The sequence below is a fragment of the Photorhabdus sp. RM322S genome (assembly GCF_042879395.1).
GTDB lineage: Bacteria > Pseudomonadota > Gammaproteobacteria > Enterobacterales > Enterobacteriaceae > Photorhabdus > Photorhabdus khanii.
The window spans coordinates 1-57,671 of record NZ_JBHFKW010000012.1 but is presented as its reverse complement, the minus strand read 5'-3'; the positions used below and the strand labels follow the sequence as shown (position 1 = coordinate 57,671).

At 41.5% G+C, this 57,671-nt stretch carries 58 protein-coding genes and 5 pseudogenes; 18 read left to right on the top strand and 45 right to left on the bottom strand.

The window, feature by feature from the left end:
- Nucleotides 1–118: 118 nt before the first annotated feature.
- The 24 genes and pseudogenes from ACGF63_RS09360 to ACGF63_RS09245 form a co-directional block, all read right to left on the bottom strand.
- Complete coding sequence (locus tag ACGF63_RS09360) at nucleotides 119–586, bottom strand: DUF6392 family protein (protein ID WP_387630337.1); 468 nt, start codon at nucleotides 584–586, stop codon at nucleotides 119–121.
- Complete coding sequence (locus ACGF63_RS09355; protein ID WP_387630391.1) at nucleotides 586–1,323, bottom strand: S-type pyocin domain-containing protein; 738 nt, start codon at nucleotides 1,321–1,323, stop codon at nucleotides 586–588. The genes ACGF63_RS09360 and ACGF63_RS09355 overlap by 1 nt, the downstream gene beginning before the upstream one ends.
- Nucleotides 1,324–1,340: 17 nt before the next feature.
- Nucleotides 1,341–1,595 (bottom strand): bacteriocin immunity protein, encoded by a 255-nt coding sequence (locus ACGF63_RS09350; RefSeq protein WP_036849748.1) that lies wholly within the window; start codon nucleotides 1,593–1,595, stop codon nucleotides 1,341–1,343.
- Nucleotides 1,596–1,609: 14 nt separating this feature from the next.
- On the bottom strand, nucleotides 1,610–3,283 hold the full coding sequence (locus ACGF63_RS09345) for an S-type pyocin domain-containing protein (RefSeq protein ID WP_387630334.1): 1,674 nt from the start codon (nucleotides 3,281–3,283) through the stop codon (nucleotides 1,610–1,612).
- Nucleotides 3,284–3,673: 390 nt separating this feature from the next.
- Nucleotides 3,674–6,136, bottom strand: a complete 2,463-nt coding sequence (mrcB, locus tag ACGF63_RS09340) for a bifunctional glycosyl transferase/transpeptidase (RefSeq protein WP_036849746.1) — start codon at nucleotides 6,134–6,136, stop codon at nucleotides 3,674–3,676.
- Nucleotides 6,137–6,221: 85 nt separating this feature from the next.
- Nucleotides 6,222–6,629 (bottom strand): annotated as a pseudogene (locus ACGF63_RS09335) (ATP-dependent helicase C-terminal domain-containing protein); the annotation flags it as partial.
- A gap of 193 nt (nucleotides 6,630–6,822) precedes the next feature.
- Nucleotides 6,823–8,037, bottom strand: coding sequence for an HlyD family efflux transporter periplasmic adaptor subunit (locus ACGF63_RS09330; RefSeq protein WP_387630330.1), 1,215 nt, complete (start codon nucleotides 8,035–8,037; stop codon nucleotides 6,823–6,825).
- Nucleotides 8,030–9,694, bottom strand: a complete 1,665-nt coding sequence (locus ACGF63_RS09325) for an ATP-binding cassette domain-containing protein (protein ID WP_387630328.1) — start codon at nucleotides 9,692–9,694, stop codon at nucleotides 8,030–8,032. The genes ACGF63_RS09330 and ACGF63_RS09325 overlap by 8 nt, the downstream gene beginning before the upstream one ends.
- 87 nt (nucleotides 9,695–9,781) lie before the next feature.
- Nucleotides 9,782–10,365: pseudogene (locus tag ACGF63_RS09320) on the bottom strand (IS30 family transposase).
- A 124-nt stretch (nucleotides 10,366–10,489) separates the two neighbouring features.
- Nucleotides 10,490–11,236, bottom strand: coding sequence for a nucleotidyltransferase domain-containing protein (locus ACGF63_RS09315; RefSeq protein WP_387630325.1), 747 nt, complete (start codon nucleotides 11,234–11,236; stop codon nucleotides 10,490–10,492).
- A gap of 94 nt (nucleotides 11,237–11,330) precedes the next feature.
- Nucleotides 11,331–12,140, bottom strand: coding sequence for a glycosyltransferase family 2 protein (locus ACGF63_RS09310; RefSeq protein WP_387630322.1), 810 nt, complete (start codon nucleotides 12,138–12,140; stop codon nucleotides 11,331–11,333).
- Nucleotides 12,141–12,165: 25 nt separating this feature from the next.
- Nucleotides 12,166–13,056, bottom strand: coding sequence for a glycosyltransferase family 2 protein (locus ACGF63_RS09305; protein WP_387630319.1), 891 nt, complete (start codon nucleotides 13,054–13,056; stop codon nucleotides 12,166–12,168).
- Nucleotides 13,057–13,093: 37 nt separating this feature from the next.
- Entirely contained in the window at nucleotides 13,094–13,798 is a 705-nt protein-coding gene (locus tag ACGF63_RS09300; RefSeq protein ID WP_387630317.1) for a hypothetical protein, read from the bottom strand.
- Nucleotides 13,795–15,018: a glycosyltransferase gene (locus tag ACGF63_RS09295; protein ID WP_387630315.1), complete on the bottom strand. Its 1,224-nt coding sequence runs from the start codon at nucleotides 15,016–15,018 to the stop codon at nucleotides 13,795–13,797. The genes ACGF63_RS09300 and ACGF63_RS09295 overlap by 4 nt, the downstream gene beginning before the upstream one ends.
- A 143-nt stretch (nucleotides 15,019–15,161) precedes the next feature.
- The gene (locus tag ACGF63_RS09290) at nucleotides 15,162–15,776 is read right to left on the bottom strand and encodes a rhomboid family intramembrane serine protease (protein ID WP_387630312.1); all 615 of its coding nucleotides are present in this window, start codon (nucleotides 15,774–15,776) and stop codon (nucleotides 15,162–15,164) included.
- The gene (locus ACGF63_RS09285; RefSeq protein WP_387630310.1) at nucleotides 15,763–16,902 is read right to left on the bottom strand and encodes a hypothetical protein; all 1,140 of its coding nucleotides are present in this window, start codon (nucleotides 16,900–16,902) and stop codon (nucleotides 15,763–15,765) included. The genes ACGF63_RS09290 and ACGF63_RS09285 overlap by 14 nt, the downstream gene beginning before the upstream one ends.
- Nucleotides 16,903–17,231: 329 nt before the next feature.
- Nucleotides 17,232–17,732, bottom strand: coding sequence for a transposase (locus tag ACGF63_RS09280; protein WP_387630307.1), 501 nt, complete (start codon nucleotides 17,730–17,732; stop codon nucleotides 17,232–17,234).
- Nucleotides 17,733–17,968: 236 nt separating this feature from the next.
- Nucleotides 17,969–19,348, bottom strand: coding sequence for an FAD-dependent oxidoreductase (locus ACGF63_RS09275; protein WP_387630304.1), 1,380 nt, complete (start codon nucleotides 19,346–19,348; stop codon nucleotides 17,969–17,971).
- A gap of 132 nt (nucleotides 19,349–19,480) precedes the next feature.
- A complete protein-coding gene (gene idi / locus ACGF63_RS09270) occupies nucleotides 19,481–20,011 on the bottom strand; it encodes an isopentenyl-diphosphate Delta-isomerase (RefSeq protein WP_387630302.1) in 531 nt (176 codons plus the stop codon).
- Between the two features lie 15 nt (nucleotides 20,012–20,026).
- Nucleotides 20,027–20,770, bottom strand: coding sequence for a geranylgeranylglyceryl/heptaprenylglyceryl phosphate synthase (locus ACGF63_RS09265; protein ID WP_387630300.1), 744 nt, complete (start codon nucleotides 20,768–20,770; stop codon nucleotides 20,027–20,029).
- 57 nt (nucleotides 20,771–20,827) lie between these two features.
- Complete coding sequence (locus ACGF63_RS09260; protein WP_387630298.1) at nucleotides 20,828–21,964, bottom strand: hypothetical protein; 1,137 nt, start codon at nucleotides 21,962–21,964, stop codon at nucleotides 20,828–20,830.
- Between the two features lie 3 nt (nucleotides 21,965–21,967).
- Nucleotides 21,968–22,816 carry a radical SAM/SPASM domain-containing protein gene (locus ACGF63_RS09255; RefSeq protein WP_387630296.1) on the bottom strand — a complete coding sequence of 283 codons (849 nt, stop codon included), beginning with the start codon at nucleotides 22,814–22,816 and terminating at the stop codon, nucleotides 21,968–21,970.
- 326 nt (nucleotides 22,817–23,142) lie between these two features.
- Nucleotides 23,143–23,304, bottom strand: a pseudogene (locus tag ACGF63_RS09250) (ISKra4 family transposase); the annotation flags it as partial.
- Nucleotides 23,243–23,761, bottom strand: a pseudogene (locus ACGF63_RS09245) (DEAD/DEAH box helicase); the annotation flags it as partial. The pseudogenes ACGF63_RS09250 and ACGF63_RS09245, both read right to left, overlap by 62 nt.
- A gap of 91 nt (nucleotides 23,762–23,852) precedes the next feature.
- Between ACGF63_RS09245 and sfsA the strand changes: the two are divergent.
- From sfsA to panD, 8 genes are all read left to right on the top strand, one after another.
- Nucleotides 23,853–24,563: a DNA/RNA nuclease SfsA gene (sfsA, locus tag ACGF63_RS09240; RefSeq protein ID WP_036849744.1), complete on the top strand. Its 711-nt coding sequence runs from the start codon at nucleotides 23,853–23,855 to the stop codon at nucleotides 24,561–24,563.
- Between the two features lie 191 nt (nucleotides 24,564–24,754).
- On the top strand, nucleotides 24,755–25,210 hold the full coding sequence (dksA, locus tag ACGF63_RS09235) for an RNA polymerase-binding protein DksA (RefSeq protein ID WP_036840254.1): 456 nt from the start codon (nucleotides 24,755–24,757) through the stop codon (nucleotides 25,208–25,210).
- Nucleotides 25,211–25,272: 62 nt separating this feature from the next.
- Nucleotides 25,273–26,160 (top strand): tRNA glutamyl-Q(34) synthetase GluQRS, encoded by an 888-nt coding sequence (gene gluQRS / locus ACGF63_RS09230; RefSeq protein WP_387630292.1) that lies wholly within the window; start codon nucleotides 25,273–25,275, stop codon nucleotides 26,158–26,160.
- A gap of 151 nt (nucleotides 26,161–26,311) precedes the next feature.
- Nucleotides 26,312–27,814, top strand: coding sequence for a polynucleotide adenylyltransferase PcnB (gene pcnB / locus ACGF63_RS09225; RefSeq protein ID WP_387630290.1), 1,503 nt, complete (start codon nucleotides 26,312–26,314; stop codon nucleotides 27,812–27,814).
- Nucleotides 27,815–27,819: 5 nt separating this feature from the next.
- Complete coding sequence (folK, locus tag ACGF63_RS09220) at nucleotides 27,820–28,335, top strand: 2-amino-4-hydroxy-6-hydroxymethyldihydropteridine diphosphokinase (protein WP_036849741.1); 516 nt, start codon at nucleotides 27,820–27,822, stop codon at nucleotides 28,333–28,335.
- A 67-nt stretch (nucleotides 28,336–28,402) separates the two neighbouring features.
- Complete coding sequence (gene panB, locus ACGF63_RS09215) at nucleotides 28,403–29,194, top strand: 3-methyl-2-oxobutanoate hydroxymethyltransferase (RefSeq protein WP_036849740.1); 792 nt, start codon at nucleotides 28,403–28,405, stop codon at nucleotides 29,192–29,194.
- Between the two features lie 53 nt (nucleotides 29,195–29,247).
- Nucleotides 29,248–30,102 (top strand): pantoate--beta-alanine ligase, encoded by an 855-nt coding sequence (panC, locus tag ACGF63_RS09210; RefSeq protein ID WP_152963100.1) that lies wholly within the window; start codon nucleotides 29,248–29,250, stop codon nucleotides 30,100–30,102.
- A 79-nt stretch (nucleotides 30,103–30,181) separates the two neighbouring features.
- The gene (gene panD / locus ACGF63_RS09205) at nucleotides 30,182–30,562 is read left to right on the top strand and encodes an aspartate 1-decarboxylase (RefSeq protein ID WP_023044121.1); all 381 of its coding nucleotides are present in this window, start codon (nucleotides 30,182–30,184) and stop codon (nucleotides 30,560–30,562) included.
- 76 nt (nucleotides 30,563–30,638) lie between these two features.
- Here panD and ACGF63_RS09200 read toward each other — a convergent pair whose 3' ends face one another.
- The 3 genes from ACGF63_RS09200 to ACGF63_RS09190 all read right to left on the bottom strand — a co-directional run bounded on the left by ACGF63_RS09200 (nucleotide 30,639) and on the right by ACGF63_RS09190 (nucleotide 33,496).
- Nucleotides 30,639–31,592 (bottom strand): hypothetical protein, encoded by a 954-nt coding sequence (locus ACGF63_RS09200; protein WP_387630285.1) that lies wholly within the window; start codon nucleotides 31,590–31,592, stop codon nucleotides 30,639–30,641.
- A 210-nt stretch (nucleotides 31,593–31,802) separates the two neighbouring features.
- Complete coding sequence (locus ACGF63_RS09195; protein WP_036849738.1) at nucleotides 31,803–32,573, bottom strand: ABC transporter permease; 771 nt, start codon at nucleotides 32,571–32,573, stop codon at nucleotides 31,803–31,805.
- Nucleotides 32,570–33,496 (bottom strand): ABC transporter ATP-binding protein, encoded by a 927-nt coding sequence (locus tag ACGF63_RS09190; protein ID WP_036849737.1) that lies wholly within the window; start codon nucleotides 33,494–33,496, stop codon nucleotides 32,570–32,572. Before ACGF63_RS09190 ends, ACGF63_RS09195 begins: the two co-directional genes overlap by 4 nt.
- Before the next feature lie 186 nt (nucleotides 33,497–33,682).
- On the opposite strand from ACGF63_RS09190, the gene can reads away from it, so the two are divergent.
- Together can and ACGF63_RS09180 are read left to right on the top strand one after the other, a co-directional pair.
- Nucleotides 33,683–34,336: a carbonate dehydratase gene (can, locus tag ACGF63_RS09185; protein WP_036849736.1), complete on the top strand. Its 654-nt coding sequence runs from the start codon at nucleotides 33,683–33,685 to the stop codon at nucleotides 34,334–34,336.
- 438 nt (nucleotides 34,337–34,774) lie between these two features.
- Nucleotides 34,775–35,029, top strand: a complete 255-nt coding sequence (locus ACGF63_RS09180; protein WP_152963102.1) for an addiction module antitoxin — start codon at nucleotides 34,775–34,777, stop codon at nucleotides 35,027–35,029.
- 262 nt (nucleotides 35,030–35,291) lie between these two features.
- Here the strand turns inward: ACGF63_RS09180 and hpt are convergent, their stop codons facing one another.
- From hpt to cueO, 4 genes are all read right to left on the bottom strand, one after another.
- Nucleotides 35,292–35,828, bottom strand: a complete 537-nt coding sequence (hpt, locus tag ACGF63_RS09175) for a hypoxanthine phosphoribosyltransferase (protein WP_036849734.1) — start codon at nucleotides 35,826–35,828, stop codon at nucleotides 35,292–35,294.
- Nucleotides 35,829–35,941: 113 nt separating this feature from the next.
- Nucleotides 35,942–36,412, bottom strand: coding sequence for a hypothetical protein (locus ACGF63_RS09170; RefSeq protein ID WP_152963103.1), 471 nt, complete (start codon nucleotides 36,410–36,412; stop codon nucleotides 35,942–35,944).
- A 3-nt stretch (nucleotides 36,413–36,415) separates the two neighbouring features.
- Entirely contained in the window at nucleotides 36,416–36,955 is a 540-nt protein-coding gene (locus tag ACGF63_RS09165) for a Panacea domain-containing protein (RefSeq protein WP_152963104.1), read from the bottom strand.
- A 164-nt stretch (nucleotides 36,956–37,119) separates the two neighbouring features.
- A complete protein-coding gene (gene cueO / locus ACGF63_RS09160) occupies nucleotides 37,120–38,664 on the bottom strand; it encodes a multicopper oxidase CueO (RefSeq protein WP_152963105.1) in 1,545 nt (514 codons plus the stop codon).
- A 189-nt stretch (nucleotides 38,665–38,853) separates the two neighbouring features.
- On the opposite strand from cueO, the gene ACGF63_RS09155 reads away from it, so the two are divergent.
- From ACGF63_RS09155 to ACGF63_RS09140, 4 genes and pseudogenes are all read left to right on the top strand, one after another.
- Complete coding sequence (locus ACGF63_RS09155; RefSeq protein ID WP_036849730.1) at nucleotides 38,854–39,201, top strand: YacC family pilotin-like protein; 348 nt, start codon at nucleotides 38,854–38,856, stop codon at nucleotides 39,199–39,201.
- Nucleotides 39,202–39,312: 111 nt separating this feature from the next.
- Complete coding sequence (gene speE, locus ACGF63_RS09150) at nucleotides 39,313–40,176, top strand: polyamine aminopropyltransferase (protein WP_152963106.1); 864 nt, start codon at nucleotides 39,313–39,315, stop codon at nucleotides 40,174–40,176.
- A 28-nt stretch (nucleotides 40,177–40,204) separates the two neighbouring features.
- Nucleotides 40,205–40,999 (top strand): adenosylmethionine decarboxylase, encoded by a 795-nt coding sequence (gene speD, locus ACGF63_RS09145; protein WP_036849728.1) that lies wholly within the window; start codon nucleotides 40,205–40,207, stop codon nucleotides 40,997–40,999.
- 241 nt (nucleotides 41,000–41,240) lie between these two features.
- Nucleotides 41,241–41,686 (top strand): annotated as a pseudogene (locus tag ACGF63_RS09140) (IS982 family transposase).
- 107 nt (nucleotides 41,687–41,793) lie between these two features.
- Here the strand turns inward: ACGF63_RS09140 and ACGF63_RS09135 are convergent.
- From ACGF63_RS09135 to ACGF63_RS09125, 3 genes are all read right to left on the bottom strand, one after another.
- The gene (locus tag ACGF63_RS09135) at nucleotides 41,794–42,201 is read right to left on the bottom strand and encodes a type II toxin-antitoxin system HicB family antitoxin (RefSeq protein ID WP_036782624.1); all 408 of its coding nucleotides are present in this window, start codon (nucleotides 42,199–42,201) and stop codon (nucleotides 41,794–41,796) included.
- A gap of 51 nt (nucleotides 42,202–42,252) precedes the next feature.
- A complete protein-coding gene (locus tag ACGF63_RS09130) occupies nucleotides 42,253–42,435 on the bottom strand; it encodes a type II toxin-antitoxin system HicA family toxin (RefSeq protein WP_036849727.1) in 183 nt (60 codons plus the stop codon).
- A gap of 552 nt (nucleotides 42,436–42,987) precedes the next feature.
- Complete coding sequence (locus ACGF63_RS09125; RefSeq protein WP_112877039.1) at nucleotides 42,988–43,149, bottom strand: isochorismatase family protein; 162 nt, start codon at nucleotides 43,147–43,149, stop codon at nucleotides 42,988–42,990.
- Nucleotides 43,150–43,387: 238 nt separating this feature from the next.
- Here ACGF63_RS09125 and ACGF63_RS09120 point away from each other — a divergent pair, with 238 nt between their 5' ends.
- Nucleotides 43,388–43,567, top strand: a complete 180-nt coding sequence (locus ACGF63_RS09120) for a type II toxin-antitoxin system HicA family toxin (RefSeq protein WP_049583294.1) — start codon at nucleotides 43,388–43,390, stop codon at nucleotides 43,565–43,567.
- 20 nt (nucleotides 43,568–43,587) lie between these two features.
- Nucleotides 43,588–43,998, top strand: coding sequence for a type II toxin-antitoxin system HicB family antitoxin (locus tag ACGF63_RS09115; protein ID WP_049583296.1), 411 nt, complete (start codon nucleotides 43,588–43,590; stop codon nucleotides 43,996–43,998).
- Nucleotides 43,999–44,128: 130 nt separating this feature from the next.
- Here ACGF63_RS09115 and ACGF63_RS09110 read toward each other — a convergent pair whose 3' ends face one another.
- The 9 genes from ACGF63_RS09110 to agaR all read right to left on the bottom strand — a co-directional run bounded on the left by ACGF63_RS09110 (nucleotide 44,129) and on the right by agaR (nucleotide 52,875).
- Nucleotides 44,129–46,033 (bottom strand): enterotoxin, encoded by a 1,905-nt coding sequence (locus tag ACGF63_RS09110; protein ID WP_162524171.1) that lies wholly within the window; start codon nucleotides 46,031–46,033, stop codon nucleotides 44,129–44,131.
- Nucleotides 46,034–46,071: 38 nt separating this feature from the next.
- Nucleotides 46,072–46,932, bottom strand: coding sequence for a tagatose bisphosphate family class II aldolase (locus ACGF63_RS09105; protein WP_036849726.1), 861 nt, complete (start codon nucleotides 46,930–46,932; stop codon nucleotides 46,072–46,074).
- Nucleotides 46,933–46,941: 9 nt separating this feature from the next.
- Complete coding sequence (gene agaF, locus ACGF63_RS09100; protein ID WP_036849725.1) at nucleotides 46,942–47,376, bottom strand: PTS galactosamine/N-acetylgalactosamine transporter subunit IIA; 435 nt, start codon at nucleotides 47,374–47,376, stop codon at nucleotides 46,942–46,944.
- 21 nt (nucleotides 47,377–47,397) lie between these two features.
- Nucleotides 47,398–48,291 carry a PTS system mannose/fructose/sorbose family transporter subunit IID gene (locus tag ACGF63_RS09095; protein ID WP_021323155.1) on the bottom strand — a complete coding sequence of 298 codons (894 nt, stop codon included), beginning with the start codon at nucleotides 48,289–48,291 and terminating at the stop codon, nucleotides 47,398–47,400.
- Nucleotides 48,281–49,066 carry a PTS N-acetylgalactosamine transporter subunit IIC gene (gene agaW, locus ACGF63_RS09090; RefSeq protein WP_152963108.1) on the bottom strand — a complete coding sequence of 262 codons (786 nt, stop codon included), beginning with the start codon at nucleotides 49,064–49,066 and terminating at the stop codon, nucleotides 48,281–48,283. The genes ACGF63_RS09095 and agaW overlap by 11 nt, the downstream gene beginning before the upstream one ends.
- An 11-nt stretch (nucleotides 49,067–49,077) precedes the next feature.
- Entirely contained in the window at nucleotides 49,078–49,560 is a 483-nt protein-coding gene (gene agaV, locus ACGF63_RS09085) for a PTS N-acetylgalactosamine transporter subunit IIB (RefSeq protein WP_152963109.1), read from the bottom strand.
- A gap of 2 nt (nucleotides 49,561–49,562) precedes the next feature.
- The gene (locus ACGF63_RS09080; protein ID WP_152963110.1) at nucleotides 49,563–50,744 is read right to left on the bottom strand and encodes an AgaS family sugar isomerase; all 1,182 of its coding nucleotides are present in this window, start codon (nucleotides 50,742–50,744) and stop codon (nucleotides 49,563–49,565) included.
- A complete protein-coding gene (locus tag ACGF63_RS09075; RefSeq protein ID WP_387630272.1) occupies nucleotides 50,741–52,036 on the bottom strand; it encodes a D-tagatose-bisphosphate aldolase, class II, non-catalytic subunit in 1,296 nt (431 codons plus the stop codon). Before ACGF63_RS09075 ends, ACGF63_RS09080 begins: the two co-directional genes overlap by 4 nt.
- Nucleotides 52,037–52,101: 65 nt before the next feature.
- Entirely contained in the window at nucleotides 52,102–52,875 is a 774-nt protein-coding gene (gene agaR, locus ACGF63_RS09070; RefSeq protein WP_036849720.1) for a transcriptional repressor AgaR, read from the bottom strand.
- A 399-nt stretch (nucleotides 52,876–53,274) separates the two neighbouring features.
- Between agaR and ampC the strand changes: the two genes are divergently transcribed.
- Nucleotides 53,275–54,432, top strand: coding sequence for a class C beta-lactamase (gene ampC / locus ACGF63_RS09065; protein ID WP_387630268.1), 1,158 nt, complete (start codon nucleotides 53,275–53,277; stop codon nucleotides 54,430–54,432).
- A gap of 81 nt (nucleotides 54,433–54,513) precedes the next feature.
- Here ampC and ACGF63_RS09060 read toward each other — a convergent pair whose 3' ends face one another.
- Nucleotides 54,514–55,812 (bottom strand): phospholipase, encoded by a 1,299-nt coding sequence (locus tag ACGF63_RS09060; RefSeq protein WP_387630265.1) that lies wholly within the window; start codon nucleotides 55,810–55,812, stop codon nucleotides 54,514–54,516.
- A gap of 33 nt (nucleotides 55,813–55,845) precedes the next feature.
- Entirely contained in the window at nucleotides 55,846–56,322 is a 477-nt protein-coding gene (locus ACGF63_RS09055; protein ID WP_387630262.1) for a CesT family type III secretion system chaperone, read from the bottom strand.
- 441 nt (nucleotides 56,323–56,763) lie between these two features.
- On the opposite strand from ACGF63_RS09055, the gene ACGF63_RS09050 reads away from it, so the two are divergent.
- Nucleotides 56,764–57,671 (top strand): filamentous hemagglutinin N-terminal domain-containing protein (locus tag ACGF63_RS09050; protein WP_387630260.1); only part of this gene is annotated, 908 nt, incomplete at its 3' end.

The following is a 57,671-nucleotide window of genomic DNA, read 5'->3' as shown; positions in this document are numbered from 1 at the left end:
TAACCACCATTACTTATATAACCCCTGTTCTTGGTGAAAGCAATTCATCTGCGATTTGGATTTCCAAGCTGCTCGCAAACGAATTGGCTCTTAAAAAATCTCCCATATTTATTATTGACTACCAACGTACTTCTGATGTGGGTAAAAAAGTTAAAGATTCAACCAATTCAGTTAGATCATAAGAAATTTGCATACTTGTGGGAATATGAAAATCAAGTAATGTATATAATTCTGTCCAACCAAACTGGCGCTTCATAATCATCTCGGGAGGGTGAGATTTCTCAGGCTCCCCAAAATGCTCATGAATCCACTTACGTGACATTTTAAGGATTAATGGTGATGGCAACTCACCGGGGAATAAGTAATTAGGCTTATTATTATTAATTAAGGTTAATGTAATCTCCTTTAATTTTCTATCTTTCCTATAAAAAGACAAAAAAACCCCTTCTCTTATCATATCCAGACATATCACTTCATCACCAGGAAAACCACTTGGCTTCGTTTTATAAGGAATTAGCCCTTCATCAAAAATATTTTTATAGTCTCTCCCTAAACTATTAATTAACGCTTCAATGTTAATCGCCATTATTCGTATAACCCTTGTTTCTGATTAATCTCATGCATCTTTTCTCTAGCTTTTTCAAGCTGTTCTTCTGTTACACCATAGTTTTTCAGCTCTGATTTTATTGTATTAAAATCACGATTTACAGCTGCCTTCAAGTCCTTTCCATCCTGTTCTATTTGAGTTGGAGAATTCCGGCCTCCATAGGTAGCACTGAGCTTCTGATGAATCTCAGCTGGAATGATGATTGCGGCAACATCTTTAGATAGCTGATTCAATTGGGCGTCTGTTAATTTGGAATTTAATCTCTTCAAATGTTTTTTAACCGCAGCAGCCGAAGGCATATGATCAGCATGTGTTCCATTCCTTGGTCTGCCCGCAAAATTGCTGTACAAATCCACTTCAAACAATTTCACCGGCGGTTTACTCAAATACACATACACCGGCGGCATATTCGGAATGGGGAGTACCAAAATATAATCGCGGAAATCCTTCTCTTCCGGCATCGGTAGCGATTCAATATCACTGCCCACTTTATCCGGGATCGGCAACACGGTTATTTGTGACGGAATAAACGGCTGTTCTTCATTCCCGTTATGGGCCGGAACTTTGAATTCCTGTTCGTTCGGCGTCCATAAAATCGTTGGCCTGTTCTCTCCCGGTTCCCAGAACTCATAATTACCCGTGGTCCGATTCAGCTTCATCGTCCTGAAAGGTATTAACCTGCCTATGATGAAAAGGATTGTAAGAATCCTTTTCATCATTTACTTAATTACGGCTACTTTTTAAAACCCGGCTTGCCATTTTTCGCTCGCCATTCTTTTATCACTTTAAGCACACCTTCTGGACTATCTTCAACTCCATTTTCTGGATAAAAAATTAGTCCATTTCCGTTCGGGTGTTCTGAAAGTTTTTCAAAATGATCTATTAAATTATCATGTTCTTCCTCTGAAACATCCACAGCCCATATTTTATTCAATAGGGATAAGAATTCAGCTTCAGTATAATCTTCCAGTTTGTTTTTCAGTTCCATCTTACATCCCCTCTCTAATTAGAATGGAGTTCAATGTGTTTTTTTGGGGTGACTACCCGTAAATTATCGAGATCATAGACAGCCCCACCATCTTTAATTGGTTTTACATGGTGGATATCGAATTTTTTCTTTCCACCTACTTGTTCAATCGGAATGGCAAACGGCGCATATCCAAGCTCTTTAATTCTTTTTTTATTTACATCAGAAAGATCCTTTGCTAACTCAGGATCGTTTCCAACCTCTTTCCAAAATGCCTTTCTGAAATCATCAAAGTTATTAAATGTCCTCCCACGCAACTTATCCGCTATCTGACTGGGAATTGGGGCTCCCATATCTTGTCCTGCGCGACTTAGCCAGTTGCCTTCGACTTTTTGCCCTTGGCCGGTTACCGTCCCCGGTTGATTTCGGGGGGTGTTGAACATCACGTAAATCGGTTTCATGCCAGAATCGGCTGGAAATACCAAAATATAATCGCGGAAATCCTTCTCTTCCGGCATCGGTAGCGATTCAATATCACTGCCCACTTTATCCGGGATCGGCAACACGGTTATTTGTGACGGAATAAACGGCTGTTCTTCATTCCCGGTATGGGCCGGAACTTTAAACTCTTGTTCGTTCGGCGTCCATAAAATCGTCGGCCTGTGCTCTCCCGGCTCCCAAAACTCATAATTACCCGTGGTCCGATTCAGCTTCATCATATGAACCGGCACTTTATCCAACCCACTTTCCAGGCTGACGTGATACCCCTGAATAGTCATCCTGCCGCTTTTTTCATCTCTGATCCAGCGGAAACGTACACGAGTCGGAGCCTTACCGAACTGTTCGGCTATTTGCCTGAGTTGATACTGATTTAAGTAATCCTCCTCGCCCTGATTCAACTCCGGTGAATAAAACAGCCCCATTAACCCAACCGTTACCGGATTGGGTGCCGCCAGCCAGCGCCCGGCACTGGTAGCACCTCCACCAATGTAACGCATCACCAGCTCTTCCCCTTCCGCTACTGCGCTGCGGGCAGTTGCGGCCACAGCGGTAGCGGCTGCTTCGGCTTTATCTTTGCCACGGCTAAACCACCGTTTATACCACGGTAATTTTTTATCCTGCGGTTTATCCGGTTCAGGTGGGTGTTGCTTGCCCTGTGGAGGCGGTTCTGGTTTTTGCGGCGTTACGGGAACAGGAGATGACGGAACCTGATATATCGCCATTCTGCCGAAGTTATCTGCGGGTTCAGCTTCGGTTCCAGCATCAGTACAACCTTTGCCCCGCAAGCAAGATTTCGTAAACACCGGTATTGGCGGCGGTGCTTTCGGGACAAGCGGCGGCCCGGACTGAACACCTGCTGTTTTCCCCGCAGGCGATGAGAGATTCTGCACAGCCATATTAGCCGGAGCCACTGCCTGATTGACCGGCTGAGATTCTTTCTCATAGCAATCCATAATGGAATTGATAAACCGAGCCTTACAGGGACAGGTGCTGACACTATCCAGTGTGCCGGCCAGCCGTTGCCCCATGTCAAACATATCTGATATACCACCGACAATCATGTAAGTACCAGAATGTTTACCACAGGTAACCTTATCCCCTTCACGAGCGGTTGCCCGTCCATCAAATGTCATGGTGTGGTCACCAGTAATAATCTGGCCACCACAGGTTGTTTTGTCACCTACGAGCAGGAAATACCCTATTGCCACTATTCATTTCTCCATTGACTAACCGCATGAAGAAAGGATCTGACTGGAATCATCATATTCTTACCACTCTATTACTTAATATGCATGATCAATAATTCATCAGATTTTACTTAAAAAACATATAGGAATATTCCGAAAGTTACTGATTTTTTCGTCTCAGATGGGCGTAAAAACCCATATTTTGCAACATTTTTCATGCAAATATGAAACATATATGAGCATTACTACTGCGATAATGGTGTAAAGCTGAAAAGGTAATGACGCGGTATGTTTGGGAAGCTGATGAAAAAAACGGTGAACGGTGGCTTTGCAGCCGAAAAACAATACTCAGAAAATCAAAGCGCTGACCTAAAGATCAGCGCTTTGTCATTCATCTGATCAAATATTCATTTATTGACCAAACATCTCCCGCAACCAGCCCGGCGCTTGTTCTTGTTGCTGAACAGGTGCTGACACCGCTGTTTGCTGGCACAGACTCTGTGGATCATAAGTCCAAACCGGTAATGTTCTCCAGCCACTGCCACCACTACAATTAAAGCTGCCGTCCTGATTAACCACCATATCGACAATGCCTTCTGGCGGAATGTTGTTCAGCACCAGCGGTGTCTGATTTTCCAAATAACGGCGATACACATTTAGCGCACCAGTGGCACCAGTCAGATTAGTCGGATCGTTGTTATCCCGGCCAACCCATGAAATCACCACTTCTTTGCCATCTACCCCGGCAAACCAGCTATCACGCAGATCATTGGTTGTACCGGTTTTACCTGCCAGATTATAACGACCAAACTTACCCGCCAGAGAACGCGAAGTCCCATTCGCCACAACCTGCTGCATACCATACAGTGTCAGGTAAGCCGCCTGAGCAGGAACAGCCCGTTCAGCCTGCGGGTAACTCTGATATATCACCGTCCCCTCTTCTGTAATGACAGAACGTAACGCAGAAAGCGTTGCGCGATTGCCGCCACTGGTCATCGTCTGATATTCCTGAGCCACTTCCAGCGGTGTCAAGCTGAGAGAACCCAGTAACATAGCCGGAACCTGCTGGATAACGTCTGCCGGAACACCAAGCCGGATCAGTGTGTTGCTTACATGATCAAGGCCAACAGCCAATCCAAGATTCACCGTCGGAATATTCAGTGAACTAGCTAGCCCATCCACCAACATGACACGTCCACGGAAGCGGCGGTCATAGTTTCTCGGCTCCCAAACCTTACTGTTCGGCTGTTTCACGGAAAGGGGTTCATCCGCCAGCCAAGTATTCAATCGATACTGATCAGGTTCACTCAGTGCAGCCAGATAAGTAGAGGGTTTTGCTAAAGAACCAATCGGGCGGCGCGCCATCATGGCCCGGTTAAATCCGGCATACTGCGGTTGAGAACCACTAACCATCGCCCTGATTTCACCACTAATGCGATCGACAACCACCATTGCCCCTTCAAGATCGGCGATTTTACGGGTTTTTCTCAGGCTAGCAATTCCCTCTTCCACTGCGTTTTCAGCTGCATCCTGGGATACCGGATCAAGAGTCGTAAAGATTTTCACACCAGATAAATCATTAACTTTATCGCCCAGTTTGTCCTGCAACTCTTGACGAACCAGTTGCATAAACGCAGGTTGTGGCGTGATGACACCACTTTTCGGTTTTACCCCAAGTGGGCGGGCGCTCAGTAGTTTATAAAGGTCCTCATCAATAATTTGCTGATTTTGTAAAAGTTTAAGCACCACATTACGGCGCTCAAGAGCCAGTTTCGGATTACGCCACGGGTTATAGAGTGAAGCACCTTTCACCATGCCGACCAGCAACGCCTGCTGATCCAAACTCAATTCATCCACCGGACGGCCAAAATAATAAAGACTCGCCAGCGGGAACCCCCGGATCTGTTCACCACCACTTCGCCCCAGATAAACTTCGTTCAGATACAATTCGAGAATACGATCTTTGCTGTAGCGGTAATCCATCAAAACCGCCATGTAAGCTTCATTCGCTTTACGCACCAAGGTACGTTCATTGGTCAGAAACAAGTTTCTGACCAATTGTTGCGTCAGGGTACTTCCTCCCTGAACAGTGCGCCCCGCCGTCAAGTTAGCCAGAAACGCACGCCCGATAGAAAGGATGCGGATACCATCATGTTGATAGAAATGACGGTCTTCTGTCGCCAGCAAGGTATTGACCAGTAAATCAGGAAAACCAGAGCGCGGCACAAACAACCGCTGCTCACCATTGGGTGACTGCAACATGGTAATGAGTTTAGGATCAAGACGGAAGAAACCAAATTGACGTTGGTTTTCTATATTTTCTATCCCTGCCAAACGGTTATCACTGAAAGTCAACAGAGCGTGGATCTGCCCTTCTTTACTGTCAGGAAAATCAAATGGACGGCGCAGCATCTCAATGGTTTCGCCTCTGACAGAAAACTCCCCAGGACGGGTAATTTTCGTCACCTGGCGATACTGCATTCCTTCCAGCAGATGTACCATCTCTTTTTTACTGTAGTTCATGCCCGGTTCAAGGTTGACCATCCGGCCATAAACTGCCGCAGGCAGATCCCAGACTTTTCCGTCAATGCGGTCACGGATTTTGCCATCTAGATAAACACCATACCCCCCCAGCAACACAGCAAAGACAATAAATATCTTGAATAATAACCAGAACCAACGCCACTTTTTCTTAGGTGGATAGGAATACTTGCCTCTCTTTGTCATGGGTTGATCCTCTTCATCATCGTAGTCGTCATCTTCGTAACCATCATCATAATCATCCAACAAATGCCGTCTTTTCGATGGCGGTTTACGGCGGGATACCGGTTTCTTGCTTTTACGTCCGATTGGTTGATGATCTTCACCAGACATTCCAAAATTCTCCAAAGCCATTCAAACGCTGAATAATGGGTATTCATATCTTTTTTAATGAATTTATTCGCCTACAAGAAAGTTGTTAAATTCTATTACGAATATTTTTTACCCGCCGGGTTGGTGCCGTATTTGCCGGATCATCCGGCCATAGATGTTTTGGGTAGCGCCCTTTCATCTCTTTTTGCACTTCCCGATATGCCCCCTGCCAAAAAGCAGCCAAATCTTGCGTGATCTGCAATGGACGCTGGGCCGGCGATAATAATTCAAGCACCAATGCTATCCGCCCTTTTGCCAACCATGGACTTTGCTGCTCTCCATACATTTCCTGCATCCGCACTGATAATACCGGTGGCTTATCACTAAAATAATTGATTGCTATCCGGCTGCCGGTAGGAACAGTGTAATAAATGGGCAGCTCATTATCCAGACATTGGCGCTGTTGCCAGTCCAGTAAACTTGCCAATGCCGGTAACAAATCAAACGTTGGTAGGTGAGTGCATTGAACACCTACCCGTATTTTCAGGAAAAAATGTCTAGTCTATCATGCCACAATGAAGCCTACGGCTGTAGTATTAGAAATTGCATTTATTAGGCGAACCCAAGATTTATTCATATTCATACTGACACTAAAACACCTGTAAAAAATAACTTTTTCAACAATACCACATTAAGTAATAAGACCATTAAGCAACATATGGAAATACTATTTCATATATATATTCATACAGATTAACTTCATCCAAGATGATAAACGCCTTGATTGAATTACCAAACTCCAAATCAAAATCCCTTTTATCAACAATATTAATCACAATTTCAGCCGTACCATTTTTCACGCCAAATATAGCCTCAACCTTCCCTTTTATTGCCCCATACTTGAGATAATCATAAGCATCCATTTTTAATTCTACGCTCTGTCCAATTTTAATTTTTCTAATATGTTTTTCACTAACGACTCCTTTTGCTATAAAGTGATTACCATCAGGATATATAGTGAAAACTAACTCTCCTTTTTTTACCTGCTTAGGTCTGATGCCATTAATATTATTAAACTCAATCTTACCATCAGCTTTTGCAATTCCTTCTATTCTCAACTTACCATTCTTTATATTCTCCATCCTTGTGCTTTTTACATCCAATTCTGAGACAAGAACAGAGAGTTCACCTCTTAACTGGTTAAGTTCCATATCTAACTCTTTATATTTGGTTACTCCAATTATGTATCTATTCTGCTCATCATCTAAACTGTACTTTCTTTTCTCTAAGTTTAATATATCAGATTCAAGATTAATCAAGCCACTACGTGATGAGAACAATTCCATTTTATATTTGATAATATCTTTCGTGGATAAATAATTATTATTATGATTTAACACTTTATCTACAAAATTCATCTGTTCTCTGTAGCTTTGACTAAAAAAATCATAGTCATCTCTATGTTCTTTCAAAATAGAGTCTATGTTTTTTAACTCACTTTCATTTTTATTAAATTTAAAATCTTCATAATTTTTTTCAATCTTCATCCGTTCATAGACATTATCTATATACTTTTCCATTGCATTGATTTTTGTATTATCCCGTTTTATATTTTGTAATAAAATAGATTCAGCCTCCTCTAAATCTGGATTAATCGCATTATAAATAGAATCTCTTTTTTTAACTACATCACCATCACGAACATTATAATTTTTAATGTCTATATCCTTTTCTGCATAAAATAATACAGGTTCTGGTGCGGTTTTAATAAAAGCATTTTCTAAAACAACTCTCCTCTTAATAGTCACAACAAAAGATAAAGCAAAACATATAATCAGCAAAAGAATTGTTATACTTATAATTAATTTATATTCTTTATGCAGTTCTGACTTCACTTCACTATTAGAGTTTAATTTATTCATTAAAAGCCTCTAGTTTGAAGAAATCATAGTTCTTTTCACTTTTCAGTTCTAACATTTCATGATTTTCACAATCGATAGTAAAATCATGAGCAACATAGAATATAATACAACCTTCTTTTTCTGAAATTAATTCACTTACGACTTTAGCATTTTTATTATCAATTCCTCTAAATATTTCATCAAATATCAGTACTGATTTATCTGACAGATAGCCTCGTAAAAAGAGTAATACTTGTCTTTGTCCTTCAGAAAAAGGATTAACCTTGTCACTAATAACGGTATCTAGTTTTTCAGGCAAACTATCTATTGGCTGCCATAAGTTTAACTTTTTAAGCATACTCTCAACTTTATTCCTATCAACTTCTCTTCCTAATGTAATATTTTCAATAATACTTGCAGTAAAGAGTATATCTTGTGGGAAGTATGCAGCGCATTGATTTATATGAATTTTAGGCTTAATAATTTTATCAGAAACATAAAAATTCACAGTCCCATTTACAGGTGGAATCAAACCAATCAAAGTCTTACATAAAGTTGTCTTACCAATACCATTCGGTCCTATTATTTTATATATCTTATTACTTTGAAAGGTAAGATCCGGAATTTTACAGACAATATTTCCGTTAGTACCAATATGAAGGTTCCTCACTGTAATTTCATCTACACTAACAATATTATCATCTAATTCAGTACTCAATAAACTCTCATCTACAACATTATTCCCCATGAATTCTTTATATCTTTCAAGAGTAATGCTTGATCTTTTCAACTCCATAAAAGAAACTAAAATCTGCATTGTATGTTTTAGAGATATTTCTGTAAAAGAAATTAACGTCAACATAACACCTAGTGAAAAACTACTATATCTAATAATGCTAATAACCATGACACATCTAATAACAGTACCAATGATTGTGTTAACTGTTAGAGTTTTGCTTTTCACACCAGCAACGAGTAATGCAACATTTTTCTCTCTATTCAAAAAATCACTCATCCTGTCAACACATCTATCCAGAATCCTGTTTCGATAATTATTGCCTCGTATCGTTTCCCTTCCTCCAATAATATCATCCATAATTGAAAGAAAATTTGATTTTATTTTAAAACGCTGCTCTTCTAAAATAACCATTTTCTTGGCAGATAAAAAATAGACAATTACCAGCATAATCATTCCTAAGATCAAAAAGATGACAACTAGAGGACTAACATATAATACTATGATTGATAATATTAAAATTGTAATAAGCTTAACAACAATATCTATTAGCAGAGTCAAATAATACTTTTTAATATTTTGAGCATCATAAATCCTTTGAATCAATCCACCTTTATTATAATCATTCAATATAGATAATCTTGTAGTAATCAAAGCAAGTAAATATTTATCTAAATAATAATAGTCCAAATATTTTTCCAGCGATGCTCTAAAGCGAGCAGTCAAATAAGTTAGTATCATATTGAATGATTCATATAATAAATAAGATATCATAAAGATAAACAAAAAACGCAAGTCACCTGATGGTATAACCGCGTCAATCAGATACTGCATGAAAAATGCAGCAAAAGAGCTAATGACACTTAATAGTAAAGAGTATAGTAATAAGGATTTTATATAACCTGTTGCAAAGTTGTCCTTCAATGCCACATCCATTTTCATGCTAAATTCCTAGATAATATTAATATAAGTTACAAAAATGAAATAACCGCGAATTCAACTATCAAATGTAACACTCGCCTATGTAGCCTAGCGTAATTCATCAAAGACTACTTTAGGCTGCCTAAACCCAAGCACTTTCTTGGCCAGAGGTTTATTCGTGTTTGTGCTTGCTCAACATATTCATTGCTCACAGTGAGTAAATCGGTTCCTTTCGGTATATATTGCCTGAGCAGCCCATTGAAATTTTCATTCAGCCCTCGCTCCCAAGATGAATAGGGGGGCAAAATACGCCATTGCATCCAGTACTTCTGCGATTACCTCATGTCACGAGCTATATGTTGATAGATCCACTCAGGACCGACAGGTAAATTCATTCGCTTAGCAATTGCACTGACTTGTTCAGGGCTCCAGTCCCAACCCAAAACCATTTCAACAAACCAAACGTTATCCCTTGAGATACGATATTTGAAGGCATTGGTCCGACGTTGGTCACTTTGCCTGTGTGCTTTATCTGGCTTGTAGCCGTCTCTGTCAGTGTTTCGCTTCAACTCTCAGCAGACGGTTGAACGGAGAACATTTACTCTCTTAGCTATCGCTGATTGCTAATAACCTTCTGCAAGTAGCGTTGAAATCTGGTATCTTTGCCCCTCGGTCAGTTGCTGGTAACTCATGGTAATACTGCTTTGAGTTTGGCGAGAAAGATGCCTACTATAGCAACTGACTGCCCTTCTGAAAAATTGCACTTATTAGTCGAATCTTCCTATTTTTAAAGTAAATATAATTGCAATATAACGACTAGTTCTCAATCACATTCAGTATGTTCATAATGCCCTGACTCACAAAATTTTCATCAGAATTTATTTCACCACCAAGAAGCATAATAACCTCTCTATAAAGAAAATCTATTTCCTCAATTCTTGTTTCTATATGATTAGGGCTCATTGCCAGTGAGAAATGCTCAGCAAAATTTTCATCAATATCTTTGAGCTGGCTAATCATTTTGCGAAAACCTTGCAGTCCCCAATGACGATGAAGTCTGATATAAGAATCTGCAATATTGAGCAAAAACTTAGAACATGCAAATTCGAAAAATCCGAGGTCATCTTTCACTTGATGTACCTTCCGGTATAGGTTTTCAACTAGCAATGCACTTTTCCTCCTATTTTCTATAGAAAATGTTTCTACAATAGGCGATTCAACTATAGAATAGGTTTTTAGTTTCAATTTTCTTGCTATATTTTTATTATCAAAAATAATCTCTGAATCCAACATATGCTTGATTGTTGGTCCATGCTTATGAGATAAAAGTTTTACTAAAGATTTTTCTGCCATATACCGAAGTTCAAACTCTACGTCACGATAGATTATCTTCTTTCTAAATAAATCAATTTCACTTCCATGTATAATAAGCAAGTCAATATCACTACTTCCATTTTTATACTTGCCTGTAAAATATGATCCATATCCAAGAATAGCTAAGATTTTTTCTTCTCTCTTTATTTTTTCTACAATTTCTTTTAAGCATTCTTTAATATCGCCCATACTACCTCACTTAAAGTATCTGTCACGAAAAATATAAAAATCATTCACTAGAAACTACAGCATATTTCACATCAAAACATTTAAACTATTTAAACTATTTAAACTCGATTTCATTCAGGTGAAATCGAACATCGTTGGGTTTGTTCAAATACTCTGACAATGGTAAGTTACTCTTTATTGTATTTCGTAATTGATCTAGCTTCTTAATATAATTTAATCTAGTTTCTGATTGGAATCCAGTAACAGACGATGTGGTAAGAGAACTTTCTCTTTCTACCTTTACATAAAGGGGACGGTTAATATTCCTGACCTTTACACAGTGAATAGCCCTAAGTAAAAAATCATCATCAGCAGCAATTCTAGTTGTACCATCAAAACCACCAAGGGTACGAAATATACTAAATCTAATTAACTGAGAAGGTTGAAAACTCAGATACTTCTTACCAAGTTGATGTGCAATATAAGGGATTCTATAAAATTTCTTAATGCGAAATGAGTTAACCGTATGAAAATTTTGGTAGAAATCTATATATGAAGAACCTAATATATCAATATGACTATTTTTGTTCATCAGATTATATAGGCAATCTAGTCTCATTGGTACAGAATAGTCATCTGCATCATGAAAGGTTATAAATTCAGTATCAATTCTATTGATGATATCATTTTTCAATCGATAAGTCCCGACATTAACATCACTCCTAAACAACCTGATATTTAAATTAGTTTTACTTGCTAAATATTCTAAAACATGTTGGAGCTGTATATAGTTGTCTTCTGATGAATGATCATCAGCAACTAAAATCTGCACATCACTCAAACAAGTTCTCATTATAGACTCAATAACACTAACAATAAGTATAGGCTGATTATAATGGGGGATTAGTACAGAAACTCTACTCATGTGAACTACTCATTTAAAATAATTATCAGTTATTCAAATTACAATGAACACCTTCAACTACGACTCCAAATTGGCGAAAGATCTTTATTAAATAATGTATGTACAGATTTGGATGCCAAAAGAAAAAGCCAAGCCTCACAATAGTAAATGGGATAATGAGAGCAGTAATCCATACCTTACTCAGGTCATTATTATTAAATATCCTATAATTTGTTCTTCCTACTCTAAAACTTCTTTTTAATACCCAAAAAATATTTGCACGATTTTGGTCGTAGAATTCATAGGTCAGTGCATCACGGCAATAGAAACAGCTGATCCCAATTTGCTTTGCTCTATGGAAAAAATCCGTATCCTCTCCTCCTGTAACACCAAAACTCAAGTCAAACAGCTGCTCCTTCATCGATTCATATACTCGGCGTACAATAAATACATTACAAGTGCTGACATTTATATCTTTAGGATCTGATACTAATAAGTCTCGGTAATAAAATGAAACTTTTTCCATCCATTTTCTTTTTTTACCCAAAAAAATAGGATAAGTGTTACCTTGTATCACATCAGCATTTGTCTGTATCTGGCATTCAATAAGTGCATCTAACCACCGAGGACTAACAATCTCATCATCATCAATCATAGCAACTGCATCGCACTTATATGTTTCAAAGGCCAAAGTTAACAGCATATTTCTAACTAATGAGATATTTTTATCTTCAACAAGAATGACATCAATATGGAAATTAAAATCATCTTTGATTTCATTGATCATGTTAAAAGACTCTTGCTGAGAAGAGTCGTTATCTGCCACAATGGCAGTATAGTTATTTGATGCCTCTAATTTTTCAATGGATTTCAATAAACGTAATAATGATGAACTACGTTTATAAGTAGGAATAAGAATTGCTATTTGCCGTAACATCCATTACCTCCTAATAAATTTAACTATAATGAAGTCATCATGCACTATCTTTCTGAATGTATTTTAAATTAAACGTATCTCTTAACCATTTAAAGTCATTAATGGTTGATAACAAGAATTCCATATTTTCAATGTTTTCCTCATAAAAATTAGCAGCATCATTAGCTCCTTTTGATATCCAATCACCAAATTCTATCTGAGTATCAATTAAACTCCATGCTGTTAATCTTTCTTTACGGATAATATCTTCTTTAGGATTTTTCCTTGGTATACTGAGTTTTATACATTCTCGAAAAGCAGCTCTCCAAGAATGGAAACTGCTTGTGTTAATGACTGTATCTGAAGCAACAATATTGACTACTCGATAATCAGGGCTAAGAGATATGGTCATATCTCCAGAAAAATGTCTAACATCCTGAAACAACCTTTTATTAAATAATTTCACACCTCCATTCCCATAGCATAAGCGATTAACTGAGTTAACACTTCTCCATACATAAGTCGCGGTTGAGCATAAAGGTTCCACTGGTAACTCAAAATTAAATTCATCTCTAATTTTATTGTCTCCGTCCACAACAAAGAACCATTTAGCCGTTACAGAATCAGAAGCAACTTTATGAGCTTTCAAAATACCATTAACACCATGAATTCTTTTTGCATCAGGAAATCTATTTTTCAAATGATTCCAATTAGATTCGGCACATGGTTCATCATAAGATATAAAAATAATGTCATATTTCACCTGTATTCACCTTCAGAAAATCCATCATTAAGTATTATATTGGCTAAATGTTTACTTTGAATGTTAATATTGAAGTCATTCATTATTTTTTGATGTGCATTCGTCCTCATAATATCTTTATCCTCTTTGCTCAACTCGTCTATATATGATATTTTTTCTGATAAAGCTACAATATCTCCTTCATTGACAAGAAATCCATTGACATTATTTTCAATTAACTCGGTAATCCCACTATGGTAAGTAGACAAAACTATCTTTTTCATAGCCATTGCCTCCATTAATACCACTGGTATACCTTCCATGTCACCAGAGTTAGATGTTTTGGATGGAAGTATTAAAACATCTGCGCCTTTCATAAAATCTAAGACTATGTGATGGGGTTGAAAACCATGCATTTTTATATGTTCATTCAAATTAAGTTTTAATATTAATTCATAACAATAGTCATCAAGCTCCCCATCGCCAACAATGTCTAAAGTAAATGACACTTCACTGCTTATTCGTGCTAGAGATAACAATAAATCAGGTAATCCTTTTTTTTCTGTCAAACGGCCGACAAAAATTATCTTCATTTTTTCTTTATTAGATTTATTTGGATATAAACATGAAAGAGCATCAATATCGACCCCCAGATGTAACACCTCAACATTGGTAGGATTACATCCTAGATTGATGATTCTATTGCGCATATGTTTACAAACTGAAAAAATTTTATTTGCTTGCTCAAATAAAATTTCGTAATGACTTCCCAGATCACTAAGACTCTTTTCTTTAGTAATTTCATATGCATGTAATACACTATATAGTGCATTCTTAATATATCCATATTTTTTCAATTGTGCCGCCATGATACTAGCCATACCAAAATGGCTTATAACGATATCATTAGGTTTTATTTGTGACGGATTGGATAGAAATTTAAAGAACAAGCGCTTACGGTAACAATTTCGTTTAAATAAACTAATTCGAGAAAAGAAATAACCAGAGATTATAGAAAAATAAATAAACTTAAATATTGCATATATAGGATGGATTTTTTTTATATCTTCTAGACAAACATAGGGAATCATAGAATCATTGGCACAGATTGTATCACTAGATTTAGAAACAGATACAACTCTTACATTAAATCCTTCTTTCTTCAAACTGATAATCTGTTGATGTACAAAAGTTTGTGTTAAGACTGGATATTCTTCAAGAAAAAAAACGATATCACGCACAGAAGATCCTTTTCTTTTTATATGGTTAAACAGAACCACATTAACATAGAAATTATACTGTAATCTATTCCTTTAATTTTCATCACAGAAGGTTTCATAGAATATTCTCACATTATTAATTTATTCGTGGATAATTATTATTTTCAAATAGCAACATTATCAAAATAAGATTTATTTTTCCTATAAAAAAACAAACTCATTGCAAGCCCAATACAAATAGAAAGAACATGACCTGGCTTAGGGTAATGAGCATAAATAAAATCTAAAGCCATTGCCGGCAGCATGGAAAAAACAACAGCAAACTTTAATATACTAGAGGTATGCTCTTTGACAAAAACCAACAGCAATGCAAAGGAAGATACGCCCAGAACAGCTTGTGATGCTCCTGTACCAATATTCCAAGGGTAACTAACAAAGTTAGTGCTATAAAGCGTTCCTAAAGCACCAGAAGTAAACCATAAAACTAATAAAAATTTAGATCCAAGATGTTTTTCTAATAAAATTCCCAGTATGGAAAGTGATAGCACATTGTAAACCATATGCAATTGTTTAACATGTATGAACTGAGAAACCAGAAGTCGCCAATACTCAAATTCATATAATCTATTTGGTGTTAACCCTCCATATTTATCTAGATCTATAATACTTATTTTACCGATAAAGCTATCTGTTAATGAATATGAAACAAATGTGGAATAAACAATTGTCACACATACTATAAATACTGTTGTTATAGGAGCTTTTTCAATTTTGAACATTCAATACTTCCTTCATAATCATGACATCATAAATTATATCAGGTAAATCTTTAAGTGTAATATCTATATCATCAATTTTACTTGATTCTATGTTACGCTTAAAGTTAGTTACAATCTCAGGATTATCCAACCATCTTTTTATTAAGCTAGACCCATTAGATTGATTTTCAAAGCAAAAACCAAATTTTCTTTTGTTTGTCAACTCCATTATCCATCTTTCCATTGGTAACCCAGAGAAATGTACTAGAACTGGTAAATTGAATCTAATTGATTCCAATACTGTGTTTGGACCAGATTTGGAGTATAGAAATGATCTGTTGTTTGTTGAAGCCTCTAGTGCCAACTTTAGATAATCCTTATTAGCTAATGTATTATAAATGCATGCTCTATCTGCATACTTCCTATTTAAATCTATGCATTCATCATACAATTTCTTGTTCGAAACAATAACCATGAATATTTTAGGTTTCGATGGATGTTCGAAAGAAGTTTTTAATACATCAAAGTAACCTTCTTCACATCCATTGCAGAGAATTAAAATAGAAGGAATGTCCTGCTGATCGATTTGATAGTTTGAAACTGGCTTAAATAATGTAACAGTCTCTAGTCTATGAAATTTTTCGACCACATCAAAATTTGGGTAATAATTTGTAGTTCTAATCGTCAAATCACTACTAAAATGTTGATGTATTTTAATATCTAACAGACCAGGATTAGTTATGAAGTTCACGGTTTTGAAATCAAAGTCGAATTTTTTTTTGAATGCATGGACTATTTGTGCAATAACACCTTTTGTCGATATAATTAACGATGGAAAATCATTTTCAATAACACTCGATAATGATTCATTTAATACCTGCTCATTATTGAAATTACTAATCCACAAATCAATATCATCTATCAACTCATCATATAGCTTCAATTTAATGTTAGGGTCATAGTAACTTGCAGCAATCTCTTGCATCCTTAATCCAAACTTGCTGAACACAGGTACTAATTCATCAAAACAGATTAATTCTGTAGAAAAAACTTCTTTACTGGCTAGTTCTGATTCAATTTTTTTTGCTGCTTCATAATTTCCCACTCTCCCCCAAGTTCTCATGCAAATGATCAATATTTTCTTCATTTAAGTAATATCTCCACAGTAAATTGTTAATATAAACTCAAAATCTCATATAAATTCACAACCTTCACCTGATTGAGTTTTAATATATTATCCAGGTAGGTTTCACTATCTAATCGTATTAATAGATATATGTTACAAATTTTATCTAATTGAACAACACACACGATTATCAACTAGAAAATAAAGTTTCTTGTTGTATGAATGATAAATACTCAAGAGAAATTAATTGCAAATTGGTCGCTGTAACCTTCCAATAAAGTCTTTAGCTCATACTCCATTGTATCTTTAGTCCAAGTCATAAAACGTCGCCAGTGGTATTTGGCCTGTTTCTAGACGATTTCAATCAGATTCAGTTCCAGGCTGTAGGCAGGAAGATAAAGTAAAAGCATGTTGTGCTCCCGTAACCAGCGGTCTTTGTTTTTTTCCTCGATCCCATGGTGGATACGCGCATTATCCAACACTAAAAATGTCAGGCGGTTGTCCCCCTGTTTTGCCACCTGTTCTAAAAAATCAATCACATCAGCCCGTGTGATACTCTCTGACGACATCTGGTAAAACAGCCCGTTGTCCGTGTAATTTAACGCCCCCATGACTGAACGTCTGTCATGGTTCCGAGGTTCAGTCTCATGTGACTTACCCCGTGGACTCCACCCATATTGCACCGAAGGAGACGCGGCAAAACCGGCTTCATCAAAATAGACCAGACTGTAGTGGCCTAACCGTGCTCCGGCCTTAATTTTATTCAGCAAGGCGGATTTTTTAGCAAATTCCGTTTCGTTGCGTTTTTTTAAGCGACAGGTGGGTTCGTTTATAGGGCCTCTGGCAAGCACGAGCAAACCCGTCCCTCATGTACGGACGGCCCGGTGTTGGTGATTCAAAGCAAGTTGTTGCAACGTGATTCGTTCAGGCTCAGAAAGGACTATCTTCGATTTCATAAAAACGGGCGGAAAGTCAGGTTATCATATTACCCATTATAACAAGAATGCAGATAATTTATCTTATTAACTTAGTTCATTTCTATACTGATAAAATCAGAATATCTACATGGCATTAATATACTATATCACTAATGCTCCATGAAAAAATCATAATTATTTACGATTCCTTTAGGATCAAGATGTTTCTTGAGTTCTAAAATTTTCATATAATCATCTCCATATGTTTTTATTTTATCTTCATATTTCATTTCATGCCATCCCGCAAGATAAGGCCGACCTTCATTTAAAATACACTCTTCTAATATTTGGCCATGCAATAACTTTAATTTTTCATATTCTTTGTTTTCGTTTCTAGGAAACGTAAAGTACACCCCAACCCCGAATACAATTCCACTCATTTTTTTTGATATGGGCTCGAAAGGAAAGAACTTACTTAAATTAGGACTTTTCTTTAAAATTATAAGAAGCCTACCTTTATTCCTTATAAAAACGTCATTGTTAATTACTTTATTTAATAGAAAATTAGCAAAAGCCATAATATTATTCTGATCAACACAATAATCTCCCCAAAGATTGACATGATCTCTATTCCAGAGATCATGCCTATAGGCACCAAATGTTCTTCCTCTATAATCGCTTACTGAATGGTATTTGTAGCCAATACACCCTGTCACTTGACATTCTAATACCTTATTAATAATATTTATCTGATCAGAATTATTGCTGAGAACCATATTAACATAGTATCTGCCTCGGTATAATTGACATGTGACAGCTTCAATATCCAGATTGGAATATTCAGATATAAATATCAGAAAACTCAGTAAATGAAGAACTCCATCAAACTCTATTATATAAAGTATGTTCTCTATTCTTAATGGAATTGCTTCAAAAGTCACATCTTCAATAATACCAAGTATTCCTAATGATGCGAGTCCAAAATTATAAAGTTCGGAGTTTGAATCTTCTGAACATCTATGCCTTTTTCCATCAGGTGTTATTAGCGTATACGATTGAATACATGATGCTTGACTTCCATATAGATATGAATCTTCTCCATATCCACCAACAGAAAGTGTTCCTCCAACAGTTGTATCAGGATGCCTAGTCAAGATAGGAAATGATAAGCCATTTTTTCTTAAAAAATACTCAACAGACAACCATGTTTCAAAAGCTGAAACTTTAAACTTATACTCATCTATTTGTTCAAATACCGGATTTTCGACTGATACTACTAATACAATTCCCTTTGAAAGCGATTGTGTACCAAAAGAATGTCCAACACCGCGTATATTTATTGGTATCTCATTTATATTACAATAGTGAATTATATCTATTATTGAAGCTGTATTTTTCACACAGACAACAGCAAGCGGTGGTGTTGAATACATTCCACCAAAGTTTGTACAAAATGTTGATAAATATTCTTCCATCAATATAACATAAACTCCATGCAATTGACTAAGATCATTATAAATTGTCTTTTTTTCATGCCAAGTAGTATTCATTATTCCAGAACCTAGTTTTATTCCACAGTTAGAAAACAAGGTATACTTTCATGAAAACCTATCAAAATAGAGGATATTTCGTATCATGCAGACTTATAGTATACTCTTGATTAAATGCTTTATACATGCTAATCAGCACATATTATCAAAGTGGTTCTGTAATATATCTGCCCACTCTTTCTTGAACCAAGGTGTACAAAACTCTTCATTATTATTAATATATTCTTGAACATCTTTAATATTAATAAAAAATCCTTCTGATACTTCTTCTGGGTTCTCCGTTGGTGGTGTATCAGTAAAAACAACAAAGACATGACATAATTCATGTTCATATCCTACATCTTTATATTTTTCTTTATATTGGAACTTATATAAAAATTTTGGTTCTTCATTTATTACAATACCGATTTCTTCTTCCGCACGTCTCATCACGGCATGAGAAATTTCTTCATCCGGTCTCGGGTGACTGCAATATGAGTTAGACCAATATCCAGGCCAGAGTAATTTAGACTGTGCCCTCTGCTGAATGTATACCTCATTTTTTGAATTAATAATAAAGCAGGAAAAGGCACGGTGAAGATAATCACCGTCTAAATGAGCATCTATCTTATTAATGCATCCGACTCTGTTATCATTCTCATCGACTAAAACCACATATTCCATGTTAGAGCCCCCTCATTAATATACTCTTTCTTTATTTAATATGTTTATAGCATTGTTATTCCAATTGGCTTCTTCAAATGCAGTTCCAATTGAAACAAAATCAGCACCAGAATATAACAGATTATTTACCTGCTCAGTGTTTGATATTCCTCCACTAACAAACAAAAGTGTATTATCTCCAACAATAGATTTTACAAAGCTGCATATTTCATTAGAAATAACACGGTTTCTTGAGTAAAGGTAAAAAACCTTAAAGAAATTGAAATCTATACCTTCCAATGCTCTAGCAATACTTTCTATTGAGTGATCTACAGTTTTTGAATGAATAAATTTTTGAGACTTTTCATCATTGCCTAGAACAAGAGCAGCAGAACTGATTAAACAATTGTCACCATACTTTTCAGTACTCTGCTTGATGGACTCTCTCTCTAATGATAAAGAGCTATAGTATTCCATATTGGAATTTATCACTGATGTGGCAAAAAATGCATCTGCGTGAGGTGATGAAGGAAATCCGTTTGGTTTCTGAGGAGGAAAATGCGTTATGATAGGGATGGTTTTAATCTTTGATGCGGCAGCTATAAAGGGAGATACTTTCATTTCAAAGTTTTCACAATCCGTACTAGCTATTATACAAAAAGGAGCATATTTTTGAAAGGTTAATAATCTATTTATATTTATTTCATAATTAAACTTAAATGGATCGATGATAGGGATTATTGACTTTCTACATGAAGACATATATTTGTAAATATCCATAGCAAACCCTATTTTGACGTTATTAATTTAATGACCTAGTTTGACAAAACAATTTTATTAATCAAATAAAGATTTTTTTTCTCTCAAACTTTCAGTTTTTTCCCAAGAATATGCAGACCATGCTATTTCTCTTAACGGATTGCCTGAGAATTTTCTAAAAAACAACTCAATCAATATGATTACATGCCATATTAAGAATATAAATTTAAGTATACTTTTTATAATCTTATCTTTAATAGGTATATTGATAAACGTGGAGGGGAACAACCCATTGAACTGAACTTCTTTCAAATAATACAAGCACTTATCCAATGGATAATCAGCACAATAGACTACAGTGCTAATAATGGATCTACGTATACGAAAATATGTATCTTTAACATTCCCTCCAACATAATGTTGACATATAGACTCTTCCACGATCCTCATATTATTTTGAGGATTTTCTAATTTCATGTCTAATAATTCAAAAAAGAAAAAACCATCATCACAAATATATCTGGCAGGAATCAAGTTTTTTATTGATGAGACACCTACCATCATACAACAACCATGTGGATATTTTGTTTTCTTTGTAGACATTTTATTTTTGGCAAAATTCAAAAATTTTGAAGTAGGATATTTTTTCGGTGTCGGGCATTTCAATGCACCAGAACTCCCTATAAACCCTCTGCGGCGAAGATCTTCATACAGGTGTAAAAATGCATCATCAGATAGAATAACATCATCATCCATCCATCCAACTGCTGAACAGTTTATCCTTCTTGCTAAAAGAACAGTTTGATTTATTGAATATGCTTTGCTCCTGACATCTGTAAGAAACAATATCAACTTGTCGTAAACCTCATTTTTATTCAAAAGCTTTTGAACACTATCAATAATATCTTCTCTATGATTATAGTTAGATTGAATACTAACCATTAATACAGAATTAAATTTGATGCATTGTTCTATTCCTCTTTGAATTGCTTCTAAGACCTCAGATTTATCACATCGTCCCCATAGTGTCGGCAATAATATGATACTATCTATATTCTTTATATGAGATAATTGTGCACATTCCTTCAATTCTACTTCATAACAACGCTCATCACTAAAATATAGATATATATCTTTATGTTTCGAATAATTCCAGTCATTCCCTTTTACATAACATTTGGATACTTGCTTCTGAATTATCTCAAATATATTCATCTCTTATACCCCAACAAAATCACAATATTCACATATTCCAACTCTCTTTCTATTCTTTAATTGCTCTCTAATTTCATTTAAATTATTTGAATTCCATATCTCAAGAATGCTTTGGTGGTTAAGATCTCCTATAATGGCTTCTTCCATCCAATCCTGACAGCACAAAACAACAGTACCACTGAATGTTATTGTCAGTTCGGTAAATGGTTTTACACATGAATTATTTAGAAATACTTTCTTTTTTTCACCAATATTTCCAGCACGATTTGTCAAGCTTTCAGAGTCATCTCGTGTTACAAATATTAAATTATCAGTAATATTCTCCTTCCATTTTTCTATTTTCTTCATTACTATTTTATCATCAGTATAGTCATTCACTATTAACTCAGCATATTTACCAAGCTCCTTAGCAATTGTTTCATTTAATAGGGAACCATTTGTCTGAATAATTACTTTTGCATTTGTTTCGTTTTTTATCTTTTGAGCCCAATCTATAATTCTCTTATCCATCAATGGCTCATTCCTAAAAAACAAACTGATATAACCATTAAAGTCTTTTAACTGTTCCACTATTTTATCAAATAGCTCTTGCTGCATTTTCCCTTGTTTCATTTTGACTTTATTTGTAGGACAAAATGAGCAGGAATAGTTACAGCCACTTCTTGTTTCTATTTGTATAATCTTAGGGAAATCTGGCACATCTAATTTACTACTTATTAACTTAGATAAGAATGACTCTATGAACTTTGATTTAATATACTTCCTATTTATACCACTAATTGTATTTAGAACACCTTTCCTTTTTATTCGACTAAAAACATAGCGAATTTTTTCTTTATTTATAAGATTCATCTCAGTAAAATATCCTCTTTATAAGTTTCAACTCAATATGTTAAGTTAATAAGATAAATTATCTGAATTCTTGTTATAAGGGGTAATACAATAATCTGACTTTCCACCTGTTTTTATGAAATCGGCGATAGTCCTGCTGGATTAACGCAACTGTAGGTATGCGAATAAAATCATGACGCACGCTACCGCTCATGGATTACAGGCTCCAAAATCCTAGGAAAGTGTAATAAATTTTAAAACACACGAAACTATATTCAATAAAAATAAGCACGCATAAACTAGTTGCAACTTAGACTCTACTGTGGCAATATACCCGAAACGGCTACTTATGTCAAATAATGTTCTGTTTCTTCTTCGTCTAATTTTATTCTCAGATACCAGTGTTCAAACCGGGCTTTTAAATCATCATTGAGTACCGCTGTGCGTGTCTGGAGCAAGTAATGTGCACCTTGTTGATTCCATTGCATTTGCTGCTTTTTCACCATGCGTTATCCTCAGATCATCCCGCAACCCTGCCTGTACATCCAGCAATAATGCCAGCGCTAAATCAGCCTGTAAGCTGCGCTCATGGAATTCATCCAGAATCACCAGTGAAACACCTTCCAGCATCGGATCTTGCTGTAACATACGGGTTAAAATACCTTCGGTTACCACTTCAAGACGGGTAGCCGTGCTCACTTTCGTTTCTGAGCGCATCCGATAACCCACGGTCTGACCGGTATTTTCATTCAGTTGAACCGCAAGACGATTGGCAACGCTGCGAGCGGCAATCCGCCGTGGTTCTAACATAATGATACGTCCGGAAAAATCTGCTCTTTTCAGAATTTCCAGTGGCAAACCCGTAGATTTTCCAGCACCGGCAGGCGCATGAAGCAGCACCTGTGGTGAGCTTTTCAGCGCACTCAGGACAGATTCGACGACCTCGTATACAGGCAGTAAAGACACAAATACTCCATTAAAGAAAGTTAACTTTCAACGGCCAACATTGTAGCATTGCCTGCTTCAATCTTATGCCATCAGTCATTAAGGAGTTTTTATGGAGTTCCATCCTCCCTTACAATCCGCCACTCTGATTCGTCGTTATAAACGTTTCCTGGCTGATGTCATCACACCGGAAGGTGAAACACTGACTATCCACTGCGCCAACACTGGCGCGATGACTGGCTGCGCTACGCCAGGAGATACCGTTTGGTACTCCACATCTGACAATCCAAAGCGTAAGTATCCCAACAGTTGGGAATTGACCGAAACACAGGATGGTCACTGGATTTGTGTCAATACGCTCAGAGCAAACGATTTAGTGGCCGAGGCGATTCAACAAAATGCGATTTCAGAATTTTCTGAATACAAAAAAATCAGCCGGGAAGTAAAATATGGCAAAGAGAGTAGCCGGATAGATCTGTTGTTACAGGCAGAGCAACAAATTAATTGCTATATCGAAGTGAAATCAGTGACGCTTCTCCAGGAAAATTGTGGCTATTTCCCCGATGCTGTTACTACCCGTGGGCAGAAACACTTACGGGAACTACAACACATAGCGGAGCAAGGACAAAGAGCGGTTTTATTTTTTGCGGTCTTGCATTCTGGCATCAGGCAAGTCGCGGCGGCTGCGCATATTGATCACAATTATTCATCTCTTTTGGAACAAGCGCGAAACTCTGGGGTCGAAGTTATCTGTTACCAGGCAAGCATTACAGAAAAAGGGATGGTTTTAGGCGATAAGTTAACTTTTGTACTAAGTCGTTAATTTATTGATTGACCTAATATTTACAGTCAAGTTGTAGAGGGTGTAAAGTCATTCACTACGTTTGTCTTCACACCATTGTGAAACTAATGGCAGGAACAATTGCCAACCCATGCTCCATCTGCTATTTATAGCGGCCTGTTTTTTTCCCCGCTAGGGGTTCGTTTGATAGTGCGTGTGTTAGGAGAAGTATTATGCAAGAAGGGCAAAAACGTAAAACCTCGTCCTTAAGCATTCTCGCCATCGCTGGGGTAGAACCTTACCAAGAGAAGCCAGGTGAAGAATACATGAACGATGCCCAGTTGGCGCATTTCAAGCTAATTCTTGAAGCATGGCGCAATCAGCTCAGGGATGAAGTCGATCGTACTGTATCTCATATGCAAGATGAGGCAGCGAACTTCCCAGACCCAGTTGACCGTGCAGCGCAGGAAGAAGAGTTCAGTCTTGAATTACGTAACCGTGATCGTGAACGTAAATTGATTAAGAAGATCGAGAAGACACTGAAAAAAGTCGAAGACGACGATTTCGGTTTTTGTGAATCCTGTGGCGTTGAGATAGGCATCCGTCGTTTGGAAGCCCGTCCAACCGCAGATTTGTGTATTGATTGTAAAACCCTGGCCGAAATCCGTGAAAAGCAGATGGCAGGCTAATTAATGGTGTTTTGATACGGCGCCTTAACGGCGCCGTACGAACAACCCTCGCTGATCCTCATATGATAAAACCTGAACGTCCCCGCGCTTATATTGGGCGTTTCGCCCCCTCACCTTCTGGTGATCTTCACTTTGGTTCATTAATCACCGCAATTGGCAGCTATTTGCAAGCCCGGGCTTGTCAGGGAAAGTGGCTGATACGAATTGACAACATTGATCCACCGAGGGAGGTTCCCGGTGCGGCCAGCCGTATTCTCCACGCTCTTGAGCATTATGGGTTACATTGGGATGATAAGATTCTCTATCAATCTCAACGCCATGAGGCTTACCGTCATATACTTAATCAGTTGCAACAACAGGGCTTAAGCTATTATTGCACCTGTCCCCGTCAACGTATTCAGCAAGCTAATGGTTTTTATGACAGAAACTGCCGTGAATTAAATTTGCCTGTTAATCACGCCGCAATCCGGCTAAAACAAAACAACCCTGTTTATGGTTTTAAAGATAAGTTGCAGGGATACCTAAACGCCGATCCTGTCATGGCTGAAGAAGATTTTATTATTCATCGTCGTGATGGTCTATTTGCCTATAATTTAGTAGTTGTTATCGATGATGATTACCAAGGCGTGACTGAAGTCGTCAGAGGCGCTGATTTAATTGAGCCAACTGTCCGCCAGATTGCACTTTATCAGCAATTAAATCTCAAGCTACCTGATTACATTCACCTGCCACTGGTTCTGAATAAGGACGGCAACAAACTTTCCAAACAAAATCACGCCCAGCCAATCCCATTAGATGATCCCCGGCCGTTATTAATTGAAGCATTATCTTTTCTTAATCAGCCTGTCATAAAAAACTGGCAAGATCTTTCCCGCGATCAATTGTTGAAAAAAGCAACAGCACGTTGGGATTTGGATCGAATTCCACGGCAAGGTAAAATATACAGGTAACGTGAATAAAGTTAAGGTTAGTCATAACAACCATTCTCAAAAAATACACAGTAGGCTATGATTAGCTGCTGTTTTTTATTCGTTTTATATGATTAGTTACTTATCGAGGTGTACCATTTTTAACCGAGTAGCAAATTTCTGCCGTAATTTATTGATCCGCGAGGGGAAAATTAACCGCGAGCTACAGGCAGCCAGTGAAAGGCCAGTCACCGTATCTGACCATTCTACTCAGGAAGAGTACGTAACTCTTCACTCTAATCGCAAAAAAACCCATCAGTCCTCATCCAACGTGAAAACACAAAGGAAGGTTGAGCAGGAGAGTCTTCATTTGGATTTACCAATAACGGTAATTCCACGGGAGCAGCACAATATTTCCCGCAAAGATATCAGTGAAAATGCCCTGAAAGTACTTTATCGTTTAAATAAATCCGGCTTTGAAGCTTATCTGGTCGGCGGTGGTGTCCGTGACTTACTACTCGGCACACAACCGAAAGATTTTGATATTGCAACCAATGCAACACCAGAACAAGTCCGTAAATTATTTCGCAACTGCCGTCTGGTTGGACGCCGCTTTCGTTTAGCCCATATTATGTTTGGCCCGGAAGTGATTGAAGTCGCAACATTCCGTGGACCACATGAGCAGACTGATTCTGACGATAAAAATCAGTCACAACAGGCTCAGAGCGGTATGTTGTTACGGGATAACATCTTTGGTTCAATTGAAGAAGATGCTATGCGCCGTGATTTCACCATTAACAGCCTTTATTACGGCATCAACGATTTCTCTCTGCGTGATTATGCCGGTGGCCTTAATGATCTGGAAACCGGTGTTATCCGTTTAATTGGCGATCCAGAAACCCGTTATCGGGAAGATCCGGTCAGAATGCTGCGTGCAGTTCGCTTCGCCAGCAAACTGGATATGACAATCAGCGAAGATACTGCCGAGCCTATTTCCCGTCTGGCTTTTCTGCTGAGTAATATTCCACCAGCTCGTCTGTTTGAAGAATCGTTAAAATTGTTGCAAACAGGTCAAGGCTACAGCACTTATAAACTTCTGCGCAAATACCGCCTGTTTCAACCGTTATTCCCATTGGTCCAACGCTATTTCACCGAAAATAACGATTCGCCTATGGAACGTATGCTCAATCAGGTTTTGAAGAATACCGACTATCGGCTACAAAATGATAAACGGGTTAACCCCGCGTTTCTGTTCGCCTCAATGCTTTGGTATCCATTGGTTGAACATGCAGAAAAGCTGTCTCAGGAAAGTGGTCTGACTTACTACGACTCCTTCGCCCTGGCGATGAATGATATTCTGGACGAACAGTGCCACTCTCTTGCCATTCCTAAGCGCCTGACAACCATCATGCGTGATATCTGGCAATTGCAGTTACGTCTGCCACGCCGCCATGGTAGACGGGCAAACAAACTGATGGAACACCCTAAATTCCGTGCCGCCTATGACCTGCTGGAACTGCGTGCCAATGTCGAAAGCCGCAATGAGCTAAAAGACCTTGCTCATTGGTGGGAAGCATTCCAGCAAGCCAATGCATCACAACAACGGAGTATGATTTCTGAGCTGGGCAGTGATATTGTCCGTCGTCGCACACGACCACGCCGCCACTATAAACCAAGACTGAGCAGGGACAGCTGATCATCATGACCTGTGTTTATATCGCGGTTGGCAGCAACCTGGCAGAACCTGTGCAGCAAGTAAAAAATGCACTTGCTGCATTAAAAGATTTACCGGAAACAGAGTTTATTGCCAGCTCCTCATGGTATCGAACCAAACCGATGGGGCCACAAAATCAGCCTGACTTTCTGAATATGGCGGTAGCACTGGAAACCACTCTGGCACCGGAAGAGCTGCTCAATCACACTCAGGCGATTGAACTGGCTCAGGGACGAGTCAGAAAAGATGAACGTTGGGGGCCAAGGACACTTGATCTGGATATCATGCTATTTGGTGATCAGGTGATTGATACCGAACGCTTAACCATCCCCCACTATGGACTGAAACAACGCGAATTCATGCTCTACCCGTTGGCTGAAATCGCCCCTGACCTGGTATTTCCTGATGGGGAAGCTTTATCTGAAAGACTGAAACATATCCCGGAAAACGGCCTGGTACTCTGGCAGCCACCGCAGCCCTCTGATCCTAATCATTGTAGATAAGGATCTCAGTTCAGTCCGTGGCCGATTTCTGTATATAACAAGAAAAATTGCAGGAGGAAGATAGATAATGAAACCCATCACCATGGCTGATCTGAATCAGCTCAAAAAAGAAAAACGTAAATTCGCTACTATTACCGCTTACGACTCCAGCTTTGCCCAGCTATTTGCCGGGCAAGGTATTGATGTCATGCTGGTTGGTGATTCACTGGGTATGACATTACAAGGGGCTAATACCACCATTCCAGTGACTGTCGAAGATATTGTCTACCACACTCGTTGCGTCCGTGCTGGTGCGCCCTATACTTTCCTTATTGCCGATATGCCTTTCATGAGTTATGCCACACCGGAACAAAGTTGTGAAAACGCCGCCAAACTTATGCGTGCCGGAGCTAACATGGTGAAAATTGAGGGCGGCAGTTGGTTAAGCGATACCACTAAGATGCTTACCGAACGTTCCGTACCTGTTTGCGCTCATTTGGGACTAACGCCTCAGTCTGTTCATGTTCTTGGGGGTTATAAAGTCCAGGGACGTGATGAAAAATCGGCTAATCAGTTGATAAAAGATGCGATTACACTGGAACAAGCGGGCATACAATTGCTGGTGCTGGAGTGTGTCCCTACCGAATTAGCTAAACGGATTACCGATGAATTACAAATCCCGGTGATTGGTATTGGTGCCGGTAATGTGACTGACGGACAAGTTTTGGTGATGCATGACGCACTGGGAATTACCGCCAGACCACCTAAATTTGCGAAAAACTTCCTTGAAGAGGCAGGAAATATGCGCGATGCCATCCGCCTGTATAAAGAGCAGGTAGAAAGTGGATCCTATCCTGGTAAAGAACATTCATTTGATTAATAAATTATCCTTGTTAGCCCGAAGACTTTGAACACATTAAGGAGTATTAAGCAATGCTGATTGTCGAAACAGTACCGATTCTACGCCGTGAAATCCGCCGCTGGCGTCAGGAAGGGAAACGCATTGCATTGGTGCCAACAATGGGTAACCTGCACAACGGCCATATGACATTAGTTGATGAAGCCAAAGGGCAGGCAGATATTGTCATCGTCAGTATCTTCGTTAACCCGATGCAGTTTAATCGTCAGGATGATCTGGCAAGATATCCACGTACCTTACAAAAAGATTGCGAAAAACTTCACCAACATGGTGCTGATCTGGTCTTTGCCCCCTCCGATAAGGAAATATACCCCAATGGTATGGAACATCAGACGTATGTTGAAGTTCCTGAACTTTCTACCATACTGGAAGGTGCCAGCCGTCCTGGTCATTTCCGCGGTGTTTCAACCGTGGTGAGCAAACTGTTCAATCTGGTGCAACCGGATTTAACCTATTTTGGCGAGAAAGATTTTCAGCAATTACAACTTATCCGCAAGATGATTGCCGATCTGGCTTATGATATTACTTTGGTTTCAGTACCAACGGTACGCGATAAAAATGGCCTGGCACTGAGTTCGCGTAATAACAATTTAACCGCCGATGAACATAGAATTGCGCCAGAACTCAGCAAGATCATGAAATCTATCGCTGAAAAAATGGCGCAAGGTGAACGCCACACAGAACAATTACTCACTCAAGCTTCCGAACAGCTACGCCAAGCTGGTTTTATGCCTGATGAGTTGTTTATCCGTGATGCCGAAACTCTGACACCGTTGAATACCGAAAGTAAAAACGCGGTTATTCTGATGGCCGCCTGGTTAGGGCAAACCCGATTAATCGATAATCAGCAGGTCGATTTAACTCAATAATAGTCTGTTCTGTCAGACGTTATTGGCGCAGAAAAATAAAATAACAGGTTCTAAGTTGTCATCAAATCAGGAGAAAACCATGTTGCGCACTATGCTACAAGGGAAATTGCACCGAGTGAAAGTCACTCAGGCAGATCTGCATTATGAAGGTTCCTGTGCAATTGATCAGAACTTTATGGATGCAGCCGGTATTCTGGAATATGAAGCCATTGATATCTATAACGTGGATAACGGCGAACGTTTTTCCACTTATGCTATTGCCGCTGAACGTGGTTCCAGAATCATTTCAGTCAACGGAGCAGCGGCTCACCGTGCTAAGGTAGGTCATAAGTTAATTATCTGCTCATATATACAAATTTCTGACGAAGATGCCCGTCATCATAAGCCTAATATGGCTTACTTTGACGGTGACAATATTATGAGCCGTATTGCCAAAGCCGTTCCGGTTCAAGTGGCTTGAGTTAAACAGTCCCCTAAAATTGGCAAGCAAAATTTAGGGGGCTATTATAAATAGCAACTTTTAATGAAATCGTTATTCATTGCAAAAGAAATGTATTACAAGGCACCAATATTCCCAACTTACCGCTAACGTTAAAATAGCATCGATGATTTTCACTATTAACTCTGTTAGCCAAATCGATTAAATTATCAATATCGTTAATTTCATGCCTTTCAAAAGATTGCATATATCTGTTCATCTCAACGATATGAAGCATTTGTTTAATTCTAGCCTCAATTCCTACATCTCTAACGTACTGACTAAATTTCGGGGAGACCCAGAATAATAGCTCCATCATACCGTTTAATCGTTCTGTAAGAGTACTAATTACATCCTCTTTTGCAGTCACATTGTTCACACGCCATGCCGGTTCATTGTGTGATATACGATTACGAAATACACGGACCTCTTCGATACGACGGCGAATAATATCCCTTTGATGAAATGCAATATTTTTTCTAACGCCGACACGTGGTAACTTTTTAAATACTTTGCTGAGTCCGTTAGGCCAGAGAAAATGATTATCAGAACCATCATAGAAATGTTTATCTAGCAAATATTCCCAAGTGGAAAAATCAGTTTGGGAAATCACCTGATCCAATGTTGGTATAGACGAAACAATACCTTTTTCTTCAAGTGATCTCATTGCTGATTTTTTAGCTGATTTTATATTAGCTTTGAAATTTTTAACTTGTTCAGCACTTATCGATTGCCCTTGATCATTTATATCCTGATTAAAGGGAATTAAATCGAACCAATATTGACCAGAGGCACCAAAATATTTCGCCTGGGCAACATTATTCATGGCATTACGAAGAGCAACTTCTATCAATTGAACTAATGGATAAAAAGCACTCACTACAGCAAGATTCCAACAATACGCACCAAATAATTGGGAATTATTCGTAGTTATCAACGATGTTCTATAGCTTGTTAAACGAGCTTTGCTCAATAACCGTTCTGGCTCTGAGTAATCATAGTTATAAGGCATAATAAATTGTCCTGACCTTGATTTATATCATTATCACAAGGTTATGAATCAATTGACAGTATCATCAATAAGATGTACAGTTTTTCACGTAGCTAGTTGACGGTTCTTCTCCCATCTTAGTCATGGTGCCAGTTCCCCAACATAAAGCGAAGGAATATCAGCCCCGAAATCATAATCAATGGTTTCGGGGTTTTTCATTTATGAAGCTATTTAAGTCCTCAACCCCCGCCCTGTTTCAATCAAATACCAGGCGACAAAATAAAAAACCGCAATAAACGCAGTCAAAACACCCAACGTTACTGTTAAAGAAACATCGGTAATTCCCATAAAGCCGTAACGGAAACCACTAATCATATAAACGATCGGATTCAGTTTGGAAACAGCTTGCCAAAATGGCGGTAATAATGTCAGCGAATAAAACACCCCGCCAAGATAAGTCAGAGGCGTTAATACGAAGGTCGGAATAATGCTGATATCATCAAATGTCTTAGCAAAAATAGAATTCAGCAAACCACCCAGCGAGAACAGAATTGATGTCATCAGCAAAGTGACAACAATCATCCACCACGCATGAATATGAAGCGGAACAAAAAACAGAGAAACCAATGTCACCAGAATACCAACACAAACACCGCGGGCAACACCACCACCCACAAAACCTGCAATAACAATATGTGTTGGAACCGGCGCTACCAATAATTCCTCAATACTGCGCTGAAATTTCGCCCCAAAGAAAGAAGAAGAAACATTGGCATAAGAGTTAGTAATCACTGCCATCATAATCAGGCCAGGGACAATAAACTGCATATAATCCACACCGCCCATTTGTCCAATCCGCGAACCGATCAAACTACCAAAAATAACAAAATAGAGTGACATAGTGATAACCGGCGGTAATAAAGTCTGTACCCAGATACGACCAAAACGGGTAATTTCTTTAATCCAGAGCGTTTTTAGCGCCACCCAGTACAGCTGAATCATTTACGGTCTCCTTGCTTGTTGTTCACCAAACTGACAAACAACTCTTCCAGACGGTTTGCTTTATTACGCATACTTGGGATCTGAATACCCTGAGCATTTAATTGGGTAAATACACCATTTAACCCCTGTTCACGCTGAACATCGACTTCCAGGGTCGATGTGTCTATCACCCGGTAATTATATCCGGCAAGTTCAGGCGCTGGACTTTTCGTCGCCAGATCGAAGAAGAACGTTTCAGATTCCACCTGACTAAGTAAATTTTTCATACTGGTGTTTTCCACCAGCTCACCATGCTGAATAATACCAATATTACGGCATAGCATTTCTGCCTCTTCCAGATAGTGCGTGGTCAGAATGATCGTTGTTCCCTGTGCATTCAACTCTTGCAAAAAATTCCACATAGAGCGGCGCAGTTCAATATCAACACCGGCTGTCGGCTCATCAAGGATTAATAATTTAGGCTGATGCATCAAAGCACGTACAATCATCAGACGCCGTTTCATACCACCAGACAAGCGGATCGCCCGTTGATCGCGTTTTTCCCACAGATCCAATTTTGACAGATAAGTTTTCGCTCTGGCTTGAGCCACTTTTCGCGGCACACCGTAATAACCCGCCTGATTGAGAACAATCTGCAACACCGTTTCAAACGGGTTAAAGTTAAACTCCTGCGGAACAAGACCTAACTGGCGCTTGGCATTCACAATATCCGTATCAATATCGTAGCCAAACACCTTAACCTTACCGCTGCTTTTGTTTACCAGAGAACTGATAATACCGATTGTGGTGGACTTCCCTGCACCGTTCGGACCCAATAACGCGTAGAAATCTCCTGCTTCTACATTCAGGTCAATCCCACGCAGCGCCTTAACATCACCAGTGTAGGTCTTGGTAAGCTGCGTTAACTCCAATGCATAAGTCATAAATTAAAAAAACCTTTATTATCTGGCCGCTTTTGCGTGCAATATGAAAATATAATGCGCCTTTCCTGCCTGGTTTTCTTTGCAAAAACAGTAGAAAGATGAAAAACAAACAGCAACAAAATATTAAAATTTTAATTGATGTTGTATATGATTCTATCTTAAATAAACGCTATCAGGCTATTCACCATGATGAAAAAAATAGAAGAGTTGCTTGCCAATAACAAGCAGTGGTCAGAATCGGTTAACGAAGAAAACCCAAAATTTTTCAAAGAATTAGCAAAGTCTCAGAAACCCCATTTCTTGTGGATTGGTTGCTCAGACAGTCGGGTACCCGCAGAAAAACTGATTGATGCCGCTCCCGGTGACCTGTTTGTGCACAGAAATGTGGCAAACCTGGTTATCCATACTGACTTAAATTGTCTTTCTGTTATTCAATACGCAATAGACGTACTGGAAGTTGAACATATTATTATCTGCGGCCATTATGGCTGTGGTGGTATCGAAGCCGCAATTGATGGCACTGAACTGGGATTGATTAACAACTGGCTGCTGCATATCCGCGATCTCTGGTATAAACACAGTTCTATGCTAGGTGAATTACCGCCTAATGAACGCCTGAACCGTCTGTGCGAAATCAACGTTGTCGAACAAGTGTATAACCTTGGTCACTCAACTATTATGCAAGCCGCATGGAAACGGGGACAGAAAGTGATGATCCACGGCTGGGTTTACGGTATCCATAATGGTCAGTTGCAGGATCTGGACGTCACGGCTGACAGTCGTGAAAAGCTGGAACTTGCCTATCGTCAGACCGTATCCAAACTGACGAATAAAAAGTAAGTTTTCAGGTAACTATACCCTATAGATTTCAAGATGCATCGCGACGGCAAGGGAGCGAATCCCCAGGAGCATAGCTCACTATGTGACCGGGGTGAGCGAGTGCAGCCAACAAAGAGGCAACTTGAAAGATAACGGGTATAACAAAATACGCTGTAGAAAAGGTTATATTTAACCTCTTCTACAGCGTAATTAAACGAAGATTAATACAGATTTTCATTTTATTAAATCGCTGCCTATTTAAATATCAAGTATCTATTTTGATTTCTTTATTTTACGAATGTACGCATATGGTAATAAAAAGAAAACAAAATAGTTCATGAAAAAGAACATTTTTATGGGCGATCTAATCACATTACCTGTAATAACAATGTTGATATTTCGGTAAGACCACTCTAAAGTGTCAACAATGTGATAACAGTTACTTGCGAGGAAAGTTCTATGCTCACTCATGTCAGAAAAATTGCAAACTCTGTTGGTACTATTATTCCAGCTCAACTATTGAAATCCCTCTACCTGAAAGAGGGTGACCAATTATCAATTGTCGAAGAACAAAGGAAAACCGTGATCTCTGCGGTAAACCATCGTCCCAAGTACAAATTAGCCGATCGACTTGCTTTATGTGACTCAGAAGCACCAATGCCTGAAATCTTAAAAGAATGGGATGCCAGTAAGCCTGTAGGGAATGAAGTGTAATGGCAATATTTCAACGAAGGGATATTATTGAGGCTTGCTTAAACCCAGTCGCTGGTCAAGAGCTGCAAGGTGACAAAAGGCCATACATATTGGAATAAATTCTACTGTTAATCAGGGATATCTGCCGATATGGTTCTACGACCGGAAGCCGTATTAGGCACCAGTGCCGAAATGTAGATAGGGACGCAGCCCTATACATCATTCCTGAATCACAAAATAAAAACGGCAACCCGAAAGCTGCCGCTTCCAGATTCTGTCAAAATTACTCTTCCAACAAAATCACATGGCCGATATAAGGCAAATGGCGATAATGCTGCGCATAATCAATACCGTAACCCACAACAAATTTATCTTCAATTGAGTAACCAATCCATTCAACCGGAACATCAACTTCACGGCGGGAAGGTTTATCAAGCAAAGTACAGATTGCCAGTGATTTTGGCTCACGCAGTGCCAGAATTTCACGCACTTTATTCAGAGTATTACCTGAATCAATAATGTCTTCCACAATCAGCACATGTTTGCCACGAATATCTTCATCCAAATCTTTAAGAATTTTCACATCGCGGGTGGAATTCATACCGCTGCCATAACTGGAAGCCGTCATAAAATCCACTTCATGAGGAACCTGAATTTCACGGCACAAATCAGCCATAAAAATAAATGAGCCTCTCAGTAACCCGACCATAACCAGCTCGTTGCCACTGTCACGATAGTGTTCAGTGATCTGTTTTCCCAACTCAGCGATACGTTGCTTAACCTCCTGTTCGGAGATCATAACTTCTACAGTGTGTTTCATTATAAATATAACCAATTGTTTTTAAAAATAATAATCATGATAAAGCACAGTGAAAATCATGATTATTAGTATGCCGATTGATACTCCGTTCTTTTGAACAGAATAAGATACAGCTAACCAACAAATCGTTCTAGTGACTCTAATATTTTGCGTTTCTGTCCACGTTTCATCGTCGGGGAACATTTAACCGCCTTATAAACTTCACGCATACAATAATCAGCGACTTTACCTTTAACAATATTATGATAATCAGTGCTGATTTTTCCCTTAATATCATTAATATCAAATGCCGCATGAGCATCTATACAATTAACAAACGAATCCCATTGCAAAAACTTATGATCTTTCTGAAGCAGATCAACCTGACATTGAAGAAGCTCCTGCCGTAATTGGATAAATTCGCTGATTTTAGAATTAATTATCAGAACAAGCAGCGGCTCACAGTAGCAAACCAACAGATATTTTAACTTTGGAGGCGTTGTAAAAGGACAGTGAAGATAAAGAACATCTCCCATAGCTAAACTCTGCCGGGCTAAGAAATCTGCCCTAAAAGATGCAGGAAATTTGTCACCAAGATTAGTCATCAGCTACTCAGCAGAAGTCAGATAAGCAACTAATTTGTCACCATCTTTGCAACTGGCCGCTATTACTTCCAATGGAATTTCACCATTCTGATCAGCGGCCATCCAAACGCTATCGTGACTGATATCACGTATTTCTTTAAAAGAAAGATTCCCATACTTCTCAATTGCTTCATTTATGCAATTAATATCTGAATCACTGAATACATCTTCATTGAAATTACGTAACGCACGCACCTGATGATTTCCATTACTGCCGTCTACTGACAAAGATGATCGAATAACATCAATGTCACACCCATTTGGAATAAAGCGCCCGTCACCTCTGGCTATCTTTATAATATCATAAGCATTTTCTGCGACAGGCCCATCTTTCATCGCAAGATAGTTATCACCAGTAATAAGCCGTCCATAATATTCTAAATGGAGCCTGTCAGCAAAATACAGAATTTTACCCACATGATAAATATCAGGGATTGGCGCTACAGAGGCAACATACAGAATAGCCTCTACAGCCTTTTCTGAGTCAAACCTTACATTAAGCATCTCAACACCTTCATTTAAACAGGACAAATAACACTCAAAAATCTGCGTCTATTTTAGTGCCTACAGTAATCACTGTACAACGCTTTGTGGTGTTCTATTGATACTGACCGCCACCATGGCCTAAAAAACACGATAAAACCAAATAAGAGGCAATGTGAGCAAGATTATTTACTAACAGTAAAACCCAGCATCATACCGGTATCCTCATGCTCCAGCAGATGACAATGCGCCATAAATGGATATTTAGCTCCCGCCGTATGATTGAACTGAACCAGCACTTCACTCTCCTTACCTTCCACATGAACAATATCTTTCCAGCCACTGCGGTGAGCAGCAGGTTTGCGGCCATTTTCACGCAAAATGCGGAAACGGGTACCGTGGATATGGAACGGATGCAGCATCATATCGCCAACCCCCGAAATCACCCAGTGCTCATATTGCCCCTGTTTAACATCAAAAGCAGGTTCTGTCATAGAGAAAGCCTGCCCATTGATGGTATTCGCATGATGGAAATTGAATTCACCGCCATGATGCATATCTCCGTGGTTCATATTCCCATGATGCATTCCCATACCCGCCATAGCTTGCTCACCGTAGCGCTGAGACAACAGCATCATCCCCTGCATATCCAGACGACCATCCATCGCCAGATGCAAATTACGTCTATTCAAGCCCTTTAGGGAAGGCAAGGCAGGAAGAGCGACAAGCTGCTCCGACAATATTGTGCGGCTGGAAAAAAGCTGAGGTTGAATACGTAAAACTGGTAATGGCTGATCGAACGGCGGTAATGTCATTCCCATCTGAACCACCGGTAACGTCACCAGATCGAAAGGTTTTCCATCCGACGTATTCACCACGACTTCAAAACGTTCTCCCGACAGAATCGATAACTTATTAACCGCAACGGGTTCTGCTAACAAGCCACCATCACTGGCAACAACATACAATTCTCGGCCATCACCAGCAGCAATATTCAGGCTGCGGGCATTACAACCATTCAGCAAACGCAGGCGTAACCAACCACGTGGCGCGATATGCTGAGGTAAAACAACGCCGTTGGTCAACATCATATCGCCAAACCAACCAACAGCAGCACTCATCACATCCAGTTGATAATCAATCTGACCCTCTTTATTCAAGCGTTTATCCTGTAAAATCACCGGAACATCATCCACCCCCCATTGGTTTGGCAAACCCGTTTTAATGCTGTTCTCATCTTCAATCAGTACTAATCCACCAAGCCCCATTGCCACCTGATAACCCGTATTACCATGTGTATGCGGATGGAACCAGCAAGTTGCTTCCGGTTGTTCAAGGGTAAAACTCACGGTTCGACTCCCACCTGGTGCAATCATCGCATGTGGACCACCATCAGCCTCCCCGGTAATTTCCAGACCGTGCCAGTGAACCGTCGTCTCTTCCGGCAGATGATTACGAATATCGATAGTGACAGGTTTACCTGAAGTCAATTTCAATGCCGGGCCAAGTAAATCACCATTGTAACCCCAAGTTTTAGTCACCGATCCCGCTCTAAAACAGGATTGCCCGGCTTTGATTTCAATAGCAATTTTACCTGATGCATCTGGCTCTATCTGTGGAGGAATGGGGAGCGCCGGATAGGGTTCAGCAAAGGAGAAACAGCTCCAGACAGGTAACATACCGGAGACACCGATAACGGCACTTAATTTAATAAAATCACGTCGTTGCATATCAATCTCCTGATTAAACTGGCAAAAAATAACACATAGCAGCAACGTAAAGGTTACCCTTACGGGAAGGTCAAGCGATGGGAATGTGATTTAAATCGATCTTTACAGTAATTTAAAAAAATATATTTTTCCGGACAAAGATATTAATATGTTAACGTAACCTGACATGAATTCATTATAATAATACAAATGCGAAAATTAGCCTTATTGACTTACCTATTAGTTCTTTTCGGTTTTTCCCACCCCGCAAAAGCGCTGACAGAAAATGAAGCTGAAGATCTGGCAGATCTGACAGCGGTGTTTATCTATCTAAAATATGACTGTGGTTACAGCCAAATCCCTGACCGGGAAATTAAGCGGGCCATTATCTATTTCGCTCAACGTAATAAGTGGGATTTGACCAATTACAACAGCCAATTGATGGATAGACTCAATGAAGAAAGCTATCAGGATCTGAAAGGTATTTACCTCTCCAATGCGATAAAGTGCCATGCCCTCGCCAGAGATTCGTTGAGCCTATTTGCCTACGTGAAGTAGTTCCTCCCCTCATACCCCTTAAGGGGTAAATTTCACCGTGCAACTGTGAGGATTGTTGGCTATTATGTGAGCCCAATTTTCACGGCCATCACAGTGGAGGAAAGCTGCGGCATGTCACAAAAAGAAACTTGGTACGAAACCCTGCACGCCAATTTTGGTCAGTATTTTTCGGTCGATAAAGTGCTTTATCACGATAAAACTGAGCATCAGGATTTGATTATCTTTGAAAATGCGGAGTTAGGCCGCATCATGGCGCTGGATGGTACAGTACAAACGACTGAACGTGATGAATTTATCTACCACGAAATGATGGCTCATGTTCCTCTGTTCGCCCACGGAAACGCCAAACGCGTGCTGATTATCGGCGGTGGCGATGGCGGTATGCTGCGCGAAGTCTGTCGTCATCAATACCTTGAAAGCGTTACTATGGTTGAAATTGATGCCGGCGTAGTTGAATTCTGCCGTCAGTATCTGCCTAACCATAATGCCGGTGCTTATGATGATCCGCGCTTCAACCTGGTCATTGACGATGGTGTTAATTTCGTTAGCACCACCGACCAGAAATTCGATGTCATTATTTCTGACTGCACGGATCCGATCGGACCTGGTGAAGGATTATTCACATCGGAATTCTATCAAGGTTGCCAGCGCTGTCTGAATGAAGGTGGCATTTTTGTTGCCCAGAATGGCGTCTGTCTTCTACAACAGGATGAAGCGGTAACCAGCCATAAAAAATTGAGCAACTATTTCGCTGACAGCAGTTTCTATCAGGCTGCTATTCCAACCTATTATGGTGGAATAATGACCTTTGCATGGGCAAGCCAGAACCGGGCATTACGTCATGTAGATCCGACAACACTGCAACAGCGCTTTAATGCCGCAGGTTTTACCTGCCGCTACTACAACCCAGCCGTTCACGTAGGTAGCTTTGCTCTACCGCAATATCTGCTGGATGCACTATCCAAGAACCCATAATCACCCATAAGCCAAGAGGTGAAATAAATTGCACAAGCTGAAATTGCACGGCTTTAATAACCTGACAAAAAGCCTGAGTTTTTGTATTTATGATATCTGCTATGCAAAAAGCCAAGCTGATCGGGATAGTTATATCGCCTACATTGACGAACAATATAACGCTAATCGTTTAACGGAAATTCTCAGCGAAACCTGTTTGATCATTGGTGCAAATATTCTGAATATTGCCCGCCAAGACTATGAGCCACAAGGGGCAAGTGTCACTATACTCGTCAGCGAAGAGCCGATGGATCCAAAGGATGTAGACAATACTGAAAATCCAGGTCCATTACCCGATTCTGTCGTTGCTCATTTGGATAAGAGCCATATCTGTGTCCACACTTACCCAGAGAGTCATCCGGGCGGTGGCATATGCACTTTCCGGGCTGATATTGAAGTATCAACCTGCGGTGTTATTTCACCTCTCAAAGCGCTGAACTATCTGATCCACGAATTGGAATCGGATATTGTCACAATGGATTATCGCGTCCGTGGTTTCACCAGAGATGTGAATGGCGTGAAGCACTATATCGATCACGAAATCAGTTCTATTCAGAATTATATGACCGAAGAAGTGCAATCACAGTATTACATGATGGATGTCAATATTTATCAGGAAAATTTATTTCATACAAAAATGATGCTAAAAGAATTTGACCTGAATGATTGTTTATTTAATGCCACACCAGAGCAATTAAGTGAAACTGAAAAGCTGGAAATTACCCATCTCTTAAAAAAAGAGATACAAGAAATTTACTATGGACGTAATTTACCCGCTGTTTAACTTTCACTAACTTATTATTTAACCTGAGGTTTGCTTAAGAAGGGGACTAAGTGCCTGAGGCACGATCAAAGTTTTTGCTAGATAAAACAAAATCGTGGAGATCCTCAGGCACATCTAATTTAGAAGAACTTTACTGCTCGATGACTTTTGCCAACAATTTATTCCTCTCTGGCATCAACAGTTAATTGAAAATGGCTTGCTCAAACGTCGCCGCGAAGTTTCCCTTTCTCTCAGTGAAGTCATGACGCTCCTCATTTTATTCCACATGAGCCATTATCGTGATTTTAAAACGTTTTATATTCAGCATGTTAAACACTATCTTCAGGCCGATTTTCCCAAATTGGTCAGCTATACCCGGATGTTAACCTTGAAGCAAAAGGCGCTCATTCCCCTCTGTGCTTTTCTTTCGTCACGCAAGGCTGAAACCCAGGGGATCGCTTTTATTGATTCAACCAAAATTGCCGTTTGTCACAACCTCCGTATTCCCCGTCATCGCGTATTTGAGGGCGTCGCACAGCGAGGGAAAACGTGTACAGACGGTTTTATGGCTTTAAACTTCATCTGATTATCAATGATTGTGGTGAACTTTTGGCGGTTAAGTTGACCTCAGGAAATAAAGATGATCGTCATCCAGTCAAAGCACGGGTACAAGGGTTAAAAACCGAGCTTGAATTTACGGGATTGTGATATCGCTATTTTTAAACGAAACTGAGGTTAGTCATGTCACTTTGGTATTCTTAAAAGAAAAAACCCGCTGTTAGCGGGCTTTTCATGGTTTTGATAGAGGGATTATCTTACGAGTGTTTCGACAGCTCACGCCGAGCCAATTCAGCCAAGAATCCGCTGCGGCTATGATACTCACGATGTGAGTTCACGTATTCATCAATTCTACCCAACAAAAGTTGGGGCATAGTAATGTTTAGCTTGATGGCTTTTCCATCGTATTTAGTTAAATCCATGTCAACATAAGCCCAACTGCCGCCGGTGCAATCTTCATTGCTTAGATGGTCAGCAACAGTTCTGGCTTGTACTGGAGCCTCACCCTTTTCGCTCATGTATTCAAAATAAGTATCTAATGCGTTTTGAGCATCGCTAATAGCGTCGTCAATGGTATCGCCAGCAAAGTAACATCCGATCACGTCTGGCACAAAACCGGAAAACGATCCGTCGTCAGCCTGATGTAAATAAATAGGATATCTCATGCTTACACCTTCTCTTTGATTAAAGAGCGGCCTTTCAACCGCTTAATTAAGTTATTTCAGTCCTGCTTGTTTAAGTATTTTATTGAGCGTCCCGACCGCCAAATCTTTGCGCGGATGCGGAATTACTATCGGGCTGGGTTCCCCTGATTTCTCGAAAACATGATGCGAACCATTGGCTCGCACAAAATTCCAGCCAACCGCTTTGATTTGCTTTATTAGTTCATCGCTAGACATTATCCCTCTCTTTAATCAAAACCAAGAGAATGATAGCACTTTTCATACCCACCATCAACACCAATACCCATGATGGGTATAAGAAATATTGTTCGGGTAGCCGACTATTTTGTCACTCACAGGTTTAGAACGCGAATAACTAGGGGCTGATTACAAGTAATGCTAAAAAAATCAGGATTTGGGGAAGGTTATGACTTATATTCATTAAGCAATGAATATATTATTATTGTATATGATCCTATTAATAAGCGTCATAGAATTTGTCTTTCTGTTAATCCTGATCCTGCTGGCTATCGTCCATGGTATTTTAATCAAGTAACCTGAGGTTTGCTTAAGAAGGGAACTAAGTGCCTGAGGCACGATCAAAGTTTTTGTCAAATAAAACAGAATCGTGGAGATCCTCAGGCATATCTAATTTAGAAGAACTTTACTGCGGCGTCGATGACTTTTGCCAACAATTTATTCCTCTCTGGCATCAACAGTTAATTGAAAATGGCTTGCTCAAACGTCGCCGCGAAGCTTCCCTTTCTCTCAGTGAAGTCATGATGCTCCTCATTGAGCATCATTAGCATAAACCACCAGCCAATCCGGTTGACGCCGGGCATGATCAATCAGCCGTTTAATTACCGGTACGATCTTCATCGCATCCGCCTCATTGGCGAGTAATCCTGTGACAAAATCGTTCAGCATGTCAATTACGATCAACGCTTTCATTCGTTTTGCCCTTTAAATTTATTTGTACAAAAACAATTGCAGTGACTTGCTTCCACCACTAAGTTACAAACAATTCTGACAAGATTTTCTTATGATTAATATTAGCTCATGAAACTGGGATGGCCGACTTTTTAGCTGTTCTAGCAGCTAATAATAACGCCAATAACCCCTATTATCTTGACACATAACATTACAGGGTTATTATAACCCTACAAAGACAAAACAAGAGAACTGGAGGATGGATAGCAGAAACGCGATAGCAATGATAGAAGCTGACGGATGGTATCTGGTGAGGGTTAAAGGCAGTCATCATCAGTTCAAACATCCGACCAAGAAAGGACTGGTAACGGTAAAACACCCACAAAAGGACATACCTTTACCAACATTAAAAAGTATCCAAAAACAGGCGGGGCTTTAGCCCACTTCTTGGAGGTGTAAATGTTATATCCAGTTGCCATTGACAAAGGTAATTCATCCTTCGGCGTCCGTGTCCCAGATATCCCAGGTTGCTTTTCTGGCGGAGATAATTTTACAGACGCGATAGAAAGCGCCCGTGAAGCAATTGAAGCGCATATCGAATTGCTGGTTGATGATAACGAAGTAGTACCAGAAGCGACCAGCGTGGAAAACTATCTGACAAACCCTGAATATATGGGGGCAATATGGGCATTAGTTGATGTAGATATTACCCGATTATTGGGGAAGTCAGAAAAAATCAACGTCACTCTTCCATCATTGCTGATCCGCCGTATCGATCAATTCGTCGCAAGCCATCCAGAATACGGGAGTCGTTCAGGTTTTTTATCACATATAGCAGCAGAAAAAGTTATTGGTAGAGCCAAAATCTAATACATCTGAAGTGTCAAATTATTGACAATATGCTGACTTTATTCTAATAAAACACCGCCATAATAGTTTCCACAAATAATCACGGCCCTGAATAAAATAGTTTATCCAGGGCCACTTAATAACACGGTGATTATTTCGATGGTGTCAAAGAAAAGGTCAACGTCTCCAACGGCTGGAGGGTAATCAACGCTGTTTTATTGATAAACTTCGGCACCGAGTTGTTCTCGCCATAGTCTATCTTAACGTCATATACCGAAGGCTGATTATCAGGTAATTCAAGATCGCTTTGCAGATCCAGATAATATTGTTTCACTTCATCAGCAGGATTACGCAAAGTAATAATCGACTTTTTCGGACTCCAGGCTCCCCAACCATACACCGCTAGATCGGTGGGATCTTTACCAATCCAATGGGTATCAAACAGCACATCTTTATTTTCCTCTGACCATTTCGCCGCATTTGCCAGCGTATCCCAATCCTCTGTGGTCAACAGTTCAGGCGTAACATACATCTCCTGTAACTGAGTGCCACTGCCAAAATAGCTCCAAACCTGATCGGCAAAATCTTTAGGTGACTGTTTATCCAGATGCTTAGCCTGTTTAGCATAAACAATACCATGCAGCATCAACGAATTCAGTGGGAACAGCGGCCCATTTCTTACGACATTACGATAAGTTTCCGCATCACGGTAGGTAAGCCACTGCTGCACTTTGGAACCTTTACCGTAAAACTCCACATCATAGCCACCACGCCAAATAGAATCGGCGAAAAATAGCCAGGAAGGCGTGGCTTTGGTGCCCGTGGTCAAGTTGATAAACAGATCATTTCCTGTACCGCGCATATCTTCAATAAGATGGATAGCGGCATCAAAATCACTGGTGAATGAACTCCCTTTAATCACACGATCAGCATTGCCGGTGCCATCTAGCTTAAACATGGATACATTTTGTTGTTGAATCAGGTTGAGCACCCGGTTATGGAAATTGGCGTAGTAATTAGGGCCTGAAAGCGCAAATCGGCCATCTATCACTTCATAACCAAACTCCTCCGCATGAGAAACACGTTGCTCACCGGGTTTACCATAACCGCCCCAAGGAGAAAGCCAAATACCTAAACGAGCACGATATTGATCTGCCGCCTGTTTAAGATTTTTGAATTCATGGGGAAATGCCTCACTAAAACCCCAATCTCCTTTGAGGTTATCCCAACCATCATCAAACAGATAACCACTCAACTTCACATCGCGCTTAGTCACCAACTCCTGCCCAAACTGATTGATACGGGTCAACGCCTCTTGTTCGGTATAAGGAGTGAAGAAACCAATATCGTACCAAGAGTTGTAATGCAGGTAAGGGCTGTATTTACGCGGACGAGCGTTGTTTAAAAATTCATTGACGTTGCGCCGCAATTGCCCTTCTTGATAAACACCAATATACGTCTTATAACTTAACGTTTTCCCCGGCTCTAACGGGATAGAGAGTGCAATTTTTTGCGAAGTGTCCCCTTTATAAGCCTCAGTGTTAATCAATGGATTACCGGGAACAATAAAGAATCTATCGCTGATAATCGGTGAACTGACGATAGAGCCGTGAACAAAAGCGGTTTTAGTGTGAAATGGTATCAACGAGACGGAGCTGAGTTCCAACGCGTTTTCCTGCGGTGTAATAGTGATTTCAAACGAGCCGTACTTATCTTTACCTTCCACAGTAATTATATTACTTACCTGAATGTCGCCATGTTTCAAGGAAACAACAATACGATTGTGCTTTTTGCTGATATCAGTAATCTGAAAATCTTTAGCCGTGAGCTTCTCTCCTGATTTCAACGTGATTTCAAACAGACTGTCAGTAATGATTTGATCGTGGTTTTTCGGATTTTCAAATTTTAGTTGCGTCACTTTACCGTGTTCATCGCTAACCGCTACATGATAATTGTCACCCTCCAATCGCCAGCTATCTGCCCAGACTGGAGCGCCATAAAACACGGAACTGGCTAATAAACTCAACGTAATTTTATTTAACGTTCTTATTTTCACAGCAGTTTCCTTATAGTCAGAATGAAAAAACAGAATCTTCACGAATACAGCTTGCCTGTACTGCCACAAATCCGGATCTTTTCTTCTACTACTGCCTGCATAGCCTGTTTTCCCGGCGCGATATATTTACGTGGATCATTCGCATCTGGATGCTGGATGAAATAGCGCTTTACCGCATCAGCAAAAGCAATTTTCAGATCGGTCGCCACATTGACTTTACATACGCCAAGACCAATCGCCTGCTGTATCATCACTTCAGGAATACCCGATGCGCCATGCAGCACCAACGGAATATTCACCTGTTCACAGATTGCAGCTAACCGATCAAAATCCAGATGCGGTTCACCATGATATAAACCATGCGCAGAGCCAATCGCTACCGCCAGAGAATCAATACCGGTACGGGCAACAAAGGCTTTTGCTGCCAGCGGATCGGTAAAAAAACTATCGGCATTGGAGACCTGCAAATCATCTTCCTGCCCGCCTAGCCGCCCCAATTCCGCCTCAACGCTAACATCGTAACGATGGCAAAATCGTACCACCTCAGCCACCTTACGAATATTCTCCTCAAAGGGTAAATGCGAGCCATCAATCATTACTGAACGTACACCTGCGGTCACTTTATGGCTGATATCCTCCAATTCCTCATGATGATCGAGATGCAATGCCAGTGGCAAATTGTGGCGGCGAGCGGCATCCTGACAGATTGACACCAGGTAGTCAGTCCCCGCATAACTGAAAGTGCCCGGCGTACCCGCCAGAATAACCGGTGATGCCAGGCGGGCAGCGGTTTCCGCTACCACCTGGATAGTTTCCAGATTATGGACGTTGAAAGCAGGAACCGCATAACCTTCACGCAGAGCCTTTTTCAGCATTTGACGACTGGAAATCAGGTACATACAAGCTCCTTAAATGCCATCCAGATTCAGGCTGTCATATCGCCGTTTCTGTTGTTCATGCCACAGGCTGGTCAATCCCCGCCGCCCACATTCCAGCGCCATATCACGAAAGGTTTCCAGCGCCATACCTTCACGGTCCAGCATCATTTCTACCACCAACTGCATATTAGTCCCGGTGATAACTTCATAACGTGGATTGACTATCGCCAGTTGTGCCGCCTGACGAAACGGTGATCCGCCCAGCAAATCACTGAGGATAATCACACCATCGCCACTATCACAGGCGGAGCAAGCCGCCTCCAGCAACACCAATAATTTTTCAGTGCTGATCCCTTCTGGAAAATCGACAGCACAACACTGGGGCTGTTGCCCTACGACCTGCTCCACCGCCTGCAACAAACCACTGGCAAAATACCCATGACCGGTGATTACAATACCTAACATGCCATCTCCTCAGTGCGCTTGTTAAAGAAAACCAACAAATTTACCCACAATGCCGATCACCACCGTCAAGCCAATCAACTTGACCGGCGAAAATCCTTTTTTCATCAGCCAAAACACCAGCAGGGTGAAACATAACGGCAATAAATTAGGCATCAGTTTATCCAACACATCTTTCTGCAACGCCACACTGGCCTTACCGGCATTGACCACTACCGGTGTCGAGAGATGGACATAGGAAGCCACCAGTGCCCCTATCACCGTCATTCCCACGATTGATGCCGCATGGGAGATCTTTTTGGTATGCTTTTTTAGCAAGACCAGCGCGCTGGTTCCGGTACGATAACCATAATGTGCCAGACCAAAACGCAAGCCAAAATGTACGATATTGAACAGCAATAGAAATACGAGGGGACCAAACAGACTGCCCTGTAGCGCCAGAGATGCCCCAATCCCAGCGCAGATGGGCAACAGCGTCAGCCAGAACAACGCATCACCAATCCCGCCCAGCGGCCCCATTAGCGCGACTTTCACGGCACGGATAGTAGAAATTTTCTCTTTATTCCGTTCCATCGCCAGCACCAACCCGGACAGGAAGGTGACATCAAACGGATGCACATTGATAAATTCCATGTGCATCTTCATAGAATTCGCCAGATCTTGCGGATCCTTATGGATCTTACGCAGCCCAGGGATCAAGGTGTACAACCAGCCTCCCGCCTGCATACGCTCATAGTTAAATGATGCCTGTAACAACAGGGAGCGCCACGCCATACGATTCAGATCGCGGTTAGTCAGCTCTTCACCCGGTGTACTGTCCTGATAATCATCCTGCTCAACCTGACTGGTTGCCAGTGCCTGCGCCATCCTTTTCTCAGCTTTAGCCGCCATAGCAGCATCGGTATCGTTAAATGCCATCTTCCATCTCCTGAGACTGGGTGGTAGGTGCGCCGCATTCAGCTGCATCTTCTATACGGGAACGGTTAAAGAAATCGATTAAGGCGATCGCCAATGCGCCGAGTGCTACGGCAATAATTGGCATATTAAGGAACGTGACCGAAATAAAGCCCAGAATGAAATAAGCTATATAGGTCTTTTTCATCATGATTTTCATCAGCATGGAAAAACCGATGGCAGGCATCATTCCGCCAGCAACGGCCAACCCGTCCAACAACCACTGCGGCGCTTTCTGCACCATGACGCTGGCAGCGTCGGCACCAAAATAGACTGGCAAAAACGCCACAATAAAGTAGAAGCAAAACAAAATGGTGATACCCAGATAGTTCACACGTTCCACACCGCGCCAATTCAACGCTTTCACCATCTGATCGCATTTATGCATCATGGGTGAGAACAGGGTAAACAACAGCGTAATACAGCCTTGTACCGCAATGGAAAATGGTACCGCTATACCAATCGCCACTTTAGGATCGGCCTGAGTCAAAATAGCAAATGCGGTACCAATTACCCCACCAATCACCACATTTGGCGGTTGAGCACCAGCCAGTGGCACCATTCCCATCCAGACCAGCTCCAGCGTCCCCCCTACCAGCAAACCCGTCTGTACATCCCCTAAAATCAACCCGACCAGCGGGCCAATCACCACTGGGCGGTGAAAATGGGTCAATCCATCAAACAGATCCACTCCCGCCAACCCGGCCAGTAATCCAATCAATATCGCATCAATCAGCATAACTCACCTCTTTAGAACAACAGTTTATCGATAAGCTCTCCCGCTTCATCCGGTACCCGCCGTATCTCGCAGGTAACACCCAATTGCTCTAGTTCACGAAACACCACTACGTCACTATCATCAACCGAAACAGTCTTATGGATCTGGCGCTTCCCTTCAGCAAAATGCATATTGCCCACGTTAACAAATCGGATCGGCACTCCCCCCTTAACCAGCGTCAGTACATCTTGCGGTGTTTTACAGACGATAAAAATTTTCTGGCGTTCAGCCGCTTTATGGATCACATCAATGGTTTTTTGCAGAGTGAAATAGCGGGTCTGAATCCCATCGGAAACCACCATATCCATCAGGTTTTGCTGCATCAAATCACCGGCAACTTGATCGTTAGCCACCAATACCAAATTGGCCCCCAGTGAATTGGTCCAGGTCACACCTACCTGACCATGCACCAACCGGTTATCAATTCGGGTCATTAAAATATTCGGTATCGACATAATCACTCCTGCTTACATGCTGTTCTTTGTGAATAAGATGAGAGATAAGGATAAATTTCCACCCCCTTCACTACACGGTTGACCTCCCCTGTTGGACATGGATTGTCCGGCGTGATACCCAACGCCAGCGAGGTTTCAAACGCTAACATCTGCAAAAACATCAGATAGGGAAAAAGCAGCCAGATATCATCTTGTTCACTGTTAATCGCCGTTAATCCTTCCCCCGGCGTGCCACTCAGAGCAACAACCTGACGCGCCAGTCCGTCATGATTCAGTTCATGCCACAAATCGAGATCATAACGACGACGATACTTATCAGCAGAAAGCATCATGACCACCAGCGTATCGCGCTCGATCATAAACTTCGGCCCATGACGCACCCCCATCGACGAATCGTAACGGGTGGCGATATACCCGGCGGTCAACTCCAGCATCTTGAGCGCCCCTTCTTCGGCTATACCGGTAAAACAGCTGGAACCCAAACACATCATGCGCTTAAAACCACTACGTGCCAGTCGCTTAGTCTGTACCTGCCACTGTCTCCACTCTCGCTCGCACAACGCAGCCATCGCCATCAGTGACGCACCACGCTGTTCCAGCGTTAACGGCCCCAACAGCAACGCTGTCGCCAGCGTCATACAACTGAAACTGGACGTCATGGCAAAACTCTGGTCATGAGAACCCTGCGGCATATTCAATGAACAGACATGAGCGCGTCCTTCGGCATAACGTGCCAGTGCACCATCGGGATTGCAGGTCAACATCAGGTGATAACAGCGTGGTAGTATCTGATCGGCCAGTTTTACCGCTGCCACGCTCTCCGGACTATTGCCGGATCGCCCATAAGAAATCAGCAACGTTGAACGTGTTGGATCGAGGTATTGCAAAGGAGAAGGCACAATGTCCGTGGTGCTGTACGCAACCACATTCAGCCCGCACTGCTCACGCAACCAAGGAGCCAGCGCGCGCCCGACAAACGCGGATGACCCTGCGCCACACAGCACTATCTGTAACTGCGGATCAGACAACAAAGGCAGCAAAAAAGGTCGCCACAACGCTTCCTCACGTTGCAGGTTTTGATATAACTGACGCCAAAGCGCAGGCTGTTGGTGAATCTCTCTGGCAGTATGCAACGCGTGATGCTCACGCAGCCAGGCTTCGCTATAGAAAAACAGCTCATTCATACGAGAGCTCCTTGTGCCTCAGACTCACAAGCTTGGGCATAGCTCAAAAGCACAGAACGAATCTTGTCCAACACCCAGGCATGCGGGTCATTTTCCAACCTTCCCGCGTTAACTGCCTGCGCTTGTTCTGGCAGGTACTGACTCAGCAGTGAAAGGGAAACCGGATGACGGCGCAGATTATCTATCAAAGTATTCACGGCCTGTTGTACCTGCGGGTGCGGCCAGTAGTAACGCACGCGATCGCTCAAACTGTATTGACGATCAATAAACTGCTGATGCGGTGTACCGTGGTAATATCGGTTCCAGTATTCCGGCTGTTCAAGCATAACCTGTTCCAATATGGCGCACAGATTCGCCGCTGTCTGTTCCCCATTCCATTCACCATCAATTTTATCGAGCGCGAAAAGCGCCTCACGCAGAGCAAAAGTCAAAGCGGGACCGACTTTGAGAATAGCGAAATGATCACGAACCAATTCACGGTAAGACTGTGCAGTTTGATAATCGGTAGAATGCGCTTCATAGACTAAGTAAGGCTGAGATTCGATATATTGACTCAGTGCCGCTGCACGTCCCGATTGATAATGTTCGACATTATGGTGATCGAACTCCACACCCGGCTGCACCACCAGCGCAATCACCCGCGGCCAGACCTGCTCCAGCCCGGCCAATCGCCAGGCTTGTTGATGTACATTCAACGTTGTGGCCGCTGCCTGAGGTGTCGTGACCTGCATTCCTTCCAACGCTTCTTTAGCGCCGCCCGGTACCGGCACTTCGGTGCCGATCACATAAACCGGTGATTCTCCCCCCACCTGCTGCCAGCAACGTTCTGCCACCTGGCACAAACGAGCCGCGCGTACCGCAATCTCATGATCACCAAGCGGTATTGGATCATCGGCGCAAGACATAGAGCAATCGAGGTGGATCTTACGAAATCCTGCGGCCACATAATCGTGTATCAACGTTTCAGCCAGTTTCATCGCTTCTGCTGCGGTGCGGTCCTGCCAAGCGTTCGGTCCAAGATGATCACCGCCCAGCCAAACACGATCACGCGGTAAACCGATAAGATCAGCTTGTCGCCAAACGGCATCACGGAACTGAGCGGGCTGCATACCGGTATAACCCCCAAACTGATTAACCTGATTAGACGTTGCTTCAATCAGTATCGGCGTCTTACGCTCTTTAGCGACGCGCAAAGCACTTTCCAATACCCAAGGGTGGGCGGAACAGACCGAATAGATCCCCACCGCTTCACCTAATTTATGGCGACGAATAAGTTGTAATAGTGACTGCATGGTGTCTCCCATGCGGGCAAAAACCCGGTTATAAACTCTTAGACAAGTTCTAATCTCTGTAAGAGTTATTCGTCGGCAATAACCACATCTACGCCGAATTCAGTTAATGCCCGCCTGTAGTTATCGGGGATCCGGCTGTCAGTAATCAGCCGATGAATCTGTCCAGCCTGACGGATCATACAAAAGCTTCTGCGCCCAAATTTACTGGCATCCGCCACAGCGATAATTTCATGTGCCACCTCACACATCACGCGATTAAGGTGAGCTTCGCCGGGGTGGGGCGTGGTAATCCCTGCTTCCAGATCAAATCCATCGACACCAAGAAACAGAGTATTAAAGCGATACTGACGCAATTGCTGTTCCGCCGCCGGACCATAAAGCGAGTAGGAGTTCTGACGCACACTCCCACCAAGCACCATCACCTCCATCCGATCAAATCCCGCCAGTTCATAGGCGATATTCAACGCGTTAGTCATGACCACCAAATCACGCCGTTCCTTAAGATATGGCACGATTTGGGTAGTCGTGGAGCCGGAGTCAAGGATCAAGGCATCACCATCCTTAACAAACTGTGCCGCCGTGGCCGCAATACGTGATTTCACATCGCGATTCATCCGGCCTTTATCTTGCAGGGGGCGATCAAAGGCGAATTGCTGATTCAACATGGCACCGCCATAAGAACGCAGCGCACAACCTTTTTGCTCCAGATAACGCAGGTCATTACGGATAGTGACGCTGGAAACCCCAAAACGGGAACTCAAATGCTCAACACGCACACTGCCCTCATGGCACAGCAGGTCAATAATCTGTTCACGTCTTTTCACAGTGTCCATTGCCATTCCGTTATGCTCCTCAGATTTCAGCAACAAGTTCACGTCACCTGTGATGAATTGCTTTCCCTCTCTTTCGGTTAAATTACAACAAAAGCAATGAAATGAAATTGTGATCAGTGTTGCAGTCTATTATATAGACAAAATTAGGTTAAAAAGGTTTCGATTGAAAACAAAACGAAAGAGAATATTAAGTTCTATCGTTACTTATGCTTACCCCAAAATAAGCTTTCATCCGCTTTTTTAGTAGAAATTGATATTAAAGAAACGAAAGCCCTTGGTTTTCAATCAACAACCGCAAGGTTTTATTTTGTCAGGTGATAGAGATCACAAATTTTGTGATTGGGTGTGAAAAGACTGATAAAATCCAGAACTGAACGCTCTCACGGTAATAAAAGGACACACCACATGACAAAACGATTTTCGGTGCTGACTGGCGGGCTGCTGCTCGCCGCTTCTCTCGGCGCTCAAGCTTCGAATACACCCGATCAGTCCCATCTAACAAATACTGTTGATAAGACCATACATTCCCTGATGCAGGAATATGACATTCCAGGAATGGCGATTGCGGTAACTTTCCGCGGTCAGCATTTCTTCTATCAATACGGTGACGCGTCAAAAGAGAACAACACGCCGGTCACCAAAGAGACGATCTTTGAATTAGGCTCAGTCAGCAAAACCTTTACCGCCAGCCTGATTTCTTGGGCGCAAGTGACGGGAGCCATTTCCCTCTCCGATAAGGCCAGCCAGCATTTTCAACCACTTGCAGGCAGCGCCTTTGACAATATAAGCCTGCTGAATATTGCCACCTACACCGCGGGCGGCCTGCCATTACAGTTCCCTGATGAGATCGACAGCAATAGCAAAATGGTGAACTGGTATCAGCACTGGCAGCCGAAGTATGCGCCCGGAACTTACCGCCAATACTCCAATCCCAGCATTGGCCTGGCGGGCTATATCGCTGCCCAACGCCTTGGAAAACCTTACTCAATGCTGGTAACAAACCAAATTCTTTCACCGCTTGGTCTACATCATGCCCGGTTTAACGTGCCCGAACAGGATATGAAGAATTATGCCTGGGGTTATTCAAAAGAGAATAAACCGATTCGCGTAACCCCCGGCGTACTGGATGAAGAAGCCTATGGTCTGAAAGCCAGTGTGCAGGATATGATCAGCTTCGTTGATGCGAATATCGATCCTTCCCGCATAGGTGATAGCAAGCTGGCACAGGCCATTCGGGCAACCCATACCGGCTATTACCGGGTGGGGGAAATGACGCAAGGACTGGGCTGGGAGCTTTATCACTGGCCCGTTACCCTTGAGCAGGTACTGAGCGGCAACTCGGCGCAGATCGCTTATCAAGCCAACAAAACCACGGAACTATCGCCGCCGGAGCCGCCAACAGAGGCGCTTTTTATCAATAAAACCGGCTCCACCAATGGCTTCGGCGCGTATGTCGCGTTTGTGCCGCAAGAGCAAATGGGTATTGTGCTGCTAGCCAATAAAAACTACCCCAACGAGGCGCGCATCAAAGCGGCCTGGCAAATCCTCAATGCGCTGAAATAACGTGCAATTACGTTAGATACAATGTCTGTTAGCAGCGACAACGCCTCCCACAGGAGGCGTTGTCCATAACATATCGAGTCATTAAGCAAGTAAGGCTTCCAGACCAGCGGTCACCGCCTCCATACGGTGACCACCTGAGTGCTCAATCACATAACGCTTGCCTACCTGAGAAGAGGCATCCAGGCCAAAAATACCATGTTCGGCCTTCTGACTCAGCGGATCGCTACTGGTATTGATGTGGGTAACGTTGGCACTATCCAACTTGTCGGCCAGCCGATCCCGCAATCCTACATGCAATCCCATGCTATTAAATGCGGTGACCTTGATCCCATGTTTGATGCCCGCATATTGCGCCAACCCACCGCCTAAAGAGTGGCCCAGAACCTCAACTTTGCCGCCATATTGTTTGGTAAAGGCCTTGACCAAGCGATCAGCATCCTGAAACGCACTGTCCTTGATCCCTAAAGCAGCGCCAACATCACTCTTCACAGTACCAGGACGCTTGGTTGGTTGAGTGCCCACAAAGGAAAGCACCATGGTATCGTCACGCTTATAGACAGCAACCTTGAGCGCAGACCAGCGATCCCCCTCAAGGATCAAAGGATCATTCTCCCCCTTGCCGGGGCGAACATGCAGGGTTAACTCACTGCCGGTACCGCCACTACCATCCTCCCGGCGAGCCAGTATCGAGGACGGGATATCGGCCAAAGTGGCATGACTGTAACCTGCCGGCATATCCCGATAACTACTGGAGCAACTGACTCTCGCCAATTGAGCCTCATCCATCACTGCTTTGGCTCCGACAGCATTCAACGGCTCTTGTTCCGCTTTAGCCACAAAGGCTGGTTTGGCGATCACCTTGGCGGAATTCAGCAATTGCTCGGCACGGGTTCCAGCCTGCAAACGATCGGACGCACCAAGCGGTAGATGTGAGACTCCTTTCATGCCCGCGCCAGCCAGCCCCAAGGTAGAGGATGCCAGCAAACGCCCTGTGGATTCCGCCAGGTTTTTAACGCCTGCAACACCGACCGTAATCGCACCACTCGTTACGCTACTGGCACCGCCAGTGATATTAGCCAAACCCTTGACAATGGCCCCGGTCCAGTAACGCGCCTTACCTTTGGCGCTCTGTGCATGGGAGTCATGTCCTCCCTGTATAGCAGTGCCAATCTTGCGAGCTGGGGCACTCAGGGTCAGATATTTCAGTGTGGTGGTCAGCACCTTGCCCGGTGACACCTGAGTACCAAGAGCGGTACTGGTGTAATGGGAGGCAAGATGATGATGAACATTGTTATTGCGGGACGGTGTCTGTACTTCCCCGTTCGAGAGGGACGACAATGCAGTAGCGCTGGGAGTGTGCCCAAGACCTTGAATAGACATCTTATTCTCCTTTGTTATTAAGATGACAACCACTCAGCATACGATGGCTGAACCTGGTAATGGATGCAGTGCAGATGCTTCATTCTGCTGAGAGTTGATCACCTGAAACTGGGCCTGCAAGCTGATCCCAAGATCGAGAAACTCACCCAGAGTCTGCATAAATGCAGTTTCGTCGAACATCTCGATCAACGCAGAGAAACTCAACACCAGATAATTGGTGCGACTGTCCAAACTGATCTGACTACCGCCCGTGGTGAGACCGAACATATTCAGCTCAAGGGCAGCCCGAGTCAGCATCAACTGGCTCGGTTCATCTGCTGGCAATCGCAACAACGGAATATAGATATAAAATGCCTGAACATCGTCGTTATCCGGCACTTCAATGATGCACTCTCCACCTTGACCGAAAGGTGCTGTACAGTGACCATCGCTGCCGAGGCTCAAAGCCACGCCTTGGCGTTCACCAACAAGGCGCAACCATTCCGATACTGTCTGCTGATATGCTTTCACTATGATGTTCTCCGCTCATTATCCCTTGCAAACGGAAGGGTTTCGCACGCAAATAGGAAGTAGGAGCATGTTAACAATCACTGGCAAACCACGATTTATCTCCGGGGCGAAGTTTTTTATATCGACGTCGAAATAGTGATTTATCAGCAGTTGGGTTGAAGACGTAATACCATCACGCGGAAACTGAAAGAGCTGGAGTTGGCGTAAGGAGATAATATCTCCAGCATTACCACCACTTTCCAACATTTAATATATCGCATTCCCCATTGTCAGGATTAAATAACCTGATGCTGATCACATTTCGCACTATCCATTCAGACAGATAATTAATCACACATTAGAATAGTTTTATTATGTCACTATAAAATTATCAATATTTTCTATGGAAAAATGACCGTTTTATCACCAAAGCCCAATTAACTTCAGAAAAGAGAGAGTACGATGGATAAGCGCAGCAACCCGTTGGTCAGGGCCACGAGTTATCTTTTAATTTACCTGACCGCCATCCAGCCGCTACATCCGGCTATCGCCGCCGGAATAACGCCGGATAATCACCGCACACAGGTACAAAATCAGGGTGATGTCCCGGTGGTGAATATCGCCACACCGAATAGCGCGGGAATATCCCACAACACCTATCAAGAGTTTAACGTTGCCACTCAGGGTGCCGTGCTCAATAACGCCACGCAGGCGGCACAATCACAGCTGGCCGGGCAACTGAACGCCAACCCTAACCTGACAGGCAACGCAGCGGAACTGATTATCAATGAAGTCACCGGCAACGGGCGCTCCGAGCTGCAAGGTCAGTTGGAAATTGTGGGCAATAAAGCCAATGTGATGATTGCCAATCCCAACGGCATCACCTGTGATGGTTGTGGTTTTATTAATACTTCCAGCGCAACCCTGACTACCGGTAAACCCCAGTTTGACAAACAAGGGGCACTGGAAGCATTGGAAGTGAAACAAGGTCTGATTACCATTGGTAGCAAAGGACTGGAGGGTAAGGCGACAGATTATGTCGATATCATCAGCCGGGCTACGGAATTAAATGGGAAAATTCAGGCCAACACACTCTCTCTGACGCAGGGAGCCAACCGCATCAGCTTAAAAGACGGCACGGTTAACCCTATCGCCGGAGAAGGCGCTAAACCGCAATTAGCCATTGATACCAAAGCATTAGGCGGCATGTATGCCAATAAAATCCGGCTGGTGGCGACAGAGGACGGTGTCGGCGTTAACCTGAAAGAGTTAACCAGCGACCAGCGAGATATCACGTTAAACGTTAATGGCAAAATTGAATTAGGAAATACCAAGGCTAAAACCGACTTAAATATTATGGGTAAAGAAAC

What these genes read in the sequence shown, in the direction of transcription:
- ACGF63_RS09265 (WP_387630300.1), bottom strand. Translation starts at nt 20,770, where the DNA reads ATGGATATTTACAAATATATGTCTTCATGTAGAAAGTCAATAATCCCT.
- agaW (WP_152963108.1), bottom strand. Translation starts at nt 49,066, where the DNA reads ATGCTGATTGATGCGATATTGATTGGATTACTGGCCGGGTTGGCGGGA.
- folK (WP_036849741.1), top strand. Translation starts at nt 27,820, where the DNA reads ATGACCTGTGTTTATATCGCGGTTGGCAGCAACCTGGCAGAACCTGTG.
- ACGF63_RS09060 (WP_387630265.1), bottom strand. Translation starts at nt 55,812, where the DNA reads ATGTCTATTCAAGGTCTTGGGCACACTCCCAGCGCTACTGCATTGTCG.
- ACGF63_RS09315 (WP_387630325.1), bottom strand. Translation starts at nt 11,236, where the DNA reads ATGGGCGATATTAAAGAATGCTTAAAAGAAATTGTAGAAAAAATAAAG.
- agaR (WP_036849720.1), bottom strand. Translation starts at nt 52,875, where the DNA reads ATGGCAATGGACACTGTGAAAAGACGTGAACAGATTATTGACCTGCTG.
- panD (WP_023044121.1), top strand. Translation starts at nt 30,182, where the DNA reads ATGTTGCGCACTATGCTACAAGGGAAATTGCACCGAGTGAAAGTCACT.
- speE (WP_152963106.1), top strand. Translation starts at nt 39,313, where the DNA reads ATGTCACAAAAAGAAACTTGGTACGAAACCCTGCACGCCAATTTTGGT.
- ACGF63_RS09255 (WP_387630296.1), bottom strand. Translation starts at nt 22,816, where the DNA reads ATGAATCTTATAAATAAAGAAAAAATTCGCTATGTTTTTAGTCGAATA.
- ACGF63_RS09105 (WP_036849726.1), bottom strand. Translation starts at nt 46,932, where the DNA reads ATGTACCTGATTTCCAGTCGTCAAATGCTGAAAAAGGCTCTGCGTGAA.
- ACGF63_RS09260 (WP_387630298.1), bottom strand. Translation starts at nt 21,964, where the DNA reads ATGAATATATTTGAGATAATTCAGAAGCAAGTATCCAAATGTTATGTA.
- ACGF63_RS09170 (WP_152963103.1), bottom strand. Translation starts at nt 36,412, where the DNA reads ATGACTAATCTTGGTGACAAATTTCCTGCATCTTTTAGGGCAGATTTC.
- dksA (WP_036840254.1), top strand. Translation starts at nt 24,755, where the DNA reads ATGCAAGAAGGGCAAAAACGTAAAACCTCGTCCTTAAGCATTCTCGCC.
- ACGF63_RS09285 (WP_387630310.1), bottom strand. Translation starts at nt 16,902, where the DNA reads ATGAAGAAAATATTGATCATTTGCATGAGAACTTGGGGGAGAGTGGGA.
- idi (WP_387630302.1), bottom strand. Translation starts at nt 20,011, where the DNA reads ATGGAATATGTGGTTTTAGTCGATGAGAATGATAACAGAGTCGGATGC.
- ACGF63_RS09135 (WP_036782624.1), bottom strand. Translation starts at nt 42,201, where the DNA reads ATGAGATATCCTATTTATTTACATCAGGCTGACGACGGATCGTTTTCC.
- ACGF63_RS09075 (WP_387630272.1), bottom strand. Translation starts at nt 52,036, where the DNA reads ATGCAGTCACTATTACAACTTATTCGTCGCCATAAATTAGGTGAAGCG.
- ACGF63_RS09290 (WP_387630312.1), bottom strand. Translation starts at nt 15,776, where the DNA reads ATGTTCAAAATTGAAAAAGCTCCTATAACAACAGTATTTATAGTATGT.
- ACGF63_RS09360 (WP_387630337.1), bottom strand. Translation starts at nt 586, where the DNA reads ATGGCGATTAACATTGAAGCGTTAATTAATAGTTTAGGGAGAGACTAT.
- ACGF63_RS09180 (WP_152963102.1), top strand. Translation starts at nt 34,775, where the DNA reads ATGCTCACTCATGTCAGAAAAATTGCAAACTCTGTTGGTACTATTATT.
- agaV (WP_152963109.1), bottom strand. Translation starts at nt 49,560, where the DNA reads ATGTCGATACCGAATATTTTAATGACCCGAATTGATAACCGGTTGGTG.
- ACGF63_RS09195 (WP_036849738.1), bottom strand. Translation starts at nt 32,573, where the DNA reads ATGATTCAGCTGTACTGGGTGGCGCTAAAAACGCTCTGGATTAAAGAA.
- ACGF63_RS09200 (WP_387630285.1), bottom strand. Translation starts at nt 31,592, where the DNA reads ATGCCTTATAACTATGATTACTCAGAGCCAGAACGGTTATTGAGCAAA.
- ACGF63_RS09355 (WP_387630391.1), bottom strand. Translation starts at nt 1,323, where the DNA reads ATGAAAAGGATTCTTACAATCCTTTTCATCATAGGCAGGTTAATACCT.
- ACGF63_RS09275 (WP_387630304.1), bottom strand. Translation starts at nt 19,348, where the DNA reads ATGAATACTACTTGGCATGAAAAAAAGACAATTTATAATGATCTTAGT.
- ACGF63_RS09120 (WP_049583294.1), top strand. Translation starts at nt 43,388, where the DNA reads ATGGATAGCAGAAACGCGATAGCAATGATAGAAGCTGACGGATGGTAT.
- sfsA (WP_036849744.1), top strand. Translation starts at nt 23,853, where the DNA reads ATGGAGTTCCATCCTCCCTTACAATCCGCCACTCTGATTCGTCGTTAT.
- ACGF63_RS09310 (WP_387630322.1), bottom strand. Translation starts at nt 12,140, where the DNA reads ATGAGTAGAGTTTCTGTACTAATCCCCCATTATAATCAGCCTATACTT.
- ACGF63_RS09350 (WP_036849748.1), bottom strand. Translation starts at nt 1,595, where the DNA reads ATGGAACTGAAAAACAAACTGGAAGATTATACTGAAGCTGAATTCTTA.
- ACGF63_RS09125 (WP_112877039.1), bottom strand. Translation starts at nt 43,149, where the DNA reads ATGAAAGCGTTGATCGTAATTGACATGCTGAACGATTTTGTCACAGGA.
- ACGF63_RS09115 (WP_049583296.1), top strand. Translation starts at nt 43,588, where the DNA reads ATGTTATATCCAGTTGCCATTGACAAAGGTAATTCATCCTTCGGCGTC.
- ACGF63_RS09330 (WP_387630330.1), bottom strand. Translation starts at nt 8,037, where the DNA reads ATGAATAAATTAAACTCTAATAGTGAAGTGAAGTCAGAACTGCATAAA.
- ACGF63_RS09325 (WP_387630328.1), bottom strand. Translation starts at nt 9,694, where the DNA reads ATGAAAATGGATGTGGCATTGAAGGACAACTTTGCAACAGGTTATATA.
- ACGF63_RS09155 (WP_036849730.1), top strand. Translation starts at nt 38,854, where the DNA reads ATGCGAAAATTAGCCTTATTGACTTACCTATTAGTTCTTTTCGGTTTT.
- ACGF63_RS09305 (WP_387630319.1), bottom strand. Translation starts at nt 13,056, where the DNA reads ATGTTACGGCAAATAGCAATTCTTATTCCTACTTATAAACGTAGTTCA.
- ACGF63_RS09130 (WP_036849727.1), bottom strand. Translation starts at nt 42,435, where the DNA reads ATGTCTAGCGATGAACTAATAAAGCAAATCAAAGCGGTTGGCTGGAAT.
- panC (WP_152963100.1), top strand. Translation starts at nt 29,248, where the DNA reads ATGCTGATTGTCGAAACAGTACCGATTCTACGCCGTGAAATCCGCCGC.
- ACGF63_RS09080 (WP_152963110.1), bottom strand. Translation starts at nt 50,744, where the DNA reads ATGAATGAGCTGTTTTTCTATAGCGAAGCCTGGCTGCGTGAGCATCAC.
- ACGF63_RS09165 (WP_152963104.1), bottom strand. Translation starts at nt 36,955, where the DNA reads ATGCTTAATGTAAGGTTTGACTCAGAAAAGGCTGTAGAGGCTATTCTG.
- ACGF63_RS09190 (WP_036849737.1), bottom strand. Translation starts at nt 33,496, where the DNA reads ATGACTTATGCATTGGAGTTAACGCAGCTTACCAAGACCTACACTGGT.
- cueO (WP_152963105.1), bottom strand. Translation starts at nt 38,664, where the DNA reads ATGCAACGACGTGATTTTATTAAATTAAGTGCCGTTATCGGTGTCTCC.
- can (WP_036849736.1), top strand. Translation starts at nt 33,683, where the DNA reads ATGATGAAAAAAATAGAAGAGTTGCTTGCCAATAACAAGCAGTGGTCA.
- panB (WP_036849740.1), top strand. Translation starts at nt 28,403, where the DNA reads ATGAAACCCATCACCATGGCTGATCTGAATCAGCTCAAAAAAGAAAAA.
- hpt (WP_036849734.1), bottom strand. Translation starts at nt 35,828, where the DNA reads ATGAAACACACTGTAGAAGTTATGATCTCCGAACAGGAGGTTAAGCAA.
- ampC (WP_387630268.1), top strand. Translation starts at nt 53,275, where the DNA reads ATGACAAAACGATTTTCGGTGCTGACTGGCGGGCTGCTGCTCGCCGCT.
- agaF (WP_036849725.1), bottom strand. Translation starts at nt 47,376, where the DNA reads ATGTTAGGTATTGTAATCACCGGTCATGGGTATTTTGCCAGTGGTTTG.
- ACGF63_RS09095 (WP_021323155.1), bottom strand. Translation starts at nt 48,291, where the DNA reads ATGGCATTTAACGATACCGATGCTGCTATGGCGGCTAAAGCTGAGAAA.
- gluQRS (WP_387630292.1), top strand. Translation starts at nt 25,273, where the DNA reads ATGATAAAACCTGAACGTCCCCGCGCTTATATTGGGCGTTTCGCCCCC.
- mrcB (WP_036849746.1), bottom strand. Translation starts at nt 6,136, where the DNA reads ATGTCTGGTGAAGATCATCAACCAATCGGACGTAAAAGCAAGAAACCG.